Here is a 42,950-nt window from a genome sequence, read left to right as displayed (position 1 = left end):
CCGCCCACGACGCAGGCATCAACGATAGGAAGTTCGGGGCGCGCTGGGTAGGCCCATGACGGTCGCGGTTTCTGGTGCCACGATGGACGCGTGCGTCGCGGCTTACCCGCGCATCGGCGGATTGAGCCGCGCGAACGCCTGTTGCCGGCGATACGGGAAGTACGGATACGGCGCTTCCACGGCGCTTGCCGCATCGAGTTTCGCGACCTGCGCATCGGTCAGCGCCCAGCCGACCGCGCCGAGGTTCTGGCGCAACTGTTCCTCGTTGCGCGCGCCGACGATCACCGACGACACGGTCGGGCGCTGCAGCAGCCAGTTCAGCGCGATCTGCGGCACGGTCTTGCCGGTTTCCTCCGCGATCGCGTCGAGCGCATCGACCACGTCGTACAGGCGTGCGTCGTCGACCGGCGGCCCGTAGCTGGCCGTCTCATGCAGGCGGCTGCCTTCGGGCAGCGGCGCGTTGCGACGGATCTTGCCGGTGAGCCGGCCCCAGCCGAGCGGGCTCCACACGAGCGCGCCGAGCCCCTGGTCGGCGCCGAGCGGCATCAAGTCCCACTCGTAGTCGCGGCCGACGAGCGAGTAGTAGACCTGGTTCGCCACGTAGCGCGACCAGCCGTGCCGGTCGGCCGCCGCGAGCGATTTCATGATCTGCCAGCCCGCGAAATTCGACACGCCGATATAGCGCAGCTTGCCCGCGCGCACGAGATCGTCCAGCGTCGACATCACTTCCTCGACCGGTGTGCCCGCATCGAACGCGTGCAACTGCAGCAGGTCGATATAGTCGGTGTCGAGGCGGCGCAATGCGGCGTCGACGGCGCGCACGAGCCGCGCGCGCGACGTGCCCGCATCGTTCGGGCCGTCGCCGGTCGGCAAGCCCGTCTTCGTCGAGATCAGCACCTGGTCGCGCCGCCCCTTGATCGCCGCGCCGAGCACGCGTTCGGATTCACCGTCCGAATACACGTCGGCCGTGTCGAACAGGTTGACGCCGGCTTCGAGGCAGATGTCGACCAGGCGACGCGCTTCGTCGACGCCGGTGTTGCCCCATGCGCTGAACAGCGGGCCGGTACCGCCGAACGTGCCTGCGCCGAAGCTCAGCGCGGGAACCTTGAGGCCGGAGCGGCCGAGCGTACGGTATTCCATGTGCGTTTCCCTTGAATGATGGTCGAAGCCCGGCGCGTGCCGGACGGGCGCTCGTCGGCGGAGTCACACTGTATCGCTTGCGGATATTTCAGATAATTGGGCAGACTTCGAAAATATCCTTCGGATAAGGCGAACAATGTTGCTCGATAACCTCGCGCTGTTCCTGCGCATCGTGGAGAAGGGCGGACTCGCTGCGGCGGGCCGGGAGGCCGGCCTGTCGCCGGCCACGGTGTCCGAGCGGCTGGCAGCGCTCGAGCGCCATTACGGCGCGGCGCTGCTCACGCGCACGACGCGCGCGATCAGCCTCACCGACGAGGGCCGCACGCTCGTCGCGGGCGCGCGGCGTCTGCTGGCCGAGGCCGACGAACTCGAAAGCCGCGTGCGCGTGGGCGCGCAGACGCTGTCGGGGCCCGTGCGCCTGAGCGCGCCGGCCGATCTTGGGCGCGAGCGCGTCGTGCCCGTCGTCGACGCGTTCCTGGCCGAGCATCCGGGCGTCACGGTCGACCTGCATCTCGGCGACGGTTACGTCGATCTCGTCGGGCAGGGGCTCGATTTCGCGATCCGCCGCGGCACGCTCGCGGACAGTTCGCTGCGCAGCCGTTCGCTCGGCCGTGCCCGGCGCGTGGTGTGCGCGTCGCCCGCGTATCTCGCCGCGCACGGCACGCCGCGGCACCCGGACGATCTCGCCGCGCACGACTGCATCGTGATGCGTTTCGGGCCGGACCTGTATGCCGAATGGCCGTTCAGCATCGATGGCGAATTGAAGCGTGTGATGGTGCGTGGCCGGCGCGTCGCCAATGACGGCGCGCTCGTGCGCGCATGGTGTGTCGCGGGGCACGGCGTCGCGCTGAAGTCGCTGGTCGACGTCGAACAGGATCTCGCGTCCGGTGCGCTCGTCGAGGTGCTGCGCGCGTTCTCGCCGGGCGACATCGACTTGCAGATCGTCTATCCGGTCAGTGCCGTGCAGCCGCGGCGCGTGCGCGCGCTGATCGAGCGGCTGGCGCAGGCGCTCGCGGGGGAGTGAAGGCGCGTGCTCATGCTGCCTGCGAATCGTCGCGATACCGGTTTCGCCCCGATCGCATCGAATGCCGACGGGGTGATTCGGAACGTGACATGACAGCCTGAAATCGGGCTCCGATCCGCTTGCCCACATTTCGTCATTTAGCTAATATTCAAAACGTTAAGCGCAGCCCTAGAACCCCATGGACGACGTCACCCGCATCAGCGCACTGGCCAACGAAAGCCGTCTGGCCGTGATGCGCTGGCTCAAGCAGCCGCGCAAGCATTTCCCGCCGCAACCGCACGGCGATTTCGACGAGCTCGGCGTGTGCTGCACGTACATCACCGAGAAGCTCGGCATCGCGCCGGCCACGACCACACGGCACATGCGCATCCTCGCGGATGCCGGGCTCGTGCGTGCGACCCGCGTCGGCAAGTTCACGTACTACAAGCGGATCGACGCCGCGCTGCAGCAGCTCGGCCGCGATCTCTCGCAACTCTGATTCGACTGACCCTGACCGAGGCAACCGACATGGATGAACTTGCATTGCTCGCCGACGCCGACCGGCGCGCGCACGTGTATCTGGCCGCGACGAACGAACGGCGCGCGTTTCCCGACGCGACCGCGCTGGCCGGCCTCGCCGCGTTCGACGAGCCGCTGCCCGATATCGGCCGCCCGGCAGACGACGGGCTGCGCCTGCTCGACGAGAACGGCTCGCCCGCGACCGTCGCGTCGAACGGCCCGAACTACTACGGCTTCGTGATTGGCGCGACGCTGCCGGCCGCGGCGGCAGCCGAGCGGCTGATGCTCGCATGGGACCAGTGCGCATCGTCTTACGCGAATTCGCCGGTGGCCGCGACGCTCGAGCGCCAGGCCGCGCGCTGGGTTGTCGACGCGCTCGCGCTGCCCGAAGGCAGCGCGGTCGGTTTCGGCACGAGCGCGACGGCCTGCACGCTCGTCGCGCTGGTGGCCGCGCGGCGGGCAATGCTCGCGCGCAAGGGCTGGGACATCGACGAGGACGGCCTGATCGGCGCACCCGAGGTGAAGGTCGTGATCTCCGAACTCGCGCACATCACGGTGAAGAAGGCGCTGCGCGTGCTCGGCTTCGGGATGAAGCGCATCGTCATCGCGCCGGTCGACGCACATGGCCGCATCGATCCGGCGCAGTTGCCGCCGCTCGACGACATGACGATCCTCTGCGTGCAGGCCGGCGAAGTGAACACCGGCGAATTCGATCCGTTCGCGGCGCTGATTCCGCGTGCGAAGGCGGCCGGCGCCTGGGTACACGTGGACGGCGCGTTCGGCCTGTGGGCACGCGCGTCGTCGAAGCGCGCGCTGACGGACGGCATCGACGGCGCGGACAGCTGGACCACCGACGGCCACAAGTGGCTCAACACGCCGTACGACGGCGCGATGGTGATCTGCCGCGACGCGGCCGCACTCGCGACCGCGATGAACAGCGATGCCGTTTACCTGAGCGGCGCGCAGGACTCGCAGAAGAACCTGAACCTCGAATTCTCGCGGCGCGCGCGCGGCATCCCCGTGTGGGCCGCGCTGCGCTCGCTCGGCCGCGCCGGGCTGGCCACGATGATCGAGCGGCATTGCGCGCAGGCCTCGCGTGTCGCGGACGGCTTGCGTGCGGCCGGCTACGACGTGCTGAACCGCGTCGTGCTGAACCAGGTGCTGGTGCGCGCCGGCACCGACGACGAGACCGTCGCGATCCGCGAGGCCGCGCAGGATTCGGGCGACGTGTGGTTCGGCGCGACCGTGTGGCAGGGGCGGCCGGCGTTCCGGATCAGCGTGTCGTCGTGGCGCACGGAAGACGCGCACATCGATCGTCTCGTTGCGTTGCTGACGGAGCTGCGCGGCGTGCACGTGCGCTGAGCGGCGGCGGCGCGACATTCGCGTCGCCGGTTCCCATCACCGGCCGCCGTCCTGGTCCGAAATGGTTGCGGACGCAGCCTTCAGGCATTCGATGAAATGCAGCGCGGCCGGCGTCGGCAGCGCATGCCGCCGCATCACGATCGCGACCGTCAACGCCGGCAGCGGCTCGACGAGATTCAACGCGACGATCCCGCGCGACTTGTGCTCGACGTCGGCGAGCGGCCGGGCGAATACGCCGAGCGCGTCCGTCTGCGACACAAGCCCCAGCGTCGCGGCAAACGAAGGGCAGTGGATCACCCGCTTCGGCATGTCGATGCCGAGCGGCATGAAGATCGAGCGGACCAGATCGTCTCCGCCTTCCCCGTAGCGCGGCACGCACCATTGAGCATCGCCGAGCTCGCGCAACGAGCGAGCGCGTGCGAGCCGATGCCGCCTTCTTGCCACGACCGCGAACACCGTGCTGAACAACGGAATGCTGGCGAATTCGTCGGTGTCCGGTATCGCGTTCGACAACTGATGCGTGACGATGAAATCGAGCGTGCCGTCGCGCAGCCGCGCGAGATCCGTCGCGGTCAGCGCATCGTCGACGTTCACGGTCGCACCGGGCAGATCGCGCGTGAACGCGTCGAATGCGCGCGGCAGGATGGTCAGCGCGACGGTTGGACTGACTGCGATCGACACCGATCCCGTCGTGCCCAGCCGCAACTGCTCGATTTCGTCGCGCGTGCGCTGGATCTCCTCGGCGATCAGCCGCGCGCGAATCGCCAGCGCGCTGCCGTAATCGGTCAGCGCGATGCCCTTGACGCTGCGCATGACGAGCGGCACGCCCAGCTCGAGTTCGAGCTCGCGCACGATGCTGCTGATGGCCGGTTGCGTGACGCCGAGCGCGCGCGCCGCGCCGCGGATGGTGCGGTGCTCGGCGACCGCGAGAAAGGCATCGAGCTGCTTGAGCTTCATGGGTGAGCGGTCCGATCGCTAGGGAAACGCGGGGTTCCGGGCGGAACACCGGGTGACAAGAAAAACTTATCGTCCACAACAAACTCTTGGATTTTTCTTGTCGGATCGAGTGTATATGCTCGGTGTTTTTAAGGAGCGGTCACGATGATTTTCGCTAACCGGCAAAGGCTGTGGGATTCGTTGATGGAAATGGCGACGATAGGCGCGACCGCGCACGGCGGCAGTTGCCGGCTCGCGCTGAGCGACGACGACGTGCTGGGCCGGCGTCGTTTCATCCGCTGGTGCGAGGAAGCCGGTTGCGAGATCCGCATCGATCCGATCGGCAACGTGTTCGCGCGCCGGCCGGGTACGCAGCCCGACGCACCGGCCGTGATGTGCGGCAGCCATCTCGACACGCAGCCGCTCGGCGGCCGCTTCGACGGTGTCTATGGCGTGCTCGCCGGCCTCGAGGCCATTCGCACATTGAACGAGCACGGTATCGCGACGCGCCATCCGATCGACGTCGTCGCATGGACCAACGAAGAGGGATCGCGCTTCACGCCGGGCATGATGGGCTCGGCCGTCTATGCCGGCACGCTGGATCTCGCGTATGCACTGGCCCGGCCCTGCATGCAGACGGGCGTGCTGCTTGGCGACGAACTCGCGCGCACCGGTTTCGCCGGCCCCGAGCGCGAGCGCCAGATGCCCAAGGCCTATTTCGAAGCGCATATCGAACAAGGGCCGGTGCTGGAGCAGGCCGGTTTGCCGATCGGTGTCGTGACGGGCGTGCAGGGCATCTACGAACTCGACGTCACGGTGACCGGTTTCGAGTCGCATGCGGGCACGACGCCGATGAGCGTGCGCAAGGACGCGATGGGGGCGGCGGCCGCGATGATCGCCGCGATCGTCGAGCATGGTCACGAATTCGATGCCGATGCGCGCGTGACGGTGGGGCATGTCGCGTGCCAGCCGAACTCGCCGAGCACGATACCCGGCAAGGTCAGGTTCAGCGTCGACGTGCGTCACCCGTCGCAGCCGGCGCTGCAGCGGCTCGTCGCCGACATCGAGGCGATCTGCCTGCAGCGCACCGCGCTGCGCGGCGCGAGCGTGCAGGTGCAGACCATCGCCGAATACGCGCCGGTGGCGTTCGATGCAGCGTGCGTCGCGCGCGTTCGGCAGGCAGCGGCCGCTGCCGGTTATCCGTATCTGGAGATGTGCAGCGGCGCGGGGCACGACGCGGTGAACCTGTCGTACGTTGCCCCGACGGCGATGGTGTTCGTGCCGTGCAAGGCTGGACTGAGCCACAACGAGGCGGAAGATGCCGATCCGGTGCATCTCGCGCAAGGCGCGTCGGTGCTGGCGAACCTGCTGGCCGATTGCGCGCGCTAGCCGCGCGGCATGGAGGTGCCCGTGGCACGCTTGCAGCCGTGAAAATATCGGACAATAGCCGATACGTGCGCCGCGCCGGCGCCGCGTTCAACCGAAGCATTCACGCTTGCGAGATCCCTATGTCGACGACACCCCACCGGGAGCTGCTGAAGGCTGCCGACATCGCGAAGATGGAACCGACGCGTGCGGTTCATTCTTTGAATCCCAATGCCGTCAGGCTCAAAAGGCAGCTCAGCGACCTGACGGGCCTGACGCAATTCGGCGTCCATCTGCTCACGCTGATGCCCGGCCACGAGTCGGCCGAGTATCACCGTCACCTGTATGAAGAAGAATGCGTGTACGTGCTGTCCGGCACGGGCACGGTCACGATCGGCGAACGCCTCTACGATGTCGGGCCCGGCGATTTCATCGGTTTCCCGCGCGGCGGCGAAGCGCACACGCTGCAGAACACGGGCGACGTGCCGCTCGAAATGCTGGTGGCCGGGCAGCGCCTCGAACACGACGTGTGCGAATACCCGAGAATCGGCAAGCGGCTTCATATCGCCGGCGAACTTGAGGATTACGTCGATCTGCCGAAACAGCCGTAATCGGTTGTGACAATTTGCGCTAATCCTCGTTTTTGCTGGCGCGGCGGCTCGTGCGACTGACCTGCATCGAGGTCAGAGTGGTTCTATCCGAGCGGTTTCAGGCAACTCAACGACCGGCTCTGGCCCTGGAAGTCTTGAGTTTGTCCGAAATTTGTAGCACTTTTTCGGACGTTATTCACTTGATCTTTGTCCGAAAAATGTATACAAATTTCGGACAAGGAGATTTCGCATGTCAGACATTGGTACCCGCATCGTCACGCTCGTTCGCGAAGCAGACCCCGGCACTGTCTGGGTGCCAGCCGACTTTGCGCATCTCGGTTCGCGCGATGTGATAGACAAGACATTGCAACGTCTTGTCGCCAGCGGAACCCTGCGACGCATCGATCGGGGGCTATATGACCTCCCGGCAATCAACAAGCTGACCAAACGGCCGACGGCCCCTGATTATCGCGCCGTGCTCGACGCAATCGCCCGTCGCGATCAACTGCGTCTGCTGGTCGACGGTATGACGGCAGCCAACGATCTTGGGTTCACGGATGGGGTTCCTGCGCGAGTGACCATCCATACTGATGCGCGTCGGCGCGCGGTTCAACTGGACGAACTGCGAATCGATTTCAAGCAGACAGCCCCCAGTCGCCTTGTCTGGGCCGGGCGACCCGCCATGCGCGTCGTGCAGGCGCTCCACTGGCTCAAGGACACGCTGCCGGGCGACGGAGACAGGGTTCGTGCCCGGCTCCAGTCCGTCCTCTCAGACCCAAAACATGGGCGAATCATTGCCAATGATCTGGCTCAGGGCTTTGCGCATTTGCCGACATGGATGCAGGAGTTCTTGCGCTCGGTTCCTCCTTTTGACCAGGGGCTCGTCGATTCACCCTTGCTCCGCGTCTCCGAAGAACCGGGTAAAAAGACGGTGCCGCCGGAAGTGGGTGGAGGTCCTCGATGAACGAGGCCTATCGGGAAATCATCGCGGCCAGTGACGCGGATCGTCGCGATTTGTTCATCGGTACAGCGACGCGTCTGGGTACGGCAGTGCAGAACGTCGAGAAAGACTTCTGGGTATGCTGGGTTCTGGATGCGCTGTTCAATGGGCTGCCTTCAGGCGGTCCGCGTCTCCTGTTCAAGGGCGGCACATCCTTGTCCAAGGGGTTCGGGCTGATCTCCCGCTTTTCGGAAGACATCGACATCACGGTATTTCGGGACGATCTCGGGCAGCATGTCGAGCCGGCGGATATCGAGGCCCTGAGCGGAAAGCAACGCCGCGTCCGACTCGACGCGATACGTGAAGCGTGCCAAGCCTTTATCCAAGGGGATTTCAACACCGGATTGCACACCTGCGCGACGCAGCTTATCCCTCAGGACTTTACGCTGGAGTCCGACCCGGACGATGCGGAAGGGCAGAGCTTGCTTTTCTGGTATCCCACGGCGACAGCTCGACAAGACGAGTACATCCGTTCTGCCGTCAAGATCGAGTCCGGTGCAAAGTCGGCGCTGGACCCGCATGCAATGGTAATCATCAATCCCTACGTTGCCGACGATCTGCCGCATATTGATTTGCGCGTGGCGAACGTTCTAACTGTTCAGCCTGAACGTACCTTCTGGGACAAAATCGTGATCCTTCATGGCCTGCGGCAATGGTTCGAGCAGCGCGGAGAACTGCGCCACGGCGGTCAGCGGGTTTCTCGACACTACTACGATATCCATCAACTGCTCCGCAGTCCGGATTCACCGCAATGGATGGCAAATCTCGAGCTGGCCGAAGACTGTGCCCGTCATGCCCGTCTATTCTTCGGTAGCCCAGACCTGCGGCTGGACATCGCTCGTCACGGCACGTTCACCCTGATGCCGTCTGCCGGGATGCTCGATGCCTTGCGGCGCGACTATGTCGCCATGACGGGAATGATCTTCCACGAGATCCCCTCTTTGGCCGATGTGTTGACGAGTGTGGAGCGCGCGGAGGCAACGATTAATGCCTGATCGCGAGACGAGGGTCGATTCGGGAGGCAGTGTAGATAGCGACGGCTTCATCGACCCGTTGCAGTGACTTTCGCACCCTGCGTGAAAAAATAAGTATCAAGTAAAAATCGATGCAACGATATTTTGTTTAGATAAACAAAATAAAAATTCGTAAAAACACGGGGTAGAGAAAACCCGTTTATTTGGGCACGCTTGTGCCCATTGTTCGTTCCTGGGCGCCGGTATTTCGACATGCCGGCGCGTATTTTTCCAGGCACCCGAAGGCGGAAATAAATACATGCGCCCGGGATTTTCGACCGATTGGCCGGGCAGGCGACACGTCACGAAAAGAATCCTGACTTAAAGCTAAGTAGTTCGAAACAATGGCTTGATTCAAGAACGATACGGAGACAAGCGATGTCGAGGAACTGGGGGTTGGGAACGGCGCTGCTGGCGCTGTGCGTTGCCGTGACTTCATGCGGCGGCGATGGCGATTCACCGTCGGCGGCGGCCGCAAACCTGTCGGCCGCTGCGCAAGCGCAGGGCAACGAGAACGGCAATGCCGGCGGTAACGACAACAGCAACGGCAACGAGAACGGCAACGGCGCGTCGAAGAAAAACGCCGACATCCGCGTTGTCCAGTACGTCAATCCGTTGATCGGCACCGACTACGCCACCGATCAACCGGCCGACCCGGTCGGCTCGGGCCTGGGCGGCGGCACGTTCCCGGGCCCGACGGTGCCGTTCGGGATGATGCAATGGAGCCCGATGACGCCGACCGCGCAGTACGACTCGCGCAAGGGCGACGGCTCCGGCTTCTCCGGCGGCTACTGGTACGGCGATACCGCGATCAATGCGTTCAGTGTGCTGCACCTGAGCGGCACCGGCTGCTGGGCGAACGGCGGCTACCTGAACGTGATGCCGCAGCTTGCGCCCGGCGACGCCGGCACGCCCGCGAGCTTCAGCCACGCGAACGAAACCGTGCAAGCCGGCTACTACGGCGTCACGCTCGGCAACGGCATCAAGGCCGAACTGACGACGACGGTACGCACCGGCTTCGCGCGCTTCACGTATCCATCGCTCGCGCAGGGTCAGCAGGCGACCATCGCGATCGATCCGACGGTGCAGAACAACCGCTCGCAGGGCTCGACGGCCGACACGGTGAAGCAGGTCGGCGATCGCGCGCTGTCCGGCACGATCGCGGGCAGCGGCTTCTGCTGGGCGGGGCATGCGGTGCCGCTCTACTACTACGCGGAGTTCAGCCAGCCGTTCGCGGCGAAGCCGTCGCTGGCCGCCAACGGCCCGGTCGCCGTGACGTTCGCGGTCGACAAGCAGCACCCGGCCGTGATGATGAAGCTCGGCATTTCGTTCGTCAGCGAAGCGAACGCGAAGGCGAACCTCGACGCGGAAAACCCGGGTAGCGATGCGCACGGCCGCGCAGGCTGGCATTTCGACAAGGTGCGAAGCGCGGCGAGCGCCGCGTGGAACGCACGCCTGAACGCGATCCAGGTGAAGGGCGGCAGCGACGCCGACAAGACGAAGTTCTACACCGCGCTCTATCACGCATCGTTGCATCCGAACGTATTCAACGACGTGAACGGCCAGTATCCGGACTTCTACGCGTCGAACGGCGCATCGACCGCGCCGACGCGTCAGGTCGACAAAGGCCGCACGATGTACGCGAACTTCTCCGGCTGGGACATCGACCGCTCGTTCATTCAGTTGCAGGCGCTGCTCGATCCGGTGCGCACCAGCGACATCGTGCAGTCGCTCGTGCTCGATGCGACCGCGTGCGGCGCGTTCCCGCGCTGGGCGTATTTCAATACGGAGACGGCCGTGATGCCCGGCGATGCGGGCTCGATCATCGCCGCGAACGCGTATGCATTCGGCGCGACGAACTTCGACACGCAGCGCGCGCTGTCGATCATGAAGAGCAGCACGGCGCCGGGCGCCGCGTGCGCCGGCACGCCGGTGATGGGCAGCCGCGCGGATTACGACCGGCTCGGCTACGTGCCGTCGTCGGGCTCGGGCGACAACCAGACCGCATCGAACACGCTCGAATACGCGGTGCGCGATTTCGCGGTGTCGCGCTTCGCGACGGCGCTCGGCGATACGGCGACGGCCGGCGCGCTGCTGAAGTCGAGCGGCAACTGGCAGAACCTGTTCGACAAGAACGCGATCCAGCCGAAGACGTCGGCGGGCGCGTGGGTCACCGACGGTACCGGCTTCATGGAAGGCAACTCGGAGCAGTACACGTGGTACGTGCCGCACGATCTCGGCGGCGTGGTCGCGCAGGCCGGCGGCGCTGCGTCGGTCGTCAACCGGCTCGACACGTTCTTCACGCACCTGAACATCGGCACCGTGCAACCGTATTTCTACGTCGGCAACGAAGTGACGATGGCCGTGCCATGGGTCTATGCGTGGGCCGGTGCGCCGTCGCATACGCAGCGCGTGCTGCACGCGTCGCTCGCGAACGAGTTCGGCACCGGCGCGGCGGGACTGCCCGGCAACGACGATCTCGGCGCGATATCCGGCTGGTACGTGTGGGCCACGCTGGGCCTCTATCCGGTCGTGCCGGGCGTGAGCGGCGTCGCGGTGTCGAGCCCGCAGTTCGAGAAGATCGACGTGCGCGTCGGGCAGATGGACGGCAGCTACCGCCTGCTGCGGATCGCCGCGCCTGGTGCGGGTTCTGCCGACACTGCGTCGTTCTACGTGAAGTCGCTGCGACTGAACGGCGCACCTCATTCGGCCGCATGGCTGCCGCTCGAGAAGATCGCGAAGGGCGGCACGTTGTCGTACGCGATGACGGCGGACGCGGCGGCCGCGACGTGGGGCACCGATGCATCCGCGATGCCGTCGTTCCCGCAGGCGGCGAGCGCGCCGTAAGTCGCGAACGGCGCAACGCATTCAGCACGGGTTGCAGACGGAGGCAGTTCAACGAGCGGTTCTTGCCAACAGGATCGACGCAGAGAAAGGGAGGGACGAACGAATGAAGCTACGTCATGTGGTGGGTATCGGATGCCTTGCCGTGTTGTCGGGTTGCGGGGGCGATCAGGCTTCGACGGATGCGAGCGTGCTCGCGCAGATGTCGAACGCCGCCGGATCGGGATCGTCGCAGGGGGACCAGAACGATCAGGGCGATCAGAACGACCAGGGCGAGAACAGCGGCGTGGGCAAGCGGTCGGTGCTGCGCAGCGTCGATCCGATGATCGGCACCGCGAATCTCGACATCAACGCGGACTGGAGCAGCGGCGTGCGCGGCCACGGCCACGTGTACCCGGGCGCGACCGTGCCGTTCGGGATGGTGCAGCTCGGGCCGGACACGACCGGCGGCGCGCATACGCTGCCGTGGAACTGGGATCGCACGTCGGGCTACCAGTACGACGATCCGTTCATCACGGGCTTCACGCATACGCACCTGTCGGGCACCGGCATCGGCTCGGGCGGCGAAGTGCGGTTCCTGCCGACGCTGGCGCCGATCGACAAGGCGACGCTGGCCAAGGTGGCCGCCGATGCGTCGATCACCTACAACGCGTCGTTCAAGCACGACGACGAAAGCGCGAGCCCCGGCTACTACCGCGTGCGGATGTCGCCGGTCGGCAGCGGCAACACGCCGTGGAACGTGCAGGGCGCGAAGATCCTCGCGGAGATGACGGCAACTTCGCACGCGGGCGTGCATCGCTACACGTATTTCCCGAGCGCGGCCGGGCAGCAGCGCAGCATGATCGTGAGCATCGACAACCCGATCGGCGGGTCGACCGCGAGCGGCAGGATCCAGGTCATCGACGCGCAGACGATCGCCGGATGGGAGATCACGAACAACTGGGCAAACAACAAGCCGACGTATTTCGTCGCGCGTTTCTCGAAGCCGTTCGATACGAAGAACGTCGCGTTCAGCGCGGACGGTTTCAAGGCGTACCTGACGTTCGCGGCCGACGGGAATGATGGCGGCGGCGCCGTCACGGTGAAGGTCGGCATCTCGCCGTCGAGCATCGCCGATGCGCAGGCCAATCTCGCATCGGAAGTCGGCGCGAAGACGTTCGACCAGGTGCGCGGCGCGGCCGAGCGCGTGTGGAGCGCTGTGCTCGACCGGATCCGGATCAAGGGCGGCAGCGCCGATCAGCGGACGATGTTCTACACGTCGCTGTATCGCACGATGCTCGCGCCGACCGTCTACAACAACGCGGACGGCAGCTACGTCGGCACGGATTCGACCAACGACGGCACGACGTCGCCGCCGACGACGAGCAAGCACGCGAATCCGGGCTTCGACTATTCGTCGACGTTCTCGCTGTGGGACACCTTCCGCGCCGAATCGCCGTTGATGACGCTGGTGCAGCCCGAGCGCGTGGACGGCTGGGTCAAGTCGCTGCTGACGCAGTTCAAGCAGAACGGCAAGGGCGAGCTGCCGGTCTGGCCGCTGGCGCAAACGGAAACCTTCACGATGGCCGGCCACCCGTCGATTCCGATGATCGCGGATGCGTATCTGAAGCATCTGACGAACGCGGGCATCGACGACATCTGGACCGCGTTGACGACGACCCAGAGCGCGAGCGCGCACGGCTTCGACCAGTATCGTCAGAACGGCTACGTGTTCGCCGGCGACAACGCATCCGTGTCGACGACGCAGGACTATTCGTTCGACGACTGGGCGACGGCCGCGGTCGGCAAGGCCGCGGGCAAGAGCACGGCCGACTACCGGCCCTACCTGCAACGGAGCCAGAACTACCGGAACGTGTTCAACCCGGTGCTGAACAACGGCTGGAAGTTTGCACAGCCGAAGGACGCGCAGGGCAACTGGGTGCCGGGCTTCGACCCGACGGCCGCCGAGAAAACCGATTTCTCCGAATCGAACTCGTGGGTCGATACGTGGAACATCTTCCACGACTTGCCCGGCCTCGTTGCGCTGCTGGGCGGGAAGAGCCAGTTCATCGCGCAACTCGACCGCACGTTCGATCCGGCCAACCCGCTGACCTTCCTCGATAACCAGGGCTTTCCGGACCTGACCGGCCGCAGCGGCCAGTTCTTCGCGGGGAACGAGCCGGCGAATCACTTGCCGTACCTGTACGACGTCGCGGGCATGCCGTCGAAGACGCAGGACCGCGTTCGCACGGTAATGGACGACATGTACTCGCTGACGCTGACGGCGGGCGACCGTGCATTGCTGAGCGGCGACAGCCTGAAGGCCGCGCTGGACGATCCGAGGCGCGTGCGTAACGCCGCCATTCCCGGCAACGACGATTGCGGCCAGCTGTCCGCGTGGTACGTGCTGTCCGCGCTCGGCATCTATTCGCTGAACCCGGTGGGCGGCGTGTTTTACCTCGGCACGCCGCTGTTCGAGGAAGCGACGATCGACATCCCGGTTGCATCGGGTGGCGGGGCGAGCGGCGCGTTGAAGTTCGGCGCGACGCGGCGCTTCAAGGTGACCGCGCATACGGCCAGCGGTGGCGCACCGTCGGCGCTCAATCGCTACGTTCAGTCGGTCAGCCTGAACGGCACGCCGCTGCATCGGCCCTACATCACGTACGACGAGATGAAGGCCGGCGGCAAGCTCGACTTCGTGATGGGGTCGACGCCGAACGACGCGTGGGTCGGCACGTGGAACGGGCAGGATCCCAATAGCGCGCTTGCGCCGTCGCTGGCGTTGACCAGCAAGTAGCGGGAAGTAGCAGCAGGCAGCAGCAAGCGGCCCGCTTCGACGCGGGCCGCATGTTCCTTCACTCCGCGGCGTCGGTCTCGACCGCGAGGCCGGCCGCCTTCCACTCCGGAAACCCGTCTTCCAGCCGCACGGCCTTGAAGCCGCGCGCGCGCAATGCGGCAACGGCCTCGAACGCGAACACGCAGTATGGGCCGCGGCAATACGCGACGATCTCCGTGTCGGCCGGTAGTTCGCCGAGGCGCGCTTCGAGATCGCTCAACGGAATGTTCACCGCGCCGGGCAGGTGCCCGAGCGCGAATTCGTCGTGCGGTCGCACGTCCAGCAGCGTGACGAGCCCGTCGGCCAGCCGCGCGGTCAGCTCGCCGCGCGACACCGGCTCCAGCGCATCGCGCGCATGGAAATAATCGCCCAGCACCTGGTTGACCTCGGCGACATTGCGCTCGCCGACGCGGCCGAGCGCCTTCATCAGCACGACGACCTCGCTGTCGCCGGCGAGGCGGTACACGATGTGCTTGCCGCGCCGCTCGGTATCGACGAGACGCGCGCGCCGCAGGATCTGCAGGTGCCGCGACGTGTTTGCGAACGTCATCCCCGACAGCGCCGTCAGTTCCTCGACCGACCGCTCGCGCTGCGCGAGGTGTTCGAGCAACTCGAGCCGGTTCGGGTGGCCGATCGCCTGCGCGACCTCGGCGAGGCTCGCATAGATCGCTTGCTTGGGTCCCGTGCTTGACACGTGGCCTCTCCTCGATCAATCATTAATCAAATTGATTGAATGTTACCGCATTCGCGGGATGGGAGCAATCCGATGATCGTCAGACAATTCCCGCCGCCCGTTCCGGGAGGTTAGCGCGATGGGAAACGTAGCGGTGGCGCGCGGCGAGCGTGCCGTGGCGCTCGGCCTGCGCGAGAACTGGCGGCAGTTTGCGCTGCTCGTGCTGGTCAACGCGTTCGTCGGCGGGATGGTCGGCATCGAGCGCACGGTCGTGCCGTTGATCGGCTCCGAGCAGTTTCATCTCGAATCGACCGCGCTGATCACGTCGTTCATCGTCAGCTTCGGGCTGGTCAAGGCGTTCGCGAACCTCGTATCGGGCCAGCTCGCCGACACCTGGGGGCGCAAGCGCGTGCTCGTCGTCGGCTGGCTGGTCGGCCTGCCCGTGCCGTTCATGATCATCGCGGCGCCGAACTGGGAATGGGTGATCGCCGCGAACGTGCTGCTCGGGCTGAGCCAGGGGTTCGCGTGGTCGATGACGGTGATCATGAAGGTCGATCTCGTCGGGCCGAGGAGCCGCGGCCTCGCGGTCGGCCTGAACGAATTCGCCGGTTATTTCGCGGTGGGCCTGACTGCGTTCCTGACCGGTTATCTCGCGAGCCGTTACGGGCTGCGCCCGATGCCGATCTATCTCGGCGTGTTCTACGCGATCGCGGGCCTGCTGCTGTCGATCCTCGTCGTGCGCGACACGCGCGCGCATGTGCGGCTCGAAAGCGGCAAGCCGGCCGGCGCGTCCGCGCTGTCGTTCCGCGACGTATTCATGCTGACGTCGTTTCGCGACCGCAACCTGTTCGCGGCGTCGCAGGCCGGTTTGATCAACAACCTCAACGACGGGATGAGCTGGGGCATCTTCCCGCTGTTCTTCACGACGCTCGGGCTCGGCATCGAGCGGATCGGCATCCTGAAGGCCGTGTATCCGATCGTATGGGGAAGTTGCCAGGTCGTCACCGGGCCGCTGAGCGACCGGTGGGGGCGCAAGGGGCTGATCGTCGCCGGGATGTGGGTGCAGGCGGCCGGGCTCGTGCTGACCGCGCTGACGGGGCAGTTTCGCTGGTGGCTCGTTGCGAGCGTGCTGCTCGGCCTCGGCACGGCGATGGTCTATCCGAGCCTGATCGCGGCCGTGTCCGATGCGTCCGAGCCCGGCTGGCGTGCGCGTTCGCTGAGCGTGTACCGGTTCTGGCGCGATCTCGGTTATGCGATCGGCGCGCTGTCGGCCGGCCTCATGGCCGACCGTTTCGGCTTCGCCGATGCGATTCTGGCGGTGGCCGTCGTCACGTTCGCGTCCGGGTGCGTCGTCGCGCTTATGATGCGGGAACGCCACTGACAGGGTTCCCCGATATGGACGCGCCGCTCCCGCCGAAGCATGCCCCGATTGCCGAAACGGCACCTGAAACCGAAGCCGCGGCCGAGCCGCGCGCGTCGCGCCTGCATCGGCCGGTCGCGCTCGTCACCGGATCGACGTCGGGCATCGGCGCGGCCATCGCGCGCCGCCTGACCGCGGACGGCTACGCGGTGATCCTGCATTCCCGCAGCTCGGCCGACACGGGGCACGCGATGGCGCGCGAACTCGGCGCGGCCTACGTGCAGGCCGATCTCGCCGACGATGCCGAGCGCGTGCGGCTGATCCGCGACGCGCTCGCCGTGCACGGGCGGCTCGACGTGCTCGTCAACAATGCGGGGATCAGCCGCGTGATTCCGCACGACGATCTCGCCGCGGCGACACCCGACGTGTGGCGCGAGATGCACGAGATCAACGTGATCGCGCCGTTCCGGCTCGTCGCCGAAGCGCAGGCCGCGCTGCTCGACGCGGCGTCGCGCGGACGGGCCGGTTGCGTCGTGAACGTCAGCTCGCATGCGGGCGTGCGGCCGAAGGGCGCGTCGATTCCGTATGCGGCGGCGAAAGCCGCGCTCAATCACACGACGCGGCTGCTGGCGCGCACGCTCGCGCCGGCGATTCGCGTCAACGCGGTCGCGCCGGGGCTGGTCGACACGCCGCTGACCGCCGACTGGACGGAAGCGCAGCAGCTGTGGCGCGAGCGCGCGCCGATGCGCCGCGCGGCGACACCGGACGACATCGCGCAGACGGTTGCGATGCTCGTCGCGTCCGATTACGTGACGGGCGAGATCGTGATGCTCGACGGGGGCTTGAACCTGACTTGACGCGGGGATGCAGCCCGGCCGCCGGGCAGCCGCGCGCCAGCATCGCGCGCACCTGCCGGGGCCGCTTCGCGGAATGCGCGCTCAGCCGAGGTTCGAGCGCAGCCGCGCAAGCGCGTGGTCGTGCGTGCGTTCGAACTTCAGCGGCGTGACGGCGATATAGCCTTCGCCCAGCGCGACCGTTTCCGAATCCGCGTCGTCGTCACGCGGTGCGCGAGCGAGCTTCAGCCAGTGATAGTCGAGCTCGCGCGGGTCGCGGCCCGTCACGATCTCGACACCCTGCAGCGTGCCGGTGCCCTGGTTCGTCACCTTCAGCCCGTGCACGTCCTGCGCGGGGCGCGCCGGGAAATTCACGTTGAGGCATGCGTCGCTGTCCCAGCCGGCGGCGGCGAGCCGGCGAATGACGTCTGGCGCGAGCGTGAGTGCCGTGTTCCACGGCACCGCCTGGCGATCGGTGAACGCCTGGCTCAGTGCGATGGCCGGCACGCCGACCAGCATGCTCGTCATCGCGGCGCCGACCGTGCCGGAAAACACCGTCTCGGTGCCGAGATTCGCGCCGCGATTCACGCCGGACAGCACGACGTCAGGTCGCGCGTCCTTCATCAGGTGGCTGACCGCGATCGCGACGCAATCGCCGGGCGTGCCGCGCACGGCAAAGCGGCGTTCGCCCTTGCGATGCACGCGCAGCGGTTCGTGCAGGCTCAGCGAATGCGACGTGCCGCTCTGGTCTTCCGCCGGCGCGACGATCCACACTTCGCGCGCCAGTTGCGTGGCGACCTGTTCGAGCACTTCCAGGCCGGGGGCATCGAATCCGTCGTCGTTGGTGAGCAGGACGCGGTCGAACAGCGGAGTTTCTTGCATCGGGAAGATCCTCGCGGAGATGGGCGATGAGAGGGGGGCGTGCAGCGTGGCGCAAGCCACAAGGCTAGCATCCCCGCGTGAGCCTTGCCGTGTCGCGTCGCCGGCGCGGATGTGACAACGGGCGCATCGCGCGCCCGTTGGTCGGTGGAGGTGCCGCGCACGCGGCGGGTCGGAACGGCTTACCCGAGCAGGTGCCGCAGCAGCCCGGCCGACGCGACGCCGACGATGACGGTCGGCAGGATCGACAGGCGGGTTGCCGCCAGCAGCGTGACGGCGAGCGCGAGCAGGTCGGCCGGGCGCGTCGACACGAAGGCCGGTGCGATCACCGAGATCAGCACGCAGCCGGGCACGTTCTCCATCACCGATGCCATGCGCGGGCTGAGCGTGCGGTTGCGCAGCAGCACGTAGCCGAGGATGCGCGACAGATAGGTCGTCGACGCCATCAGCACGATCGTCGCGACCGTGCTGAAATCAGGAAGCTCAGGCATCGCGCGGCTCCCACAGCAACGCGGCGATCAGTCCCGCACACGCGCCGGCCGCGACGTACCACGCGCCGGGCACGGCCAGGTGCGTGGCCGCCGCGACGACGAGGCTGACGAACCACGGGCGGCTCGCGCGCATCCCTTTCCACATTCCGCGCAGCAGCACCAGAAACACGGCCGTGAACGCCATGTCGAAGCCGTACTGCTCGACGTTGCCGATCGTCGGGCCGACCGCCGCGCCGAGCGTGGTCATCGAGATCCACGTCAGGTAGAGCCCCACGCAGATGCCCGCGTAATACGGCACGCTGATGTGCGTGGCCGAGCGCGAGCGCGCGTCGGCGAGTGACATCGCCCAGCTCTCGTCGCACATGAAGAACAGCGCGACGAACGCGCGGCGGCGCGGCAGGCGCCGGATATACGGCTCGAACGCCGCACCCATCAGGATGTGGCGCGAGTTCACGAGGAACGACATCGCGACGATCAGCGCGATGTGCGGCGGCGAGGTCCACAGATGGATCGCCGCGAATTCGGACCCGCCGCCGAAGTTCAGGCCCGTCATCATCGGCACCTCGAACAGGCTCAGCCCTTTCTGCGCGGCCTGCGCGCCCAGCACCAGCGCGAACGGCACGAAACCCAGCATGACGGGCAGCGCCGCGCGCAAACCGCGACCCATCTCGGCGACATAGGCGGGCTTGTCGCGAAGCCCGGACGACGTTGAAACGCTACTGCTCATTACTCCTCCTTCGGGGGAGGAATTGTCTGCTTTTTTGACTCGAATCGGGTTGCGTTGTGGCCAGATTTTTCCGAGAATTTGGCATTGAACGCGTGATTTGCGAATTTATTGGAATCGGATGCCAAATGAAACTTGACGCCATCGACCGCCGGATCCTGAGCGCCCTCCAGCGCGACGGCCGCATGCAGAACGTGGAGCTCGCGCACGAAGTCGGGCTGTCGCCGTCACCGTGCCTGCGGCGCGTGCGCCTCCTCGAGGAAGCCGGCGTGATCGAGAAATACGTCGCCGTGCTGAACCCCGCGAAGGTCGGCAAGGGGCTGACCATCTTCACGCGGGTGTGGCTGAAGGGGCAGGACGCGGAATCCGTGAACCGTTTCGCCGATGCCGTTCAGCAGATGCCGGAAGTCGTCGAGTGCCACCTGATGGCCGGCGATTGCGATTTCCTGTTGCGCGTCGTCGCGGCCGACATCGACGACTACCGCCGTTTCCAGATGGAAACGCTGACGCGCATTCCCGGCGTGCTGAGCGTGAAGACCGATATCCCGATGCAGAAGGTCAAGCTCACGTCGGCGCTGCCGACGTAGCGCAGCGCGGGCGTGCGTCGACGAGTCGACGAACGGTCATGGCTCGGTGACAATCGACCGGTAAACTGGCGAGTCACGCCGCATCGACCGCACGGCTCGCACCACCGTGCGACGTTCGATGCGCAAGCAACTAACGGTCAATGTCAATGCGATCGGGCAGGCGGCGCGCGCGCCGAATCATGTGCCGGCGCGGGTGTGTTTCTTCTTGTCGGGCCATTCATGCAGCCATTCAACAATCCGTGGAATTCGCTGGAAATCGTCAAGCTCACGCTCGGCGTGCTGACGCCGTTGTCGGTCGCGTGTCTCGGCTGGCTCGTCGCGCGCCGGCTGAAGCGGCTCGAACTCGTGCAGTGGACCAACCAGCGGCTGATCGAGAAGCGGCTCGCGCTGTACGACGCGGTCGCGCCGCAGCTCAATGCGCTGCTGTGCTTCTATACGTGGATCGGCTACTGGAAGGACATCTCGCCGGACGACGTGATCCGCGCGAAGCGCGAGCTCGACCGCACGTTCCACATCTACCGCTACCTGTTCGACGACGACGTGTACGACGCGTATCACACGTACATCCACGCGCTGTTCGACATGCATACGGGCCCGGGCCACGATGCGCGGATCCGTTCGCTGATCCAGGCGCCCGACGGCGATCGGAGCGTGCACGGCTCGTATGAATGGAAGCCGGCGTGGTCCGAGCGTTTCGCAACCGCGAATGTCGTGTCGAAGGACGACGTGCTGCGGTATTACACGCAGTTGATGGAACGGTTACGCGTGGCGCTGGGCGCGACGCGCTGAAGGCTCGGCGTCACGCGTCATGCCTCATGGTGGTATCGAAATCCGCCACCCCGCGGCACGGATTCGCACCCTCGCGCAAGAAGCGGATGCGGTGCGCGGTCGCGGCTGCCATGCTCGCGCCATGTTCACTCGCGCGAGGTCCGTATGCTTGTCGACACCGGCTGCCAGCCGCTCATGATCCGCTCGTCCGGCGTGGGCCGGCGGCGTCTTTTCTCCGTTGGTGCTTCCGGGTCGCATGACGTGCCGTTGCCGGTCGAGCCGGAGATCGGCGACATCGTCTTCATCCGCGTGACGGTGCGGCCGTTTCTCGAAGTGGCGAGCGCGACGCGCTCATGGACGAATCATGTCGGGATCGTCGTCGGCGAGCGCGGCGGCGAAGCGCTGGTTGCGGAGAGCACGTTTCCGCTGTCGCGCGTCACGACGATGTCGCGGTTTCTCTCGCGCTCCGATCGCGGTGCATGCGTGATCGCGCGGCTGAAGCAGCCGCTCGATGCCGCGCAGCGGCGCCGGCTCGTCGACGCGGCGATGCGCCGGATCGGCGTGGTCTACGATACGGGCTTCAATCTCGCGTCAAGCCGGCAGTTCTGCTCGCGTTTCGTGCGTGAGGTCGTGCGCGATGCGACGCGGATCGTGCTCGGCGACGTCGAAACCTTCGACACGCTGCTGCGCCGAAATCCCGATCATCCGCTCGGCTTCTGGAAGATCTGGTACTTCGGCCGGATTCCGTGGCGCCGCCGCACGGTGACGCCGGCGAGCCTGCTTGGCAGTGGGGCGTTGCGTGTTGTGGTGGATACGCGCGAGCGTGACGCGGAGTGACGGGGCGTCGGCCGCTTGCGGGTGGCGTGACTAGGCGAACGAGATCACGAGTTTCTTGCCGCAAGCCGCCGCATACTTGCGCAGCGTATCGATGGACGGCGAATGCTGGCCCGTTGCGAGCGCGCGCTCGAGCCGTGTCACGGCCGGCGCTTTCGTGCCCATACGCTCCGCGACATCGGCTTGAGACAGGCCGGCCTCTCGCCGGGCAGCCAGCATGGCGTCGAGCAGCGCGAATTCCTCGCGGTTCAGCCGGTCGTATTCGGCGCGTACCGCTGGATCGGCCAACGCGCGTTCGCGCAGTGCCTTATAGGTTGCCATATCGAATCTCCTTCAACCGGCGGCGTGCGGTGTCCAGTTCCTTCTGCGGCGTTTTCTGCGTCTTCTTCACGAAGCAGTGAAGCATGACGATCCGCCGGTCGACGACCGCGCAGTAAAACACACGGGCGATACCTTCCAGGCCCTTCAAGCGCATTTCATACAAGCCGTCGCCCATCGGCCTGGTGTGAGGTTCGCCCAGGTTCGGGCCGTACTGTTCCATACGGTCAGCGAGTGCGAAAAACCTGGCGGTCAGCGTCTTCGGTAGCGCAAACACGCCTGCCTCGACGTGCTCGCTGAAGAAACGGATTTCATACGCGACGGTTCGCATAGTAACAAATATGTTATTTCCTTGCAAGAAGGAGCGCCGTCGCGTACGTCGTGAGGGCGACTCGCCGGATGCACGGAAGCAGCGGAGCAACGCTCAGGCGCTTCTCCGTTGCTTCGCTGCTGATGTGCGAGCCGGATTGTTTGTCGGCGGCCTGAATTCGACCAGCTAGCCGAATGGGTATCGGGCCTGCCCGTGTGCTTCGGGAGGGCGCGGGATCAGTTCCGCCCCGCCACCGCAAGCCGCGCCGCGAGCCCCACGAACACCGTGCCGAGCAGGTATTGCGGCAGCTTCGACGGGCGGCGGCGCGCGCCGATCCGCTGGCTCAGCCGGCTCGCGGAGAGAATGACCGCACCGTTGACGACGATCCCTATCAGGTTGAGCACCGTAGCGAGCACGAGAATCTGCACGGCGATCGAACCGTGCTCGGGCCGCACGAACTGGGGGAACAGAGCGAGCACGAACAGCGCCATCTTCGGATTCAGCAGGTTCGTCGTCAGGCCCTGGCGGAAGATCGTCGCGGTCGAGTGGCGCCGCTGCGATGCGACGGGCGACAGCGCGGTCGCATCCGAACGGAACGTTTTCCACGCGAGATACAGCAGATACGCGGCGCCCGCGAAGCGCACGGCGTCGTAGGCGATCGGCACCGCGACAAAGAGCTGCGACAGCCCGAGCGCGGCCGCGAGCGCGTGGCAGTAGGTGCCGGCCTGAATGCCCGCGAGCGTCGCGAAACCCGCGCGCCGTCCCTGGCTCACGCTACGGGACGCGATCAGCAGCATGTCGGGGCCCGGCGTGGCGGTCAGCGCGAGACACGCGCCGGAGAACAGCGCGAGCGTGGAGAGGTCGATCATGGGAGTCCCTTTCGTCGGAGCGACGCAAAAGGGAGGTCAGTTTAGGAGCGCGCGCGACGCGGGTCAATTGCGCGAATGGGCGATGATCCGGCGCTCAGGCAGCGCCGGGCGTCGACGCATGCGTCCCGCCTCAGGCACGACGATGCGGCCCGCGGCAGACTCAACGGCGCGCGCAGGTGCTGCGTCATGCGCGCACGGCCGGAGCACATGTCACGGCTTGCGGCAGGCGACCTGATAGTCGATCACGGTGTTATCGGACGGTTTGTCCGGCTCGCCGCCGACTGTCGTCACGCCGAGCACGCCGGCCGCGTTCCGGTATCGCAGCGCGCAATAGCCCATGCCGGTGCCCGAACAGGCTTCGGCTTCGATGATGCCGTGCTTCGCGAGTGTTGCCGCGCCGTCCGTCGCGTCCGGCTTTTCACGCGGACGCAGCGGCTGCCAGCCATGCGCAATCAGGACCTTGCGCGCCGCGTCGAGCGGCTTGCCGTAGACGTTGGGCACGACCGTGCGGCCGCGGCAGTACGTATGTTCGGCGGCGACGCGGGTCAGGCGCAGGCCGCCGTTCTCTTCGTGCAACTCGCCGACCGGCGGCGCCGGGCCGTCGCCGCCCCAGATCAGCAGCGCGCCGTTTTCCAGTGAATCGGCCGAACCGAGCTGCCAGTCTGCCGCGCGCGAGGTATAGCCGAGCGCGACGAGCGTCGTGCCGTCGTACACGCCGATGTTGCCGTTGCGTGCGAAACAGATCGCACTCGTGCCGGGCTTGAATCCGCTCGCGAACGTGACGACCGTGTAGCGGCCGAGCGGCGCCTCGGACGTCACGATCCAGCCGAGCTTCGCGACGTCGCGGCCGGCCGCCGTGGTCAGCTTTTTCACGCGGTATTGCGCGCAGAAATCGTCGAGCGAGCCGTTCTCCGGCGAGCGCGGCAGCGCAGAGAGCGGCACCAGCGATGCGCCGGCGATGTCGGATGCCGTATGCAGCGGTTCGGCCGATGCCGTGCCGCCGAGTGCGGCGCAGGCAACGGCCGCGATCGAAGCGTAAGCAGCGTGCGACGCAAGTCGGCGGGCAAACGGCAGGGCAAGGAAGCGCGACACGCGGGCGGTCTCCGGGGAAAGCGGTACGGACGCGATGATCGCGGGTTTCCGCGCGCGCGTCAGGGGCGTGTCGCCGGCGACTCAGCCCTTCGCGACGACGTCGATGCGCAGCGCTTCGCCGCCGGCGACGATCGCCAGCAGACGATCGACGTTCGGATGCGCGCCCGGACGGTTGCGCGCGTCGGCCGTATGTTCGCCGAACACGGCGAGGCCGTGCTCGGCGGCTTTCGCGTCGAGCGTGCCGAATGCGTGCTGCAGGTAGTTGTACACCGCGAGCGAGCCTTGCTTGCCCGGCTGGTTCTCGATGGTCGCGACCACGTCGCCGTTCGTGCCGACGAGATCGATGCGCGCGATGCCGTCGATGGCCGGCAGTTGCGCGAGGTTGTCCTTGAATACTGGGGTCGGTTGAATCACTGAAAACACTCCGTCGGTTCGGTCAGGGGCCAAAGTGCGTGGCCGGCCGTATCTTATCCGATCGGCCTCGGCGCACCGGCCGGCCGCGCCGCGCTGTACGCCGGGCAGCAACCCCTGCGATTCGTACCGGCGGATGGTGTGGCTGCTGCGTCCCGTCGCGTGTGCGATCTCGCCGAACAGCAACGTGAGTGACTGCTCGCTTGCGCTACGTATGGCGCAATACGAGTCTCACTCCCCGCCGAGGGGATGAAAGGCAAAACTGCCACCGCTGGTCGTTACGCTCCCGATGCCGGGGAAATCCAGATGGGCGCCCGCCACGAAATAATTCGGCCGGGCCGCACGCTCCAACAGCGCCAATCGTGTATCGCGAGCCTTCGACTGGTTGCTGTCGTACTCCCACGAAATTTCGGGACGCCCGAACTGCACCGATGGAACGTGAATAATGTCCCCCCAAACCAATAGATGTCCCGTACTGCTTGCAACTTCGTACGCCGTGTGCCCGGGAGAATGCCCGGTCGCGCGAACCGCGGTTATTCGGTCACTCACGGAGAAATTGTCCGTAACCGGGGTGACACGATCCCGCAGTCGGGCCAACCGGCCGGTAAATGCCGAGATTTCTTCCGGACCCGCGAGGATTCTCGTCGCCTTCGGAAACGCGTCGGAGCCGTCCGGCGCAATCAGCCCGTTCACATGATCCTCATGGGTATGCGTCAGCAAAACGTCCGTGATGCTGGCTCTATCGATTCCGGCCTCAGCGACCGCGTCCACCAGTGCTCCCATCGTGGAATACCACGTGTTCGACGCCCCGGTGTCGACGAGGATGGCGCGCTCACCATCGATGATGAGGAACGCATTGACCGACAGTCGCAATTGGTTGTCGACCAATTGCGTCCCGACTGGCGGTTTGTCGAACGTGCCCCCATCGACGCGTCGAAGCCTCGTGGCGGGCATGTCCACGTATCCGTCTCGGAGCGCAACGATCTTGAGATCGCCAAACTGAAAGGACGCAAAGTTCTGCCCCTTTGCAATCAACTTCATGGCGTTCGTGTCCATATTCGATGACCCTCGAAATCGGATAACCATTCGTTATTGAGTAGAAGTGTATCTACCATGGGAGACTGGAGCAAGGGCAGCGCTCAGCCATCACAACCGCATGTCCCAAGTGGCCGTTCCACCGCTTTCCAGCCCGCGCATGCCTGACCGCCTGCTCAGCAGGATGAGCTTTTCAGCACCTATCGATTCGAATTGAATGCGACCCGTGCGCCCGACATCACGCCCGGCGTGATCACTGGCAGCGTCGCGCGATCTCGATGCCGTGGGCGCATATCAGCGGAAGCAGCGATCTTCGAGGCTCGACTGCTTCTTCTATGGTGGATGATAATATCCGTTTGTTGATTCGACTCACCACCGGAAAGGGACACATGCCGCAGGGACAAGACACCGATTCGAGCGCATCGGACGAGAACGACTCGCTCTCGCGCGCCTTTGGAGGCCGTGTCCGCGGATTGCGGGAAGCGGCCGGTCTGACTTTGGAGCAACTGTCCCAACTTTCCGGAGTCAGCCGCGCAATGCTCTCCAAAGTCGAACGCGGGGAGAAGAGCCCGACGATCGGCATCGCAACGAGAATTGCGCACAGCCTTCAGGCGTCGCTGACGGAGTTGGTCGGGGGAAATCAGCCCGAAGACAATACGGTGGTGATGCGCAAGGCGGCACGTCCGATCTTTCGCGACCCCGAAACGGGTTTTGAACGGCACATCGTTTCACCGGCGACAGGCGCCGGCCGCGTAGAGCTCGTCTATCACTATCTTCCCCCCGGCGTTTCGACTGGATGGCTTCCGGCCTACCCGTCCGGATCGGAGAAACAGATCGTCGTGACGATCGGGAATCTCGTTGTGGAGTTCAGAGCCAGGAAGGAATATCTGGGGCCCGGCGACTCGATCTTCTTCCAGGCTGACGTCGAGCTCTCTTTCGTCAATCAGACGGCGGAGCCGTGCGGCTATTTCATGGTCATTTCTCGCCGCGCCTAGTCGGGCCTGCTTTCAAAATCGCATCGATATCGTTGTGACTGGTCGTTTGGGGCAACGGAAGCGGCGTGCCGTAGCGGATCAAGGCGGTGGGGACGTCTGCTCGGGCCGAGCGCTTGTTCAAGCGGCGAACACACATCAAAGGATGTTCGCCGCTCGATCGGAGATGAAATTGCGTCAGCGGGCCGCGACTGCCTGAATCTCCACCAGGAGATGGGGTTCAGCCAATCCGGCAACGATGACCATCGTGGTAGCGGCAGCGTGCCCCGCAAATCGCCGCTCGCGCTCCTTGCGGAAGAACGGCACAAGGTCCGGGCTCGTGATAAAGCCGTCGACCTTGACCAGATCCTTCGCGGTCATCCCGGCATCGGCCAGCACCGCCAGGAGGTTATCCCAGGCCAGCTCGGTTTGCTTCTCCGGGTCGTCCGGAACGACACCATCCGGCGTGATGCCCACTTGTCCGGAAACATACAGCCAGCGTGCGTCACCGGACGCCGAGGCGCCTTGGCTGTAGCAGGAAAACGGCGGCGCAATGCTGGCCGGATTGTGCAACGTGATGCTCATGGCAGGCTCCTTCGAAGATCCGGTTGAATAGAAACAACAGATCGGCGCCGACAGTTCACTTTTATCGTTCGTGTCGGCACCGGTCGATGACGCAGAAATTCAATACGCACTGCAAAATATCGTGTGGCAACCCGCGGATGGCTTGTGTCCGATCTCCTCGGACGTTCCCGCTTGTCTACGGTCGGCAGTTCGGGAAGATTCCCCTGGCGCCACACTTGAAGCAATCGGAGATTAAATCTCCTATAGAAGAATGTCAATGCGCAAATCCAACTTTGCGCGTCACCAATCGGCGGTCCCAAGTTAGTCACACAACGCGGTCCGGCGCCTCTCCCTCTTGTCCGAAAGCCGAATGAACTGCATGTGCCGCATCGGGCGCGACCAGTGCGCTTCACTACCGCCCGGCGTCGACCGCCACGCCCGCCTCGCGTGAGCGCTCGATGTCGGGGCTGCGATACGCGCGCTCGGGAATCTCGGCGAGCCGCGACGGGTGTACCTGCTGCGGCGCGAGGCCATAGAACTTCTGGAAACTCATAATCAGCGGCGACCACTTGTCCGGATCGATGCGGTCCGGATACCCGTCCATCAGCAGGTCGGGATGCACGTGCACGCGCTGGATGCGCAGTTCGAACACGCGGATGTAGCCGCGCAGGTCGGGCGCTTCTTCACCGATCCCGTGCGTGGCCGCGACGACCGCTTCCATGTGCACCGGGCATTCGAGCGCACGCGGTGGCGCGACGGTTTGCGACGCCGCTTCAGTGAGCCCGGCCGTACCGAACTTGTCGGGTTCGAACACATAACCTTTCGCGCGCTTCCCGTCGGGCACCGGATACGTGCCGGTCGTTCGCGCGATCCGGTCGACCGCATGCGCCTGCGCCGGCGACGGCAGGTTCAGCACGCATTCGCCGGTACGCATCAGGTTGCGGGTGGTCTGCGAACTGGCGGCGATGCCGATCACGCCGCGCCAGCCGAGCCAGAACGCGGACGAGATGGGTGCGAGATTGGCCGTGCCGTCCTCGTTCAGCGTGCTGACCAGCACGACGGGCGTGCCGAAATAGAGGATGTTCGGTTCGGTGACGCGATGCGGAGCATTCATGATCGGAGCCTTCGTTGACGGGATCAGTCTGCATGCTGATCCCGTCGCGGCGGCACGGCGCTCCGAATCTTGTCGTGTCATTCCGGCGGGGGCGGCGCGATGGAGGAACGGGCATGGCGCGCGATGCGCAGGCGGCGCCACGAAGGCCGCGGGCCATTTCGACGGCCGGTTTCCGCGCCCGCGCGCGCCGGCAGCGCGCGGGCTTTTCCGCTACAGTAGGACAGCGCGGACGGCACCCACCGACCCTGCGCGGTCACGTTCCGGAATTCCACATGAGGGCCCCGATGCACACTCCGCAACGCTATTCCGAAGACGCGCCGACGCGCGCTGAAGTCGACGCACTGGCCGGCACCACCGTCATCGAATTCGGCACGAACTGGTGCGGGATCTGCGCGGGCGCGCAACCCGCGATCGTCGCGTCGTTCGCCGCGCATCCCGCCGTGCGGCACCTGAAGATCGAGGACGGCCCGGGCCGCCCGCTCGGCCGTTCATTCCGCGTGAAGCTGTGGCCGACGCTGGTGTTCCTGCGCGATGGCGTTGAAGTCGCGCGCGTCGTGCGTCCCGCCGACGCGAAGCAGATCGAAGCCGACGGCTTCGCCGCGCTCGCCTGACACTACGGCCATGCAACAAGCCATCACGCACATCGGTGTCGACGCACGCGGCAGCGGCCTCGTCGAGTTCACGTCGCAAGTGCGCGCGTTCGTCGACCAGCAGTCGATCCGCACGGGCCTGCTCACCGTGTTCTGCCGCCATACGTCGGCGTCGCTGCTGATCCAGGAGAACGCGGATCCGTCGGTGCGGCGCGATCTCGAACGCTACTTCGCGACGCTCGCGCCCGAGGACGACACGCGCTACGAACACGACACCGAAGGCGCCGACGACATGCCGGCACATCTGCGCACGGCGCTCACGCAGGTGCAGCTGTCGATCCCGGTCGAGCACGGGCGCATGGTGCTCGGCACCTGGCAGGGGATCTACCTGTTCGAGCATCGTCGCGCGGCGCACCGGCGCGACATCGTGCTGCATCTGATCGGAGAGTGAACGGCGAGTGAGCGGCGCGCTCAACCGAGCAGCTTCTCGACGAGCGTGCCGAGTTCGCGCAGGTGGACGGGTTTGGGCAGGAATTCGTCGAACACCTGCTTGTTCTCGCGCAGCGCGGCCGATTCATACGCGCTGACGCCGAGGATCGCCGGATGCCGGCCGTCTTCGTCGGGTTCCGCGACCGCGCGCATGCGCCGCGCGACTTCGAAGCCGCTCAGGTCCGGCAGTTCGAGATCGAGCACCACGATGTCGTAGCGGCCCGTGCCGAAGCGCGCGACGCCTTCCTGGCCGGTGCCGCACAGGTCGGCGTCGATGCCGAGCGCCGACAACATCGCGCCGAGTGTTTCGCGCGCGTTGTCGTTGTCGTCGACCACCAGCGCGCGCCGGTCGCGGTGCGCGGCAGCGTGCGGCAGCGCGTGCACGTCACCGGTTGCTTCGTCCGTATCGGGCGCCTCGGCCGGCAGCGTCACGACGAATTCGCTGCCTTCGCCGACGACGCTGCGAACATCCACATGCCCGCGCAGCGTTGTCACGATTTCGCGCACGACGGCGAGCCCCATGCCGATCCCGTCCACATGCAGGCCGACCGCGTCGTTCGCGCGGTAGAACGGCTCGAAGATCTTCGACAGATGCTGTTTCGCGATACCGGCGCCCGTGTCGCGCACGGCGATGGTCAGCTGCTGGCCGGCCGGCGCGTCGGCGAGCGTGATCGATACCTTGATCGACCCGCCGAGCGTGTACTTGACGGAATTCTCGATCAGGTTCGACAGCACCTGTCGCAACAGCTTGCGGTCCGAACGGATCGCGAGATCGTGCGGCTCGACCTGCTGCGTGATCGCGATCCGCTTGGCCGCGATCTTCTTGCGCAGCGGCTCGATCACTTCGATCAGCAGCGACGCCATGCCGACCGTTTCCAGTTCGGCGAGGCGCTTCGTCGAGCGCAGCTTGATGTAGTCGGTCAGATCCTTGACGAGCGCTTCGAGCGACAACGCGGAATTCTGCAGCCGCCGGATCGTCTTCAGGTTCGCGTCGGACTGCGGGCGCGCCAGCAGGATCTCGATCGACCCGCAGATTGCCTGGAGCGGCGTGCGCAGCTCGTGGCTGACCATCCCGAGGAACGCGTTCTTTGCCTCGATCATCTCGAACGCGCGGTCGGACGCCTTGCGTTCCGCGTCGAGCGCCGCGTCCTGCCGTTCAAGCAGGTCGTCGCGCGTGCGCATCGTATAGAACAGCAGCAGGAACAGCGCGCACAGAATCACGCCGAGCACGCTGCCGAGGATCAGGATCGCCCGCTGCTTTTCCTTCAGCTGATGGAACGTGAAATCGCGCTGCGCCATCTCGATCGCGCGGAAGTAGTTCGCGAGGCCGTTGACCTTCGGCCAGTACGCGTTGACGTCGTCGATCACGTGCTGCGCATCCTTCGGCTTGTCGCGCAGCAACGGTACGTCATGCTTCAGGCGCGCCATGAATTCGCCTAGCGCGTCGATCTCGTTGCGCGCGCGCGGGATGCGCAGCCAGTATTCGGACACCTCGGACGGTCGCTGCAGGAACCCGAACGACACCGACAGGCTGTCGAGCTGCATCTGCACGTGGTCGAAGTCGTCGTCCTCGTGCGTCGCGTAGAGGATCAGTTGCCGGTCGAACCGCGTATAGACGTTCCGGTATTGCGCGGCGGTCCAGAACACGCCTTCGCGCGGCCCTTCGAGCACGCCCTCGTTGACCGAGGTCGCCAGCAGGTCCCACAGCAGGAACGCCCATGCGGCGAATCCCATGATCCACAGCGACCCGAGGACCAGGATGATTTTTCTGTTTTTCCACCGCCGGCGTTTCATTTCACTTTACGGTCAGGCCGATGATCTGCCACGCGAACTTCGCTTCGCCGAGCGGCGTCTTCAGCTCGTCGGGATACTGGTCGCGCGGATACATGATCCACAGCGGGCCGTAGTTGTCGTTGCCGAGCACCTTGCCGTTCATCGTCCGCGCGAGGATCACGCCGTACCGGTCGGCATCGGATACCGGAATCGTGAACGTGTATTCGTCGATGCAGCGGAATTCGATCTGCGTGCCGTGCGCGCCGACGGTCTTCAGAATGTCGGACAGGCGCGGGCCGGTGAAGGTCGCTTTCGGTGTCCAGCTCGTCGACGTGACGATCGTATGCTGCGGCAGCGCCATCAGCGCCTGCTCGGAAAACACGTAGACCTTCTTGGCCTGCTGGTTGCTCTTGTCGATCTTGCCGTCGACCGTGAACGTAAACGACGAAGCGGCCCATGTCGCGGCAGCCAACCCGAGCAGGCAGGCCGTCAGCAGGCTCTTGGTCCAGATGGTCGAAATTCGCATGTCTTTCCCTCGGTCATATAGTTGTTGGTTGTTGGTGGTCGCTCCGGCCTCAGCTCGCGATGGCCGCAGCCGGCAGCGTGATCTTCAGTTCGCGCGCCACTTCGGCGAACAGGATCGGCAGGCGCACCGGCTTTTCTTCGCAGCGCGCGTTGTAGTGCGACACGATGTGCGCGATCTCGTCCTCGCTCGCTTCGCCGGTCGAGATCTTGCCGGTCAGCAGGAAGATCGGCGCGCCACTGTTCTCGCTCGAACGGATGCCGCGCACGAGTTCGGCGGCGGTCTGGTCGCCGAGCATCCAGTCGAGGATGTAGCCGTCGAAATCCTCGACCTCCAGCGCCTTGCGGAACGTCGCGCCGTCGAAGTACGGGATCGCGTTCACGCCTTTTTCGATGAAATATTCACATACCGTTTCGGCGACGTCCTGCGAATCGTCCACCACGGCGATCCGCGCCGCATACACGTTCGGCTGGGTCGAGCGCAGCTCGACGACGTCGACCGGATACGTGCGGCCCTCGCGCGCATGTTGACGTTCTGTAACGATCCATTCGCCTTGCCACTGCAGCGCGACGAAATCCGTTTCGATCTGGCTGCTGGCTTTCGCCGAGATCGCGGCCCGGCAGCGGAAGCGCCGCGACTCGATGACGAGCGTCGCGTCGATCATCTCGACCGCGGCCGGCTGCGTGCCCTTGTCGTCGAGCAGGATCGCGGGCGGCACGCTGAAGTGCGTCGCGATGTCCTGCAACTGCGACAGGTTCCACGGGATCAGGCCTTTCATCTTGCGCGTGACGACCGAGAAACTGAGGCCCAGCACATTCGCGATCGTCGTGTTGTGACTTCGCGGCGGAATGCCGTTCCGGTTCAGGAGGTCGCGCACCTTGTTGGCGGTGATGAGGTCGACGTTGGCCTGCTCGCTGTTGGACATCTCGATGGGGTCTCCAGGGGTTTTGGGCGAGGAAGAGCATATCAAAAGTGACGCGTCATGCAAGCTTTGAAAAAGCGAATGACCTTGACATGCCATTTTTCTTCATTATTATTGCTCACCACGTCACCTTTGTTTGTCGCGTCATGTTTTGAGATCGATACCGGCGATAACCGGTCGAGCGAAAAGCGACGGCAATGAAGCAGTGACTGAACGATTCGAAGAGAGAACCTGAGAGAGCCTTGGATAGCGTGTCGGCGTCGGCGGATTGTATCCGCTGCGCCGCGCGCAGCCGGGTGCGAGCTCACGGGGGTGAAAGCTCGAAGAATTGCGGCGCAAATAAAACTTGAGGAAAGTACCAATGTACCGCCGTTTACTCGCACCGGGGCTGCTGTTGCTGCTGCTGGCCGCGTGCGCGCAGGATCCGTCCGTGACGAGCAACACGGTGCGAATCTGCGATGACACAGGCTGTTCCGATCGTCCCAAAGATCAGGTCTCCTACCAAAAGAAGGACGATGCGGAAGACCGGGAAGAGCCGCGCATCGTTGCGCTGAAACAAGCCGCGAAGACCCAGCCGAAGGCCGCGTACGACCTCGGCCTGCGTTATTTCCGCGGCGACGGCGTGCGCCAGGACAGCTACCAGGCACTCAAGTGGATGCGCGACGCAGCCGAGCGCGGCGACCTGCAGGCGCAGAAGGCGCTCGGCAGTTTCTACCTGTTCGGTCTCGAGGAAATGGGCTCGGATCCGCGCGAAGCGGACAAGTGGCTGTCGATCGCGGCGGGCCGCGGCGACAAGGAATCGAAGAAGCTGCTCGAGCTCGCGCGCAAAGCCAAGAAGGAAGACGAAGAAGACTGGAAATGGCGCACGCAATGGCGTGACGTCTATTACGGCTACTGGTACTCGGGCTATCCGTACTACGGCGTCTGGAATCAGACGTACTGGTACTACTGACCGGGCTGGAAGCAACGGGGCGGCAGCGGGGAGACCACCATCGCGCCAAGCCCGGGGGGCTTACGAAGTTCGCACGGACACATAAGCCGAACAACGACTCTATCGAACGATAACGACATGAAGACCATCCTTTCCCATCGTCTCACTCAAGGTGCGCTGGTCGCAGCGCTTTGCGCCTCCGTCGCGGGCTGCGGCGGCGTGGTGACGCCCGGCGGCCAGAACGCCGGCGTGACGGGCGCGGCAGCAGGCGGCACGAGCGCCGGCGCCGATTCGGGGCTGCAGCGCTGCGCGTCGCCGCTCGGCACGATCGCCGTCGACGACGGCCGTAACGCCGACTGGTGGGGCCCGTTCGGTAGCGCGACCAAGATGACGACCATCGATCCGCTGCTGCGCCTGGCCGTGCAGCAATCGAACTGCTTCGTGATCACGTCGATCGGCAACCAGAAGAGCGACGCGCGCCTGTCGCGCATCACGCAGCTACAGCGCAACTCGGGCGAATACCGCGCGGGCTCGAAGCAGCAGAAGGGCCAGCGTGTCGCGGCCGACTACTACATGGAACCGCAGATCGTCATCAACGATTCGCCGATCGGTGGCATCGGCAGCATGATCGGCGGGCTGATCGGCAACGGCGCGGTGGCGGCGGTGGCCGGCCATCTGCAGACGAAGGCATCGGTCGTCACGCTGACGCTGTTCGACGTGCGCTCCGCGGTGCAGATCGCGGCGTCGGAAGGCAGCTCGACGGCGACCAACTACGGCGCGGCGCTCGGTGGTTTCGGCGGCGGCGTGGGCGGCGCCCTTGCCGGCTTCTCGACGACGCCGGAAGGCAAGGCGACCGTCGTCGCGTTCATCGACGCGTACAACAAGATGGTCGTCGCACTACGCAGCTACAAGGCGCAGGACGTCAAGGGCGGTCTCGGTCGCGGTGGCCAACTCCAGGTCAACTGACGTTCGCGGGCCGGCGGTGTGCCGCCGGCCAATTCCTGATTCCCGACGGTCCGTGCGCGCGGCGTGATCCGCGCGTTCCGGCTTCGCTCGTCCTTTACGTTTCGAGGTGATCCCGATGAAAGTCGCTGCATTGATCGCATTGACCTGTCTGGCGCTGACCGCTTGCGGCGGCGACGACGCTTCCTCGCCCGCAGCGTCCGGCGGCGGATCGGGCACGAGTAATAACGGCGGAACCGGTGGCACGGGGTCGGGCGGTACCGGAACCGGCGGCAGCGGCGGTTCGGGCGGCAGTACACTGACGCTGCGCTACGACGCACAGCCGACCGCGGCGGATCAGGCGAGCTTCCTGACGCTGCTCAACAGCGAAGGCGCGAAGGGCTACCGCTATCTCGGCGACTACTTCTACAACGCATCCAGCGGCGGGTCGCGCTCGATCTTCGTGAGTGACGGCACCGTGCAGACGTACACGTACCAACTGCAGGCGACGCCGGCCGACATGCCGGGTTTCGTCAGCCAGGCCAACACACAGGGCGCAAGCGGCTACCGCTACGAAGGGCCGCTCACGTACGGCTATCTCTATCGCAAGGACGGCGGCTCGTCGGCCACCTACACGTACACGACGACAGGCTTGCCGGCCGACCCGAACGCGTTCCTCACGCAGGCGAACGGCCAGGGCCAGTCGGGCTACTGGTTCCTGGGCCCGATGGCGGTCGGATCGGTGCAGGCGAACGTGTACATGAAGAACAACGCGTCGAGCGCGACCTATACGTACGATGCGCTGGTGCCGACGACGACCGTCAGCGATTTCATCGCGCAAGCCAACAGCGAAGGCGCAAAGGGCTATCGCGCGAAGGGCGGGATGCTGTTCGGCAGCACGATCTCGTGGGTCTACGTGAAGGACCAGACGCAGTCGCCGACCTTCACGTATCAATCGGCCACGATCCAGTCGACCGGCGCCGCGTTCGTCCAGCAGTCGAACACGTACGGCGCGCAGGGCTCCGCGTATCTGAGCGATCTCGCGCTCGGCACAACCAGCCCGGTGATGGCGTCGTTCTATTTCAAGCCGACGAACTGCACGGGCTTCCTGTGCACGACGCTCAACCCGCTTACGCAGAACTGAACCGGCCGTCGTTCGCCGGTTGTCCATGTGCCTCGCCGCTTGCGCGGCGTCTCCGCGGGGGCCCGCCGCTTTCGGGCTCGCCCCCGCTTTTTTCCTCATTCCTTCCCCTCCCGGCCGCGCGTCGCATGTTTCGACGCACGGCTGGGACGCGTCCTGTTGCGGCCCTTTACGGCATCGAATCTAGGTCAAGTTCTAAATATCGATTCAATGACACTTGACGTGTACGAAACGGTTCACTCGGGGTGGACGCTCGTACACGCGTTTGGCATCGTCGGAATTCATTCCATCTTTTCCATGGTGAGTTCCGGCGAGGGCTTGCGATCCGAATCGGCATTGTTCGAGGTCGCGGCCGCCGCCGCGCGTCATGCCGCAGAGTTCGCTTCAATCCCTCCGCCGCTATCTGAGCATTTCGGTGTTCGGTGGCGGCATTGTCGTTACGGTCCTGGTCCTGATCGCGTGCGGTCTCGGGATGGTGGCGATCGTCTCGGGCCATGTCGAGGGCGAACGACGCAACTACCTGAATGGGCTGGAGCAGACGCTTAACGAGATCCAGGTGAGCGAGACGTCGTTCCGCAACGGCGTCGCTAATGCGCAGCTGATCTGGCGCGAGGCCAATAGCGCACCCGCATCGGCTGTCGATGCATTCTTCCGCGACGACCAACGCGTCGCGCTCCGGCCGCATCCGTCGCTCGTGCTCGGCGTGCCCGGGCAAACCGGCGACCGCGCCGAGGTGGCGCGCTACCTGTCGCTGTCGGTGCTGTTGTCGCGCATCTGCGCGGCGAGCTCGATCAATCGCGGACGCACGCTGGAGGGCTACCACTACAGCACGCGCACGGGCATGTTCGGGCTGGTGCCGAATCGGAACCGCGACGATCCCGCGCTGGTATCACCCGACGCTCGCGCACGCGTGCTGGACGCGCTGCGCATCGATTTCGAGCGCGCGTATCCGGGTGTCGTCGATGCCCGTCCGCACGTGCGATGGCTGGCGCCGTTCACCGATCCCGTATCGGGGCAGCCACGTATCCGGATCGCGGCCGAGGCGCACGACAACGGTAAAACGTTCGCGGTGCTCGCGACCGAATACCCGCCCGAGTACCTGTTGTCGTGGCTGGCCGACTATCGTCCCGAAGGCGCGTTCACCATCACGACGGCCGATGGCCGGCTCGTCGCGATGGATCCCGCCGTGGGTGACGCCGGTCGCGCGGCGCGCCTGCTGGAGCTGGCTCCGTGGCGGGGCGGCGCGTCGTCGGGCTCGCCGGTGTTCCGCGACGGTTTCCTGCTGTTTCACGGCAAGCTCGAATCGACGGGCTGGACGCTCTCGTACGCGTTGTCGTGGGCCGACATCGCGACCGGCGTCGCGCGTTCGGCCGGCACGCTGGTGGTGGCGACGCTGCTGACGCTCGCGGTCATGTGGGGGTTGCTGCTGCGCTTTTACCGGCGCGAGTTCGCGCCGCTCTACGCGCGCTCGCAGCGCGTGTTCGACAGCGAGGCGCTGTGCCGCAGCGTGATCGAGATGGCGCCGATCGGGCTCGGGCTGATCGCGCGCGACGACGGGCATTTCCTGCTCGCGAGCCCCGCATTGACGGACATGGTCGCGCGGCTCGGCGGCGATTATCACGCATTGTCGAACCAGGTGGCTGCCGCGTGGCAGGCGCATGTCGCGAGCGGCGACGCGAGCGGCGTGCTGCACGACGATCTGCTGCTCGGCGGCGACGAGGCCGCGCACCTGCATTTCGAATTCATTGCGTGCGGCGCGCGCTATCAGGGCGCGGACGTGCTGATCGCCGCGGTCGCCGACACGACCGCGAAGCGGCAGCTCACGCAGCGCCTCGAAGAGGCCGTGCGCGCAGCCGATTCAGCCAACGCCGCGAAATCGTCGTTCCTCGCGGCGACGAGCCACGAGATCCGCACGCCGCTGAACGTGATCCTCGGCAACCTCGAACTGCTCGAGCGCTCGGCGCTCGATGCGGTCCAGCACGGCCGGGTCGGCACGCTGCGCACGTCGGCGACGAGCCTGCTCGCGCTCGTCAACGACATTCTCGATTTCTCGAAGATCGAGGCCGGTGCGATGCGGGTCGAGTCGATCGAGTTCGACGTGATCGCGACAGTCGCGCGCGAGTTGAGCGCATTCGCACCGATCGCGAAGGCGAAGGGCGTGCAACTGTTCTGCGAGGTCGACGCCTGCAGCACGCAGCGGATGCGCGGCGATCCGACGCGGCTCGCCCAAGTACTCGGCAACCTGCTGAACAACGCGATCAAGTTTACGGATGCGGGCCGCGTGACCGTGCGTTGCGCCGTTGTCGCCGGCGGTCACGATGGGCCGGCGTTGTCGATCGCGGTCGAGGATACCGGGATCGGCATTGCCGCCGAGGATCGGCACAAGCTGTTCAAGGCGTTCTCGCAGGTGGATACGTCGATCATGCGGCGTTATGGCGGCACAGGGCTCGGGCTTGCGCTGTGCGACCGGCTCGTCGCGGCGATGGGCGGCCGCATCGAGGTCACGAGCGAGCCGGGCATCGGTAGTTGCTTCACGATGCGTGTGCCGCTCGGCACGGACATCGCCGCGCGCGGCCGGCTGCACGGTGCACAAGCCTGTGTGCTGACGCTCGTTGCCGCGCAGCCCGAGTGGCGCGAATTTGTGTTGCCGCATCTGCGTGCGTGGGGATTCGACGTCGACGTGTATGACAGTCCGTCGCGCCTGTCGGGCGAACTGGCGGGCCCGGTCGTGTTGGTCGGCGATCCCGACACCTGGTCGCACGTGGAACTGGGCAGCCTGCGCGGCTGTGCGCCGCTGATTCTGGCGACGCGCGACGGCCCGCTCGAACCGCACCGCGCGGGCGGTACGGTGCGCGTATCGAGTTATTCGCTCGGCGGTCTGCGCGCCGCGCTGACGTGCATGGAATCGTGTCCCCGCGATAGTGCGATCGCCCCTTCATCTGCCGCCGAGCCGTCGCACGTCGATATCCGGGGCCGGCGGCGCACTGCGCCCGTGTGGCTGCAGCCGTTCGTCGCCCGTGCATTGCGCGTGCTGGTCGCCCGCGACGAAGCCGTCGACGGATCCATTTTCCGCGAGCAACTGCATGCGCTCGGCTGCACGGTGACCGAGGTCGGGTCCGGGCGCGCGGCGCTCGAATCGCTGGCCGGCGGAGGCTGGGACGTGCTGCTGATCGGTGGCGACCTGCCCGATCTACCCGCGCACGAACTGGCCGATGCCGCGCGCGGCCGCGCCGCGGCGTGCGACGTGCTGGTCGTCACGTCGTACATGACACCCGAAGGCATGCGCCATTGCATCGCGGCTGGCGTGCGGCGCGTGCTGACGAAACCCGTGACGCTCGCGCACCTGCGCGGCGCGCTCGCGCCCGCGTGGCAGCGGTGCGACGCGGCAAGCAGGACGGCCGATCGTGAGGCGGCATTGCATGGCAGGTAACCGGCAACAGTGAATTCAGCAACGCATGTCCGAGATAACAAAGGCAGGGGACCGACGTCTGTAACGCGGCGGATTTCAAATCACACCGGAGGGGAAGGCCGTGCGTCACTTGGGGAAGATATTCGCGCTGTTGATCGAATTCGCGACACTGTCCGAAAAATCACGGAGGGAGTTTCTGACGATGATGAACGAGTATCTGCTGATGTCGCCGGCCCAGCGGCGGCGCGCGATCAACGAATGGAAAATGCATCAGGAAGGCAGCCAGCATGACGAACGTCGCGAGTCGGCGAACCGGTAGCGCGTGATGTAGGGCAGACGTGCATCGGGATCACGCCGCGCTTGCCCGTCGCGCTGCCCGGCGTACGATACGCGGGTAAGATCGATCGATTCGGGCCCGATCGCCAGCGCCGCCGTCGCCGTGTACGGTGCGGGCCGCACGGCGGATGTCCACGGCACCCGGATTCGATTCGGCCGCTGCGCGAGCCGCGAGAGGGCGGGGCCGAAGCGCGCCTGCCCATTGGCGCGCAAGATGCGCGGCGCGTGGACGGTCGCGCCCGACCGCTAAACGAAGCCGGATTTATCTTAAAATTAAGTCATTGTCGTCCGGTGAGCCGAACGCGGCTGACTATCGGCCGACAACGCGAGCGCGCGCCTGTCGCGGCGCGCGCCGGATGCGTGAACGAAAGCCTCGGGGAGAAACTGGTACATGGACGAATTCTCAGTGCGCGTGATGGTGGCGGACGATCATCCGGCATCGGCGCTCGGGATGTCGCAGGCGCTGCAAGGCAACAGCACGATCAAGCTCGCGGGCGCCGTTTCGAACTCGACGGATCTGGTTGCGGCGCTCGACGCGCAACCGAGCGATGTGCTCGTGCTCGATTACGTGATGCCCGGCGGCAAGTACGGCGACGGTCTCGTGCTGCTGTCGTTCCTGCAGCGTCGTTACCCCGCGCTGCGTATCGTGACGATCACGATGATCGACAATCCGAGCGTGCTGCGCGCCATTCACAAGCAGGGCGTGCACTGCATCCTGAGCAAGTCGGATGCGTTGTCGCACCTGATCGGCGCCGTGCATGCGGCCTACGTCGGCGCGAACTACATGTCGCCGTTCGTCAAGCAGCTGCTGCAGGACGGTGATTCCGTGCCCGTCGCGCGTGCGCTGACCACCCGGGAGATCGAGGTGGTCCGGCTCTTTGGCGCGGGCTATACGGTGGGCGAGATCGCCACGCAGCTGCATCGCAGCAAGCAGACCATCAGTTCCCAGAAGTCGAGCGCGATGAAGAAGCTGGGGATCGTTCGCGACGCGGACCTGATCCGGTATGCGGACGAAGGCGACGTGCAGGATCCGTCCGCTCCGGGCGCACCCGCCGCGCGTGATTGACCTGCACACACGGCTCGGTAAGGGCCACGGGCAGGCGCGCCGTGAGGGCGGCGCGGTGCCGCAATGTTCCTGCGCGCAGGTTCGATGCGTGACGGTTGCGCCCACGGCAAGCTGCCGCCGGCACGGGCGAATACCGGCTCACGTTCGACAACAGTGAAACCACGGCGAATCGTATGCCCGACAAACTGAAAAGGCTGGCCGCGCAGGCCGCCGCCGTGGGCGGCAAGCCGTTCGACCCGGTCCGGGTCCGGCGCCAGCAGCACGCGCTGCTGTACGGCGGCGGCGTGGCGATCACCGCGTTCATCGTGCTGTGCGCGATCCTGGTCGTCCGGCTCGCCGTTGGCGACTACGTTGCCCAGATGCGCTCGTCGTTCCTGCGGGACGCGGCGCAACTACACGGCGAATTGCAGGTGACGAAGGTGTTGCTTGGACGATTCGCCGACAACATGACCGCGGCCAACAGCAACCCCGAAGTCGTGCCGCCGTCCGATCTGCAAGCGCTGATCGATAACGGCGGCAGACTGGATTGGCCGAACCCGTACGGGAAGTCGAGGGTCGTCGGGTTTGCCGATATCACGCCGGGGCATTCGCCTGCTGCGTATCTGCGCTATATCGGCGCGCTCTACCGGATGGGCCACGCCGTGGCCACGCCGTCGCCGGTTTCGATTGCACTGAGTTTCTCGGCTTACCTGATCGGCGTGAACGACGATTATCTGGTGTTGTTCGGCGCCGAACTGGCTGAGCGGGCTCCCGCGCGGCTGGCCCCGTCCGATCTGCAAGCGCTGGCGCGACGCCTTGAACCGGCGGGTGCCGATGACCGCGTCGTCATCGAGACGCGCGACGATCCGTTGCTTGGCAGGCCCGTGACCCGGATCGCGCAACGGCTGCGCAACGCGAACGGCGAGCCGTTCGCATGGCTTGTCTTCAACGGGCGTCCCGAACTCGACCGGATCATGGCGCCGCAGGCTCCGGACGAAGAGAAAGTGCTCGTCGACACGAGCGGGCATATCGTGATGGGGCGGACGCATGACAGCGGCGTCGTCGCGCGAATGCTCGATCGCGTGCTGAATCGGGATCGTGCGCCAGCCCTCCCGCATCGCATCGGCGGCCGCTTCGTGCTGGGGGATCGCCTGCCTGGGGCCGACCTCGTGCTGATCAAGAGCGTTTCGTGGCAGAGCGTGGCGATTGCCAATGCCACGCGTATCGGCATCACGTGCGTCTTGGCGCTGTTCGGCATCGCGGTGTTGTGGACCGCGATCGTGATGTTCGACCGGCGCGCGCTGCGTCCTGCCAATCGGCGCGCGGTACGACTGATCGAAAGCGAGGCGCTGAATCGCACGCTGATTCGCACGGCGCCGGCCGGCCTCGCGCTGCTGTCGCTCGCCGACGGCGACGCGATCGTGCGCAACGATGCGATGGCTGCCTACGACAAGGCCGTGTCGGGGTCGCCGCTCGGCAAACGACTGTGGCAGGTTTATCGCGACGAGGTGCGCGTCGACGATGGCGCGCACGGGCTCGTCACGCATGAATTCGCGATCGAGCGAGCGGAGCACGGCACCGCGTATCTCGACGCTCACATGGTGCGTGCCAAGTACCGCGGCATCGACGTGTTGCTGTGCACGCTGATCGACATCACCGCGCGCAAGGAAGTGGAGGAGACGCTCCGTGAAGCGCGCGTGGCCGCCGAGGACGCGAACAAGGCCAAATCGACGTTCCTCGCGACGATGAGTCACGAGATCCGCACGCCGCTCAACGCGATCATCGGCAATCTCGAACTGATGGCGCGCGCGTCGCTGCCGTCGGCGGAGCAGCGGCGATTGAATACGGTTGCGTCGTCGTCGGATGCGTTGCTGCGCGTGATCAACGACGTGCTCGACCTGTCGAAGGCCGAGTCGAACCAGATGGTGCTCGAAAGCATCCCGTTCGATCTGCGTCGCATGCTGGACGACGTGACCGCGATGTTCCGGCCGCTCGCAGACGAGAAGAACCTGGCACTTGCTTGTCGCGTGGCCCCGGATCTGGCCGACGGCTACGTCGGCGATCCGACCCGGCTGCGTCAACTGGTGTCGAACCTCGTCAGCAATGCGATCAAGTTCACGAAGCGCGGCGGCGTGACGGTCGAAGCGCGACCCGCGCCGGCCGGCACGGCTGGGCCGCGTGTCGAGATCGTCGTTCGCGATACGGGTATCGGTATTCCCGAAGACAGCATGTCGACGCTGTTCGACGTTTATATCCAGACCGACGCATCGGTGTATCGCCGCTTCGGCGGCACGGGGCTCGGGTTGCCGCTGTGCAAGCGCATCGTCACGCTGATGGGCGGCGAACTGAACGTCGAAAGTCGCCTCGGCGAAGGCACGACATTTACAGCCGCGTTGCCGCTGCCCGATGCCGCGCCCGGGTGGCGTATC

The 42,950-nt window shown here is 65.7% G+C and carries 41 protein-coding genes (1 of these 41 only partly in view); 24 read left to right on the top strand and 17 right to left on the bottom strand.

Going from position 1 to position 42,950, the window contains the following annotated elements:
* Nucleotides 1–102 precede the first annotated feature (102 nt).
* Nucleotides 103–1,140: an aldo/keto reductase gene (locus ACTRWB_RS04275; RefSeq protein ID WP_446901052.1), complete on the bottom strand. Its 1,038-nt coding sequence runs from the start codon at nucleotides 1,138–1,140 to the stop codon at nucleotides 103–105.
* Nucleotides 1,141–1,276: 136 nt separating this feature from the next.
* Here ACTRWB_RS04275 and ACTRWB_RS04270 point away from each other — a divergent pair, with 136 nt between their 5' ends.
* The 3 genes from ACTRWB_RS04270 (at nucleotide 1,277) to ACTRWB_RS04260 (ending at nucleotide 4,024) form a co-directional block, all read left to right on the top strand.
* A complete protein-coding gene (locus ACTRWB_RS04270; protein WP_446901051.1) occupies nucleotides 1,277–2,164 on the top strand; it encodes a LysR family transcriptional regulator in 888 nt (295 codons plus the stop codon).
* Nucleotides 2,165–2,342: 178 nt separating this feature from the next.
* Nucleotides 2,343–2,642, top strand: coding sequence for an ArsR/SmtB family transcription factor (locus ACTRWB_RS04265; RefSeq protein WP_129516314.1), 300 nt, complete (start codon nucleotides 2,343–2,345; stop codon nucleotides 2,640–2,642).
* Nucleotides 2,643–2,671: 29 nt separating this feature from the next.
* Nucleotides 2,672–4,024, top strand: coding sequence for a pyridoxal phosphate-dependent decarboxylase family protein (locus tag ACTRWB_RS04260; protein WP_446901050.1), 1,353 nt, complete (start codon nucleotides 2,672–2,674; stop codon nucleotides 4,022–4,024).
* A gap of 36 nt (nucleotides 4,025–4,060) precedes the next feature.
* Here ACTRWB_RS04260 and ACTRWB_RS04255 read toward each other — a convergent pair whose 3' ends face one another.
* Nucleotides 4,061–4,981, bottom strand: coding sequence for a LysR family transcriptional regulator (locus tag ACTRWB_RS04255; protein WP_446901049.1), 921 nt, complete (start codon nucleotides 4,979–4,981; stop codon nucleotides 4,061–4,063).
* Nucleotides 4,982–5,125: 144 nt separating this feature from the next.
* On the opposite strand from ACTRWB_RS04255, the gene ACTRWB_RS04250 reads away from it, so the two are divergent.
* The 6 genes from ACTRWB_RS04250 to ACTRWB_RS04225 all read left to right on the top strand — a co-directional run bounded on the left by ACTRWB_RS04250 (nucleotide 5,126) and on the right by ACTRWB_RS04225 (nucleotide 14,548).
* Nucleotides 5,126–6,349 carry a Zn-dependent hydrolase gene (locus ACTRWB_RS04250; protein ID WP_193101670.1) on the top strand — a complete coding sequence of 408 codons (1,224 nt, stop codon included), beginning with the start codon at nucleotides 5,126–5,128 and terminating at the stop codon, nucleotides 6,347–6,349.
* Nucleotides 6,350–6,468: 119 nt separating this feature from the next.
* On the top strand, nucleotides 6,469–6,936 hold the full coding sequence (locus ACTRWB_RS04245; protein ID WP_193101668.1) for a cupin domain-containing protein: 468 nt from the start codon (nucleotides 6,469–6,471) through the stop codon (nucleotides 6,934–6,936).
* Between the two features lie 229 nt (nucleotides 6,937–7,165).
* The gene (locus ACTRWB_RS04240) at nucleotides 7,166–7,879 is read left to right on the top strand and encodes a DUF6088 family protein (RefSeq protein WP_343490984.1); all 714 of its coding nucleotides are present in this window, start codon (nucleotides 7,166–7,168) and stop codon (nucleotides 7,877–7,879) included.
* On the top strand, nucleotides 7,876–8,910 hold the full coding sequence (locus ACTRWB_RS04235; RefSeq protein ID WP_446901048.1) for a nucleotidyl transferase AbiEii/AbiGii toxin family protein: 1,035 nt from the start codon (nucleotides 7,876–7,878) through the stop codon (nucleotides 8,908–8,910). Before ACTRWB_RS04240 ends, ACTRWB_RS04235 begins: the two co-directional genes overlap by 4 nt.
* A gap of 396 nt (nucleotides 8,911–9,306) precedes the next feature.
* On the top strand, nucleotides 9,307–11,775 hold the full coding sequence (locus ACTRWB_RS04230) for a GH92 family glycosyl hydrolase (RefSeq protein ID WP_446901047.1): 2,469 nt from the start codon (nucleotides 9,307–9,309) through the stop codon (nucleotides 11,773–11,775).
* A 103-nt stretch (nucleotides 11,776–11,878) separates the two neighbouring features.
* Nucleotides 11,879–14,548, top strand: coding sequence for a GH92 family glycosyl hydrolase (locus ACTRWB_RS04225; protein ID WP_446901046.1), 2,670 nt, complete (start codon nucleotides 11,879–11,881; stop codon nucleotides 14,546–14,548).
* A 58-nt stretch (nucleotides 14,549–14,606) separates the two neighbouring features.
* On the opposite strand, the gene ACTRWB_RS04220 is transcribed toward ACTRWB_RS04225, so the two are convergent.
* Nucleotides 14,607–15,281, bottom strand: coding sequence for an ArsR/SmtB family transcription factor (locus ACTRWB_RS04220; RefSeq protein WP_446901045.1), 675 nt, complete (start codon nucleotides 15,279–15,281; stop codon nucleotides 14,607–14,609).
* A gap of 118 nt (nucleotides 15,282–15,399) precedes the next feature.
* On the opposite strand from ACTRWB_RS04220, the gene ACTRWB_RS04215 reads away from it, so the two are divergent.
* Both ACTRWB_RS04215 and ACTRWB_RS04210 read left to right on the top strand, forming a co-directional pair.
* Entirely contained in the window at nucleotides 15,400–16,641 is a 1,242-nt protein-coding gene (locus tag ACTRWB_RS04215; RefSeq protein WP_446901044.1) for an MFS transporter, read from the top strand.
* A gap of 14 nt (nucleotides 16,642–16,655) precedes the next feature.
* Nucleotides 16,656–17,477, top strand: coding sequence for an SDR family NAD(P)-dependent oxidoreductase (locus tag ACTRWB_RS04210; RefSeq protein ID WP_446901043.1), 822 nt, complete (start codon nucleotides 16,656–16,658; stop codon nucleotides 17,475–17,477).
* A gap of 81 nt (nucleotides 17,478–17,558) precedes the next feature.
* Here ACTRWB_RS04210 and surE read toward each other — a convergent pair whose 3' ends face one another.
* From surE to ACTRWB_RS04195, 3 genes are all read right to left on the bottom strand, one after another.
* On the bottom strand, nucleotides 17,559–18,335 hold the full coding sequence (gene surE / locus ACTRWB_RS04205) for a 5'/3'-nucleotidase SurE (protein WP_446901042.1): 777 nt from the start codon (nucleotides 18,333–18,335) through the stop codon (nucleotides 17,559–17,561).
* A 179-nt stretch (nucleotides 18,336–18,514) separates the two neighbouring features.
* On the bottom strand, nucleotides 18,515–18,823 hold the full coding sequence (locus ACTRWB_RS04200; RefSeq protein ID WP_047901894.1) for an AzlD family protein: 309 nt from the start codon (nucleotides 18,821–18,823) through the stop codon (nucleotides 18,515–18,517).
* Entirely contained in the window at nucleotides 18,816–19,550 is a 735-nt protein-coding gene (locus ACTRWB_RS04195) for an AzlC family ABC transporter permease (protein ID WP_047901893.1), read from the bottom strand. Before ACTRWB_RS04195 ends, ACTRWB_RS04200 begins: the two co-directional genes overlap by 8 nt.
* A gap of 125 nt (nucleotides 19,551–19,675) precedes the next feature.
* On the opposite strand from ACTRWB_RS04195, the gene ACTRWB_RS04190 reads away from it, so the two are divergent.
* The 3 genes from ACTRWB_RS04190 (at nucleotide 19,676) to ACTRWB_RS04180 (ending at nucleotide 21,739) form a co-directional block, all read left to right on the top strand.
* The gene (locus ACTRWB_RS04190) at nucleotides 19,676–20,134 is read left to right on the top strand and encodes an Lrp/AsnC family transcriptional regulator (RefSeq protein WP_006749370.1); all 459 of its coding nucleotides are present in this window, start codon (nucleotides 19,676–19,678) and stop codon (nucleotides 20,132–20,134) included.
* A 219-nt stretch (nucleotides 20,135–20,353) separates the two neighbouring features.
* Nucleotides 20,354–20,923, top strand: coding sequence for a hypothetical protein (locus tag ACTRWB_RS04185; protein ID WP_446901041.1), 570 nt, complete (start codon nucleotides 20,354–20,356; stop codon nucleotides 20,921–20,923).
* A 144-nt stretch (nucleotides 20,924–21,067) separates the two neighbouring features.
* A complete protein-coding gene (locus ACTRWB_RS04180; RefSeq protein WP_446901040.1) occupies nucleotides 21,068–21,739 on the top strand; it encodes a YebB family permuted papain-like enzyme in 672 nt (223 codons plus the stop codon).
* A gap of 30 nt (nucleotides 21,740–21,769) precedes the next feature.
* Here ACTRWB_RS04180 and ACTRWB_RS04175 read toward each other — a convergent pair whose 3' ends face one another.
* From ACTRWB_RS04175 to ACTRWB_RS04150, 6 genes are all read right to left on the bottom strand, one after another.
* Nucleotides 21,770–22,057, bottom strand: coding sequence for a helix-turn-helix domain-containing protein (locus ACTRWB_RS04175; RefSeq protein ID WP_412025466.1), 288 nt, complete (start codon nucleotides 22,055–22,057; stop codon nucleotides 21,770–21,772).
* Nucleotides 22,044–22,385, bottom strand: a complete 342-nt coding sequence (locus ACTRWB_RS04170) for a type II toxin-antitoxin system RelE/ParE family toxin (RefSeq protein ID WP_446901039.1) — start codon at nucleotides 22,383–22,385, stop codon at nucleotides 22,044–22,046. The genes ACTRWB_RS04175 and ACTRWB_RS04170 overlap by 14 nt, the downstream gene beginning before the upstream one ends.
* A gap of 215 nt (nucleotides 22,386–22,600) precedes the next feature.
* Nucleotides 22,601–23,233, bottom strand: coding sequence for a LysE family translocator (locus ACTRWB_RS04165; protein ID WP_048243087.1), 633 nt, complete (start codon nucleotides 23,231–23,233; stop codon nucleotides 22,601–22,603).
* A 210-nt stretch (nucleotides 23,234–23,443) separates the two neighbouring features.
* Nucleotides 23,444–24,325 (bottom strand): hypothetical protein, encoded by an 882-nt coding sequence (locus ACTRWB_RS04160; protein WP_446901038.1) that lies wholly within the window; start codon nucleotides 24,323–24,325, stop codon nucleotides 23,444–23,446.
* Nucleotides 24,326–24,406: 81 nt separating this feature from the next.
* Nucleotides 24,407–24,739 (bottom strand): DUF2322 family protein, encoded by a 333-nt coding sequence (locus ACTRWB_RS04155; protein ID WP_446901037.1) that lies wholly within the window; start codon nucleotides 24,737–24,739, stop codon nucleotides 24,407–24,409.
* Between the two features lie 228 nt (nucleotides 24,740–24,967).
* A complete protein-coding gene (locus ACTRWB_RS04150; RefSeq protein WP_446901036.1) occupies nucleotides 24,968–25,777 on the bottom strand; it encodes an MBL fold metallo-hydrolase in 810 nt (269 codons plus the stop codon).
* Nucleotides 25,778–26,160: 383 nt separating this feature from the next.
* Between ACTRWB_RS04150 and ACTRWB_RS04145 the strand changes: the two genes are divergently transcribed.
* On the top strand, nucleotides 26,161–26,766 hold the full coding sequence (locus ACTRWB_RS04145) for a helix-turn-helix domain-containing protein (protein ID WP_446901035.1): 606 nt from the start codon (nucleotides 26,161–26,163) through the stop codon (nucleotides 26,764–26,766).
* A 174-nt stretch (nucleotides 26,767–26,940) separates the two neighbouring features.
* On the opposite strand, the gene ACTRWB_RS04140 is transcribed toward ACTRWB_RS04145, so the two are convergent.
* Nucleotides 26,941–27,327, bottom strand: a complete 387-nt coding sequence (locus tag ACTRWB_RS04140) for a RidA family protein (RefSeq protein ID WP_419688076.1) — start codon at nucleotides 27,325–27,327, stop codon at nucleotides 26,941–26,943.
* Nucleotides 27,328–27,718: 391 nt separating this feature from the next.
* Nucleotides 27,719–28,420 carry a flavin reductase family protein gene (locus tag ACTRWB_RS04135; RefSeq protein WP_446901034.1) on the bottom strand — a complete coding sequence of 234 codons (702 nt, stop codon included), beginning with the start codon at nucleotides 28,418–28,420 and terminating at the stop codon, nucleotides 27,719–27,721.
* 284 nt (nucleotides 28,421–28,704) lie between these two features.
* Between ACTRWB_RS04135 and ACTRWB_RS04130 the strand changes: the two genes are divergently transcribed.
* Both ACTRWB_RS04130 and ACTRWB_RS04125 read left to right on the top strand, forming a co-directional pair.
* Nucleotides 28,705–29,031 (top strand): thioredoxin family protein, encoded by a 327-nt coding sequence (locus ACTRWB_RS04130; RefSeq protein ID WP_129516333.1) that lies wholly within the window; start codon nucleotides 28,705–28,707, stop codon nucleotides 29,029–29,031.
* A 10-nt stretch (nucleotides 29,032–29,041) separates the two neighbouring features.
* A complete protein-coding gene (locus ACTRWB_RS04125) occupies nucleotides 29,042–29,461 on the top strand; it encodes a secondary thiamine-phosphate synthase enzyme YjbQ (RefSeq protein ID WP_129516334.1) in 420 nt (139 codons plus the stop codon).
* A gap of 20 nt (nucleotides 29,462–29,481) precedes the next feature.
* Here ACTRWB_RS04125 and atsR read toward each other — a convergent pair whose 3' ends face one another.
* Genes atsR through ACTRWB_RS04110 form a run of 3 tightly spaced genes read right to left on the bottom strand, consistent with a single transcriptional unit; the run spans nucleotide 29,482 to nucleotide 32,720 of the window.
* A complete protein-coding gene (atsR, locus tag ACTRWB_RS04120) occupies nucleotides 29,482–31,293 on the bottom strand; it encodes a hybrid sensor histidine kinase/response regulator AtsR (RefSeq protein WP_446901033.1) in 1,812 nt (603 codons plus the stop codon).
* Between the two features lies 1 nt (nucleotide 31,294).
* Complete coding sequence (locus tag ACTRWB_RS04115) at nucleotides 31,295–31,798, bottom strand: molybdopterin-dependent oxidoreductase (protein WP_446901032.1); 504 nt, start codon at nucleotides 31,796–31,798, stop codon at nucleotides 31,295–31,297.
* A gap of 49 nt (nucleotides 31,799–31,847) precedes the next feature.
* Nucleotides 31,848–32,720, bottom strand: coding sequence for a response regulator (locus ACTRWB_RS04110; RefSeq protein ID WP_446901031.1), 873 nt, complete (start codon nucleotides 32,718–32,720; stop codon nucleotides 31,848–31,850).
* A 358-nt stretch (nucleotides 32,721–33,078) separates the two neighbouring features.
* Between ACTRWB_RS04110 and ACTRWB_RS04105 the strand changes: the two genes are divergently transcribed.
* From ACTRWB_RS04105 to ACTRWB_RS04075, 7 genes are all read left to right on the top strand, one after another.
* Nucleotides 33,079–33,669 carry a tetratricopeptide repeat protein gene (locus ACTRWB_RS04105; protein ID WP_446901030.1) on the top strand — a complete coding sequence of 197 codons (591 nt, stop codon included), beginning with the start codon at nucleotides 33,079–33,081 and terminating at the stop codon, nucleotides 33,667–33,669.
* A 117-nt stretch (nucleotides 33,670–33,786) separates the two neighbouring features.
* Nucleotides 33,787–34,614, top strand: coding sequence for a hypothetical protein (locus tag ACTRWB_RS04100; protein WP_446901029.1), 828 nt, complete (start codon nucleotides 33,787–33,789; stop codon nucleotides 34,612–34,614).
* A 115-nt stretch (nucleotides 34,615–34,729) separates the two neighbouring features.
* Complete coding sequence (locus tag ACTRWB_RS04095) at nucleotides 34,730–35,734, top strand: hypothetical protein (RefSeq protein WP_446901028.1); 1,005 nt, start codon at nucleotides 34,730–34,732, stop codon at nucleotides 35,732–35,734.
* 364 nt (nucleotides 35,735–36,098) lie between these two features.
* Nucleotides 36,099–39,161, top strand: a complete 3,063-nt coding sequence (locus ACTRWB_RS04090) for an ATP-binding response regulator (protein WP_446901027.1) — start codon at nucleotides 36,099–36,101, stop codon at nucleotides 39,159–39,161.
* 130 nt (nucleotides 39,162–39,291) lie between these two features.
* Nucleotides 39,292–39,459, top strand: coding sequence for a hypothetical protein (locus ACTRWB_RS04085; protein ID WP_446901026.1), 168 nt, complete (start codon nucleotides 39,292–39,294; stop codon nucleotides 39,457–39,459).
* 408 nt (nucleotides 39,460–39,867) lie between these two features.
* A complete protein-coding gene (locus tag ACTRWB_RS04080; RefSeq protein ID WP_446901025.1) occupies nucleotides 39,868–40,542 on the top strand; it encodes a response regulator in 675 nt (224 codons plus the stop codon).
* Between the two features lie 173 nt (nucleotides 40,543–40,715).
* Nucleotides 40,716–42,950, top strand: the 5' portion of a protein-coding gene (locus ACTRWB_RS04075; protein WP_446901024.1) for an ATP-binding protein. Its footprint extends 843 nt past the window's final position; 2,235 of the gene's 3,078 nt are visible here — the first part of the coding sequence; its start codon is at nucleotides 40,716–40,718; its stop codon lies beyond the right edge, outside the window.

Source organism: Burkholderia sp. YIM B11467 (genome assembly GCF_052952715.1).
The sequence above is the reverse complement of the archived record's forward strand: the minus strand, read 5'-3'. Positions and strand labels throughout refer to the sequence as shown.

Bases quoted from the DNA above. Each gene is read 5' to 3' on its own strand.
- ACTRWB_RS04275 (WP_446901052.1), bottom strand. From the start codon at position 1,140: ATGGAATACCGTACGCTCGGCCGCTCCGGCCTCAAGGTTCCCGCGCTG.
- ACTRWB_RS04270 (WP_446901051.1), top strand. From the start codon at position 1,277: ATGTTGCTCGATAACCTCGCGCTGTTCCTGCGCATCGTGGAGAAGGGC.
- ACTRWB_RS04265 (WP_129516314.1), top strand. From the start codon at position 2,343: ATGGACGACGTCACCCGCATCAGCGCACTGGCCAACGAAAGCCGTCTG.
- ACTRWB_RS04260 (WP_446901050.1), top strand. From the start codon at position 2,672: ATGGATGAACTTGCATTGCTCGCCGACGCCGACCGGCGCGCGCACGTG.
- ACTRWB_RS04255 (WP_446901049.1), bottom strand. From the start codon at position 4,981: ATGAAGCTCAAGCAGCTCGATGCCTTTCTCGCGGTCGCCGAGCACCGC.
- ACTRWB_RS04250 (WP_193101670.1), top strand. From the start codon at position 5,126: ATGATTTTCGCTAACCGGCAAAGGCTGTGGGATTCGTTGATGGAAATG.
- ACTRWB_RS04245 (WP_193101668.1), top strand. From the start codon at position 6,469: ATGTCGACGACACCCCACCGGGAGCTGCTGAAGGCTGCCGACATCGCG.
- ACTRWB_RS04240 (WP_343490984.1), top strand. From the start codon at position 7,166: ATGTCAGACATTGGTACCCGCATCGTCACGCTCGTTCGCGAAGCAGAC.
- ACTRWB_RS04235 (WP_446901048.1), top strand. From the start codon at position 7,876: ATGAACGAGGCCTATCGGGAAATCATCGCGGCCAGTGACGCGGATCGT.
- ACTRWB_RS04230 (WP_446901047.1), top strand. From the start codon at position 9,307: ATGTCGAGGAACTGGGGGTTGGGAACGGCGCTGCTGGCGCTGTGCGTT.
- ACTRWB_RS04225 (WP_446901046.1), top strand. From the start codon at position 11,879: ATGAAGCTACGTCATGTGGTGGGTATCGGATGCCTTGCCGTGTTGTCG.
- ACTRWB_RS04215 (WP_446901044.1), top strand. From the start codon at position 15,400: ATGGGAAACGTAGCGGTGGCGCGCGGCGAGCGTGCCGTGGCGCTCGGC.
- ACTRWB_RS04210 (WP_446901043.1), top strand. From the start codon at position 16,656: ATGGACGCGCCGCTCCCGCCGAAGCATGCCCCGATTGCCGAAACGGCA.
- surE (WP_446901042.1), bottom strand. From the start codon at position 18,335: ATGCAAGAAACTCCGCTGTTCGACCGCGTCCTGCTCACCAACGACGAC.
- ACTRWB_RS04200 (WP_047901894.1), bottom strand. From the start codon at position 18,823: ATGCCTGAGCTTCCTGATTTCAGCACGGTCGCGACGATCGTGCTGATG.
- ACTRWB_RS04195 (WP_047901893.1), bottom strand. From the start codon at position 19,550: ATGAGCAGTAGCGTTTCAACGTCGTCCGGGCTTCGCGACAAGCCCGCC.
- ACTRWB_RS04190 (WP_006749370.1), top strand. From the start codon at position 19,676: ATGAAACTTGACGCCATCGACCGCCGGATCCTGAGCGCCCTCCAGCGC.
- ACTRWB_RS04185 (WP_446901041.1), top strand. From the start codon at position 20,354: ATGCAGCCATTCAACAATCCGTGGAATTCGCTGGAAATCGTCAAGCTC.
- ACTRWB_RS04180 (WP_446901040.1), top strand. From the start codon at position 21,068: ATGCTTGTCGACACCGGCTGCCAGCCGCTCATGATCCGCTCGTCCGGC.
- ACTRWB_RS04175 (WP_412025466.1), bottom strand. From the start codon at position 22,057: ATGGCAACCTATAAGGCACTGCGCGAACGCGCGTTGGCCGATCCAGCG.
- ACTRWB_RS04170 (WP_446901039.1), bottom strand. From the start codon at position 22,385: ATGCGAACCGTCGCGTATGAAATCCGTTTCTTCAGCGAGCACGTCGAG.
- ACTRWB_RS04165 (WP_048243087.1), bottom strand. From the start codon at position 23,233: ATGATCGACCTCTCCACGCTCGCGCTGTTCTCCGGCGCGTGTCTCGCG.
- ACTRWB_RS04150 (WP_446901036.1), bottom strand. From the start codon at position 25,777: ATGAAGTTGATTGCAAAGGGGCAGAACTTTGCGTCCTTTCAGTTTGGC.
- ACTRWB_RS04145 (WP_446901035.1), top strand. From the start codon at position 26,161: ATGCCGCAGGGACAAGACACCGATTCGAGCGCATCGGACGAGAACGAC.
- ACTRWB_RS04140 (WP_419688076.1), bottom strand. From the start codon at position 27,327: ATGAGCATCACGTTGCACAATCCGGCCAGCATTGCGCCGCCGTTTTCC.
- ACTRWB_RS04135 (WP_446901034.1), bottom strand. From the start codon at position 28,420: ATGAATGCTCCGCATCGCGTCACCGAACCGAACATCCTCTATTTCGGC.
- ACTRWB_RS04130 (WP_129516333.1), top strand. From the start codon at position 28,705: ATGCACACTCCGCAACGCTATTCCGAAGACGCGCCGACGCGCGCTGAA.
- ACTRWB_RS04125 (WP_129516334.1), top strand. From the start codon at position 29,042: ATGCAACAAGCCATCACGCACATCGGTGTCGACGCACGCGGCAGCGGC.
- atsR (WP_446901033.1), bottom strand. From the start codon at position 31,293: ATGAAACGCCGGCGGTGGAAAAACAGAAAAATCATCCTGGTCCTCGGG.
- ACTRWB_RS04115 (WP_446901032.1), bottom strand. From the start codon at position 31,798: ATGCGAATTTCGACCATCTGGACCAAGAGCCTGCTGACGGCCTGCCTG.
- ACTRWB_RS04110 (WP_446901031.1), bottom strand. From the start codon at position 32,720: ATGTCCAACAGCGAGCAGGCCAACGTCGACCTCATCACCGCCAACAAG.
- ACTRWB_RS04105 (WP_446901030.1), top strand. From the start codon at position 33,079: ATGTACCGCCGTTTACTCGCACCGGGGCTGCTGTTGCTGCTGCTGGCC.
- ACTRWB_RS04100 (WP_446901029.1), top strand. From the start codon at position 33,787: ATGAAGACCATCCTTTCCCATCGTCTCACTCAAGGTGCGCTGGTCGCA.
- ACTRWB_RS04095 (WP_446901028.1), top strand. From the start codon at position 34,730: ATGAAAGTCGCTGCATTGATCGCATTGACCTGTCTGGCGCTGACCGCT.
- ACTRWB_RS04090 (WP_446901027.1), top strand. From the start codon at position 36,099: ATGCCGCAGAGTTCGCTTCAATCCCTCCGCCGCTATCTGAGCATTTCG.
- ACTRWB_RS04080 (WP_446901025.1), top strand. From the start codon at position 39,868: ATGGACGAATTCTCAGTGCGCGTGATGGTGGCGGACGATCATCCGGCA.